This window comes from Enterococcus sp. DIV2385 (assembly GCF_051711925.1).
GTDB classification, from domain to species: Bacteria; Bacillota; Bacilli; order Lactobacillales; family Enterococcaceae; genus Enterococcus; species Enterococcus faecalis.
Genome location: NZ_JBIONV010000002.1, coordinates 1 through 57,671, shown reverse-complemented (window position 1 = coordinate 57,671; position 57,671 = coordinate 1). Strand labels below are relative to the sequence as shown.

At 33.4% G+C, this 57,671-nt stretch carries 61 protein-coding genes and 2 pseudogenes (1 of these 63 running past the window's edge); 54 read left to right on the top strand and 9 right to left on the bottom strand.

Annotated features, from left to right (window positions below):
* The 6 genes from IGM04_RS13785 to IGM04_RS13760 all read left to right on the top strand — a co-directional run.
* Positions 1-149: the 3' portion of a hypothetical protein gene (locus IGM04_RS13785; RefSeq protein ID WP_086318238.1), read on the top strand. It extends 103 nt beyond the left edge of the window; 149 of the gene's 252 nt are visible here — the last part of the coding sequence; its start codon lies beyond the left edge, outside the window; its stop codon occupies positions 147-149.
* 115 nt (positions 150-264) lie between these two features.
* Positions 265-1,581 (top strand): Y-family DNA polymerase, encoded by a 1,317-nt coding sequence (locus IGM04_RS13780; RefSeq protein ID WP_086318239.1) that lies wholly within the window; start codon positions 265-267, stop codon positions 1,579-1,581.
* Positions 1,582-1,584: 3 nt separating this feature from the next.
* Positions 1,585-2,091, top strand: a complete 507-nt coding sequence (locus IGM04_RS13775) for a hypothetical protein (protein ID WP_086318240.1) — start codon at positions 1,585-1,587, stop codon at positions 2,089-2,091.
* Positions 2,066-2,266: an excinuclease ABC subunit C gene (locus IGM04_RS13770; protein ID WP_240466857.1), complete on the top strand. Its 201-nt coding sequence runs from the start codon at positions 2,066-2,068 to the stop codon at positions 2,264-2,266. Before IGM04_RS13775 ends, IGM04_RS13770 begins: the two co-directional genes overlap by 26 nt.
* A gap of 78 nt (positions 2,267-2,344) precedes the next feature.
* Positions 2,345-2,428, top strand: a complete 84-nt coding sequence (locus tag IGM04_RS13765) for a type I toxin-antitoxin system Fst family toxin (RefSeq protein ID WP_115256601.1) — start codon at positions 2,345-2,347, stop codon at positions 2,426-2,428.
* 249 nt (positions 2,429-2,677) lie between these two features.
* The gene (locus IGM04_RS13760; RefSeq protein WP_086318242.1) at positions 2,678-2,977 is read left to right on the top strand and encodes a type III secretion system protein PrgN; all 300 of its coding nucleotides are present in this window, start codon (positions 2,678-2,680) and stop codon (positions 2,975-2,977) included.
* A 618-nt stretch (positions 2,978-3,595) separates the two neighbouring features.
* Here the strand turns inward: IGM04_RS13760 and IGM04_RS13755 are convergent.
* On the bottom strand, positions 3,596-4,138 hold the full coding sequence (locus IGM04_RS13755; protein ID WP_086318243.1) for a hypothetical protein: 543 nt from the start codon (positions 4,136-4,138) through the stop codon (positions 3,596-3,598).
* A gap of 9 nt (positions 4,139-4,147) precedes the next feature.
* Positions 4,148-4,999, bottom strand: a complete 852-nt coding sequence (locus IGM04_RS13750; protein WP_086318244.1) for a ParA family protein — start codon at positions 4,997-4,999, stop codon at positions 4,148-4,150.
* Between the two features lie 660 nt (positions 5,000-5,659).
* Here IGM04_RS13750 and IGM04_RS13745 point away from each other — a divergent pair.
* Positions 5,660-6,682, top strand: a complete 1,023-nt coding sequence (locus IGM04_RS13745; RefSeq protein WP_438757049.1) for a replication initiator protein A — start codon at positions 5,660-5,662, stop codon at positions 6,680-6,682.
* A 28-nt stretch (positions 6,683-6,710) separates the two neighbouring features.
* Here the strand turns inward: IGM04_RS13745 and IGM04_RS13740 are convergent, their stop codons facing one another.
* Positions 6,711-7,658, bottom strand: coding sequence for a helix-turn-helix domain-containing protein (locus IGM04_RS13740; RefSeq protein WP_086318245.1), 948 nt, complete (start codon positions 7,656-7,658; stop codon positions 6,711-6,713).
* 996 nt (positions 7,659-8,654) lie between these two features.
* On the opposite strand from IGM04_RS13740, the gene IGM04_RS13735 reads away from it, so the two are divergent.
* From IGM04_RS13735 to IGM04_RS13555, 37 genes are all read left to right on the top strand, one after another.
* Positions 8,655-8,921 carry a hypothetical protein gene (locus IGM04_RS13735; RefSeq protein ID WP_086318246.1) on the top strand — a complete coding sequence of 89 codons (267 nt, stop codon included), beginning with the start codon at positions 8,655-8,657 and terminating at the stop codon, positions 8,919-8,921.
* 409 nt (positions 8,922-9,330) lie between these two features.
* The gene (locus tag IGM04_RS13730) at positions 9,331-9,579 is read left to right on the top strand and encodes a hypothetical protein (protein WP_010815338.1); all 249 of its coding nucleotides are present in this window, start codon (positions 9,331-9,333) and stop codon (positions 9,577-9,579) included.
* 89 nt (positions 9,580-9,668) lie between these two features.
* Positions 9,669-10,679, top strand: coding sequence for a hypothetical protein (locus IGM04_RS13725; protein ID WP_086318247.1), 1,011 nt, complete (start codon positions 9,669-9,671; stop codon positions 10,677-10,679).
* Between the two features lie 146 nt (positions 10,680-10,825).
* Positions 10,826-14,860: a VaFE repeat-containing surface-anchored protein gene (locus IGM04_RS13720; protein ID WP_086318248.1), complete on the top strand. Its 4,035-nt coding sequence runs from the start codon at positions 10,826-10,828 to the stop codon at positions 14,858-14,860.
* Between the two features lie 77 nt (positions 14,861-14,937).
* Complete coding sequence (locus IGM04_RS13715; protein WP_010815341.1) at positions 14,938-15,318, top strand: hypothetical protein; 381 nt, start codon at positions 14,938-14,940, stop codon at positions 15,316-15,318.
* 23 nt (positions 15,319-15,341) lie between these two features.
* The gene (locus IGM04_RS13710) at positions 15,342-16,673 is read left to right on the top strand and encodes a glucosaminidase domain-containing protein (protein WP_086318249.1); all 1,332 of its coding nucleotides are present in this window, start codon (positions 15,342-15,344) and stop codon (positions 16,671-16,673) included.
* Positions 16,674-16,819: 146 nt separating this feature from the next.
* A complete protein-coding gene (locus tag IGM04_RS13705) occupies positions 16,820-17,113 on the top strand; it encodes a hypothetical protein (protein WP_086318250.1) in 294 nt (97 codons plus the stop codon).
* Between the two features lie 12 nt (positions 17,114-17,125).
* Entirely contained in the window at positions 17,126-17,584 is a 459-nt protein-coding gene (locus IGM04_RS13700) for a hypothetical protein (RefSeq protein WP_438792741.1), read from the top strand.
* 16 nt (positions 17,585-17,600) lie between these two features.
* Positions 17,601-17,879 carry a hypothetical protein gene (locus tag IGM04_RS13695; protein ID WP_086318252.1) on the top strand — a complete coding sequence of 93 codons (279 nt, stop codon included), beginning with the start codon at positions 17,601-17,603 and terminating at the stop codon, positions 17,877-17,879.
* 12 nt (positions 17,880-17,891) lie between these two features.
* On the top strand, positions 17,892-18,881 hold the full coding sequence (locus tag IGM04_RS13690) for a hypothetical protein (protein WP_086318253.1): 990 nt from the start codon (positions 17,892-17,894) through the stop codon (positions 18,879-18,881).
* Positions 18,882-18,894: 13 nt separating this feature from the next.
* A complete protein-coding gene (locus IGM04_RS13685; protein ID WP_179189172.1) occupies positions 18,895-20,316 on the top strand; it encodes an FIVAR domain-containing protein in 1,422 nt (473 codons plus the stop codon).
* Between the two features lie 4 nt (positions 20,317-20,320).
* Positions 20,321-21,361, top strand: coding sequence for a CHAP domain-containing protein (locus tag IGM04_RS13680; protein ID WP_050589360.1), 1,041 nt, complete (start codon positions 20,321-20,323; stop codon positions 21,359-21,361).
* Positions 21,362-21,377: 16 nt separating this feature from the next.
* The gene (locus IGM04_RS13675; protein WP_033782463.1) at positions 21,378-21,965 is read left to right on the top strand and encodes a hypothetical protein; all 588 of its coding nucleotides are present in this window, start codon (positions 21,378-21,380) and stop codon (positions 21,963-21,965) included.
* A 20-nt stretch (positions 21,966-21,985) separates the two neighbouring features.
* Positions 21,986-22,315: a hypothetical protein gene (locus tag IGM04_RS13670; RefSeq protein WP_050589361.1), complete on the top strand. Its 330-nt coding sequence runs from the start codon at positions 21,986-21,988 to the stop codon at positions 22,313-22,315.
* Positions 22,290-23,291, top strand: a complete 1,002-nt coding sequence (locus tag IGM04_RS13665; RefSeq protein ID WP_086318256.1) for a conjugal transfer protein — start codon at positions 22,290-22,292, stop codon at positions 23,289-23,291. The genes IGM04_RS13670 and IGM04_RS13665 overlap by 26 nt, the downstream gene beginning before the upstream one ends.
* A 3-nt stretch (positions 23,292-23,294) precedes the next feature.
* On the top strand, positions 23,295-23,657 hold the full coding sequence (locus IGM04_RS13660; RefSeq protein WP_086318257.1) for a hypothetical protein: 363 nt from the start codon (positions 23,295-23,297) through the stop codon (positions 23,655-23,657).
* A complete protein-coding gene (locus IGM04_RS13655; protein WP_086318258.1) occupies positions 23,629-24,033 on the top strand; it encodes a TcpE family conjugal transfer membrane protein in 405 nt (134 codons plus the stop codon). The genes IGM04_RS13660 and IGM04_RS13655 overlap by 29 nt, the downstream gene beginning before the upstream one ends.
* 3 nt (positions 24,034-24,036) lie before the next feature.
* Entirely contained in the window at positions 24,037-26,556 is a 2,520-nt protein-coding gene (locus IGM04_RS13650; RefSeq protein WP_179189173.1) for an ATP-binding protein, read from the top strand.
* 1 nt (position 26,557) lies between these two features.
* Positions 26,558-28,885 carry a CD3337/EF1877 family mobilome membrane protein gene (locus IGM04_RS13645; RefSeq protein ID WP_086318259.1) on the top strand — a complete coding sequence of 776 codons (2,328 nt, stop codon included), beginning with the start codon at positions 26,558-26,560 and terminating at the stop codon, positions 28,883-28,885.
* Entirely contained in the window at positions 28,878-31,028 is a 2,151-nt protein-coding gene (locus IGM04_RS13640) for a helicase HerA-like domain-containing protein (protein ID WP_086318260.1), read from the top strand. The genes IGM04_RS13645 and IGM04_RS13640 overlap by 8 nt, the downstream gene beginning before the upstream one ends.
* A gap of 76 nt (positions 31,029-31,104) precedes the next feature.
* Positions 31,105-31,428 (top strand): thioredoxin family protein, encoded by a 324-nt coding sequence (locus IGM04_RS13635; RefSeq protein ID WP_438792740.1) that lies wholly within the window; start codon positions 31,105-31,107, stop codon positions 31,426-31,428.
* A gap of 505 nt (positions 31,429-31,933) precedes the next feature.
* Positions 31,934-32,725 carry a replication-relaxation family protein gene (locus IGM04_RS13630; protein ID WP_256924935.1) on the top strand — a complete coding sequence of 264 codons (792 nt, stop codon included), beginning with the start codon at positions 31,934-31,936 and terminating at the stop codon, positions 32,723-32,725.
* Positions 32,726-33,149: 424 nt separating this feature from the next.
* Entirely contained in the window at positions 33,150-33,608 is a 459-nt protein-coding gene (locus IGM04_RS13625) for a hypothetical protein (RefSeq protein WP_438792739.1), read from the top strand.
* Between the two features lie 32 nt (positions 33,609-33,640).
* Complete coding sequence (locus IGM04_RS13620; protein ID WP_086318263.1) at positions 33,641-34,135, top strand: J domain-containing protein; 495 nt, start codon at positions 33,641-33,643, stop codon at positions 34,133-34,135.
* Positions 34,136-34,234: 99 nt separating this feature from the next.
* Entirely contained in the window at positions 34,235-34,675 is a 441-nt protein-coding gene (locus IGM04_RS13615; RefSeq protein WP_086318264.1) for a single-stranded DNA-binding protein, read from the top strand.
* A 23-nt stretch (positions 34,676-34,698) separates the two neighbouring features.
* Complete coding sequence (locus tag IGM04_RS13610) at positions 34,699-35,283, top strand: thermonuclease family protein (protein WP_086318265.1); 585 nt, start codon at positions 34,699-34,701, stop codon at positions 35,281-35,283.
* Positions 35,284-35,393: 110 nt separating this feature from the next.
* Positions 35,394-35,660, top strand: coding sequence for a type II toxin-antitoxin system RelB/DinJ family antitoxin (locus tag IGM04_RS13605; protein WP_002369771.1), 267 nt, complete (start codon positions 35,394-35,396; stop codon positions 35,658-35,660).
* On the top strand, positions 35,653-35,928 hold the full coding sequence (locus IGM04_RS13600) for a type II toxin-antitoxin system YafQ family toxin (protein ID WP_002360769.1): 276 nt from the start codon (positions 35,653-35,655) through the stop codon (positions 35,926-35,928). The genes IGM04_RS13605 and IGM04_RS13600 overlap by 8 nt, the downstream gene beginning before the upstream one ends.
* An 802-nt stretch (positions 35,929-36,730) precedes the next feature.
* Positions 36,731-36,916, top strand: coding sequence for a hypothetical protein (locus tag IGM04_RS13595; protein WP_002365983.1), 186 nt, complete (start codon positions 36,731-36,733; stop codon positions 36,914-36,916).
* A complete protein-coding gene (locus tag IGM04_RS13590; RefSeq protein WP_179189174.1) occupies positions 36,901-37,092 on the top strand; it encodes a DpnD/PcfM family protein in 192 nt (63 codons plus the stop codon). The genes IGM04_RS13595 and IGM04_RS13590 overlap by 16 nt, the downstream gene beginning before the upstream one ends.
* A gap of 223 nt (positions 37,093-37,315) precedes the next feature.
* Positions 37,316-38,095, top strand: coding sequence for a Cas9 inhibitor AcrIIA9 family protein (locus IGM04_RS13585; RefSeq protein ID WP_010774404.1), 780 nt, complete (start codon positions 37,316-37,318; stop codon positions 38,093-38,095).
* Complete coding sequence (locus IGM04_RS13580) at positions 38,095-39,438, top strand: PcfJ domain-containing protein (protein ID WP_002417363.1); 1,344 nt, start codon at positions 38,095-38,097, stop codon at positions 39,436-39,438. The genes IGM04_RS13585 and IGM04_RS13580 overlap by 1 nt, the downstream gene beginning before the upstream one ends.
* Before the next feature lie 689 nt (positions 39,439-40,127).
* Entirely contained in the window at positions 40,128-40,856 is a 729-nt protein-coding gene (locus IGM04_RS13575) for a hypothetical protein (RefSeq protein ID WP_086318267.1), read from the top strand.
* A 208-nt stretch (positions 40,857-41,064) separates the two neighbouring features.
* Entirely contained in the window at positions 41,065-41,475 is a 411-nt protein-coding gene (locus IGM04_RS13570) for a hypothetical protein (RefSeq protein ID WP_025187534.1), read from the top strand.
* Positions 41,476-41,558: 83 nt separating this feature from the next.
* A complete protein-coding gene (locus tag IGM04_RS13565; protein ID WP_002360759.1) occupies positions 41,559-41,897 on the top strand; it encodes a hypothetical protein in 339 nt (112 codons plus the stop codon).
* A gap of 48 nt (positions 41,898-41,945) precedes the next feature.
* Positions 41,946-42,119 (top strand): hypothetical protein, encoded by a 174-nt coding sequence (locus IGM04_RS13560; RefSeq protein ID WP_179189175.1) that lies wholly within the window; start codon positions 41,946-41,948, stop codon positions 42,117-42,119.
* A 93-nt stretch (positions 42,120-42,212) separates the two neighbouring features.
* On the top strand, positions 42,213-42,341 hold the full coding sequence (locus tag IGM04_RS13555; protein ID WP_256924936.1) for a hypothetical protein: 129 nt from the start codon (positions 42,213-42,215) through the stop codon (positions 42,339-42,341).
* 113 nt (positions 42,342-42,454) lie between these two features.
* Here the strand turns inward: IGM04_RS13555 and IGM04_RS13550 are convergent, their stop codons facing one another.
* Positions 42,455-43,762: a protein kinase domain-containing protein gene (locus IGM04_RS13550; protein WP_086318268.1), complete on the bottom strand. Its 1,308-nt coding sequence runs from the start codon at positions 43,760-43,762 to the stop codon at positions 42,455-42,457.
* Positions 43,759-44,049: a hypothetical protein gene (locus IGM04_RS13545; protein ID WP_086318269.1), complete on the bottom strand. Its 291-nt coding sequence runs from the start codon at positions 44,047-44,049 to the stop codon at positions 43,759-43,761. The genes IGM04_RS13550 and IGM04_RS13545 overlap by 4 nt, the downstream gene beginning before the upstream one ends.
* Positions 44,050-44,110: 61 nt before the next feature.
* Here IGM04_RS13545 and IGM04_RS13540 point away from each other — a divergent pair, with 61 nt between their 5' ends.
* From IGM04_RS13540 to IGM04_RS13510, 7 genes are all read left to right on the top strand, one after another.
* Positions 44,111-45,031, top strand: coding sequence for an ABC transporter ATP-binding protein (locus IGM04_RS13540; RefSeq protein WP_086318270.1), 921 nt, complete (start codon positions 44,111-44,113; stop codon positions 45,029-45,031).
* A 5-nt stretch (positions 45,032-45,036) separates the two neighbouring features.
* Positions 45,037-45,840 carry an ABC transporter permease gene (locus tag IGM04_RS13535; protein ID WP_252701924.1) on the top strand — a complete coding sequence of 268 codons (804 nt, stop codon included), beginning with the start codon at positions 45,037-45,039 and terminating at the stop codon, positions 45,838-45,840.
* Between the two features lie 104 nt (positions 45,841-45,944).
* On the top strand, positions 45,945-47,063 hold the full coding sequence (locus IGM04_RS13530; protein ID WP_438792738.1) for an alpha/beta hydrolase family protein: 1,119 nt from the start codon (positions 45,945-45,947) through the stop codon (positions 47,061-47,063).
* Positions 47,064-47,114: 51 nt separating this feature from the next.
* Positions 47,115-47,348, top strand: coding sequence for a hypothetical protein (locus tag IGM04_RS13525; protein ID WP_086318273.1), 234 nt, complete (start codon positions 47,115-47,117; stop codon positions 47,346-47,348).
* A 314-nt stretch (positions 47,349-47,662) separates the two neighbouring features.
* Positions 47,663-49,129 (top strand): ribosomal protection-like ABC-F family protein, encoded by a 1,467-nt coding sequence (gene abc-f / locus IGM04_RS13520; protein ID WP_086318274.1) that lies wholly within the window; start codon positions 47,663-47,665, stop codon positions 49,127-49,129.
* 575 nt (positions 49,130-49,704) lie between these two features.
* The gene (locus IGM04_RS13515) at positions 49,705-50,265 is read left to right on the top strand and encodes a GNAT family N-acetyltransferase (RefSeq protein ID WP_086318275.1); all 561 of its coding nucleotides are present in this window, start codon (positions 49,705-49,707) and stop codon (positions 50,263-50,265) included.
* A 230-nt stretch (positions 50,266-50,495) separates the two neighbouring features.
* Complete coding sequence (locus IGM04_RS13510; RefSeq protein WP_086318276.1) at positions 50,496-51,956, top strand: carboxylesterase/lipase family protein; 1,461 nt, start codon at positions 50,496-50,498, stop codon at positions 51,954-51,956.
* A gap of 225 nt (positions 51,957-52,181) precedes the next feature.
* Here IGM04_RS13510 and IGM04_RS13505 read toward each other — a convergent pair.
* Positions 52,182-52,870 (bottom strand): annotated as a pseudogene (locus IGM04_RS13505) (IS6 family transposase).
* Between the two features lie 198 nt (positions 52,871-53,068).
* Here IGM04_RS13505 and IGM04_RS13500 point away from each other — a divergent pair.
* Positions 53,069-53,191 (top strand): hypothetical protein, encoded by a 123-nt coding sequence (locus IGM04_RS13500; protein ID WP_256924938.1) that lies wholly within the window; start codon positions 53,069-53,071, stop codon positions 53,189-53,191.
* A gap of 1,073 nt (positions 53,192-54,264) precedes the next feature.
* On the opposite strand, the gene IGM04_RS13495 is transcribed toward IGM04_RS13500, so the two are convergent.
* From IGM04_RS13495 to mazE, 3 genes and pseudogenes are all read right to left on the bottom strand, one after another.
* Entirely contained in the window at positions 54,265-54,819 is a 555-nt protein-coding gene (locus tag IGM04_RS13495; protein ID WP_086318277.1) for a DNA-3-methyladenine glycosylase I, read from the bottom strand.
* 188 nt (positions 54,820-55,007) lie between these two features.
* Positions 55,008-55,355: pseudogene (locus tag IGM04_RS13490) on the bottom strand (type II toxin-antitoxin system PemK/MazF family toxin).
* Positions 55,355-55,585, bottom strand: coding sequence for a type II toxin-antitoxin system PemI/MazE family antitoxin (gene mazE, locus IGM04_RS13485; protein ID WP_086318278.1), 231 nt, complete (start codon positions 55,583-55,585; stop codon positions 55,355-55,357). Before mazE ends, IGM04_RS13490 begins: the two are co-directional and overlap by 1 nt.
* 129 nt (positions 55,586-55,714) lie before the next feature.
* Here mazE and IGM04_RS13480 point away from each other — a divergent pair, with 129 nt between their 5' ends.
* Positions 55,715-55,996, top strand: coding sequence for a hypothetical protein (locus tag IGM04_RS13480; RefSeq protein ID WP_086318279.1), 282 nt, complete (start codon positions 55,715-55,717; stop codon positions 55,994-55,996).
* Positions 55,997-56,481: 485 nt separating this feature from the next.
* Positions 56,482-57,522 (top strand): PTS sugar transporter subunit IIC, encoded by a 1,041-nt coding sequence (locus tag IGM04_RS13475; RefSeq protein ID WP_086318280.1) that lies wholly within the window; start codon positions 56,482-56,484, stop codon positions 57,520-57,522.
* Positions 57,523-57,671: the final 149 nt, after the last annotated feature.

Below are 57,671 nucleotides of genomic sequence, written 5' to 3'. Positions count from 1 at the left end.
TTATCGCGATTATATTATGGCTTTTGTGGTTAAAATACGCATTCAATCTAGTATTTATGGTGAACTTTCTAAAAATAACAGTATTAATTACAATTATTTACTGGCTGACTGATATCTACTTGCGCGTTAAAAACAAACTAAAAAAATAATGACTGTAGATTTCTGAGCTACTTTAAATTCAAGATAATTCGGAAAACTGAAATTTTGCTGTTGCAAAACAGAACGTTAGTTCGTATAATGTAACTCGAAAGGACGGTTTTTTGCATGAAATTTGATTATTCCAAAGAACCCCGGAGAGATGTTTTATGTATCGATGTAAAATCCTTTTACGCGAGCGTAGAATGTGTAGAACGTGGCTTAGATCCCCTCAAGACAATGCTTATAGTAATGAGTGGTGCGGATAATGCAGGCGGATTAGTGCTTGCTGCTTCGCCAATGGCAAAAAAAGTCCTGGGAATTTCTAATGTGACTCGTAAAGATGAAGTGCCTGATCACCCAGAATTGCTTATTGTTCCACCAAGAATGAATTTATATATGAAGAGAAATAGTGAAATTAATAATCTGCTCAAACGGTTTGTGGCAGATGAAGACCATTCTGTTTTTAGTGTGGATGAAAGCTTCATTGATATAACTGCTTCGTTGAGATATTTTAATTGTGATACGGCCTATCGATTGGCCAGAATTATTCAGCGTGTCATTTATAATCATATGGGATTATACGTTACAATTGGCATTGGTGATAATCCATTATTGGCCAAACTAGCTTTAGATAATGAAGCAAAAAATACACCAGGTTTTGTTGCAGAATGGAGATATGAAGATGTACAAGAAAAAGTTTGGGCTATCTCCCCTATCACTGAATTTTGCGGGATTGGCAAGCGTATGGCAGCTCGTTTAAAGATGTCAGGAATTGAGTCGATTTATGATTTAGCACATGCAGATCCCTATCTATTAAAACACCGCTTTGGTGTCATGGGATTACAACTGTTCGCACATGCTTGGGGCATTGATCGTAGTTTTTTAGGAGAAAAAAGGCAGGTGGCCAAAGAAAAATCATTCGGTAATAGTCAAGTATTACCTAGAGACTATGCTCGAAAGGATCAAATTGAATTAGTGCTGAAGGAACTTTCAGACCAGGTAGCAACCAGGTTAAGAAATTCAAACTGTCAAACTGAATGTGTGTCAATTTTTGTTGGTTATTCTAAAGGACAAGTTGATGGACTGGGCAGGTCTGGTTGGCGAAAACAGCTTAAAATCGCTCGTAGCAACAACACAAAAGTGTTAACCGAGCATGTTTTGAAACTTTTTCGAGAAAACTATGTTCATGGTATGGATATTCGAAATTTAGGAGTCTCCTTTGGAAAGCTGGTTTGGGATACTACACTTCAAATAGATCTCTTCTCCCCTCCTGAAGAACAAATAATAAACAATCAGTTAGACTTTCTAATTGATAAAATCCGTCAGAAATTTGGTTTTAAAGCATTGATTCATGCGTCCTCACTTCTTGAAGGGGCGACAGCTGTGAATCGTTCGGGCTTAGTTGGTGGTCATGCAGGTGGCAACGTCGGTCTTGGAGGTTAACAAATGAAGAAAACTAAAAAGGAATTTACACCTTATAACGATTATGTAGACCGCTCTTTTAATTTGAAGTGGCCAACTGCTTTCCCTTTAGGAGAGTTGCAAGCAGCAATCAAAGAAACTAATGAATTCAATGCACGAGAGATTGAAAGGCTTCCACAACAATCTCAAGTACAAATAGAATACTTATTAGATCGCTCAATTAAACAAAATAAAGTGCTAGAAATTCAATTAAATTCGTTAGACGAATATGGTCGTGTAAAACCTCATGTTTTCGGAGTTTTTCGTGGCATGGCTGAATTTGATGTTGTTTTAATTGGAGATTTTCAAATTGATTTTTATGACATACGCTATATTAAAACTCATAACTTTTTGAAGTGGTCTGCAGTAGATACATTGGAAAATCCTTTTGCGGACGTCGTACTTCCAGAATTATCAGATGAAGAACAAGAATCAATCGATGCTTTTATGAAAGATTATTACGATGATGGAGAATTTTATGAAGAAATTTAACTACCAGGGTGCAGTGATTAAAGACAACAATAAAATAAGTAGCGTTGCATACGTACAGTGTGCGTGTGGGTGTCTTGCGAGCAGAGTGTCAAGTGATTCAGTTAAGTACAAATGCTCGTTATGTAAACGAGTATACGTACTAAAAAGAGAGCTAAAAGTTGAAGTAAAACACTGAAGGTTTACTACTGTATAGGTATATTCGAATTTATGTTATAATTATTGTGCAACTTGCCTCCGATTGGGGGTGCTGTTTATGTACGAACTTATGTCTTTGGTTATTGCCCCACTTTTTGTGGGTCTAGTAATCTTACTAGTTGACCATTGGTTAGATGATTAGCAGATAACCATGCAAGTTGTCCTAGCCCACACGTCTATCCGCAAGACGAAAAAAATAGCCCAAACCTGTGACGAGGTTTGGGCTATTGTGCTGTTCATATCGAACTTATGTCTTCCGCATTATTAGTATAACACATTATTAAAGAAGGTCAACAAAAAAGAAGCAGCTACGCCCTTCCCTTATTGCATGTTTTTTAGTACAATATTACTGCAAACGCATTAATAATCTAAGAAAGGAAACTTACCCACCATGTCTAGAAAAACCTTTGTGTATCCGCACCCTATCAACACATACATTATCAAGCAACTAGGGATTACTGTTGAAGAATTTTGTGAATTACACGCTTTCTCTCAAGGAACTGTTTCTTCTTGGATTACTCGCAACAAAAAAATTGAAACACTTCCTATCTCATTTATTTATTCTCTTTCTCTGTCTGCCAGCAAAACTATGGATCAGGTTTATTCAGACCTTTTAAAACTGCAAGACGATTATTTGCTGCACCTGGAACGTTACAGACGTACTAAAAAAATTATTGATGATGAAGTTTAGTGTAACACGGGTTAACAATATTTCTATTTTTTTGTTCAATCAAAACCAAGTAACAGCAATTCTTATTTTTAGATTATTACACCTTAGGATTATCTGTACAAACCTATCTATAAATAACAAGTCGGTGAAAAATGCCTAGCTATTTATCCATTTCAACTTCTACATTTTGTTTCTTTCTATTACTTATATATCAATATTTATTATGTATTACTTACCACTTTTAATACATTTAGTTACTACCTTAAATCGTTTTATCTAGTACTTTTTCCCTATACTTATAACGTAAATAACGTTTTTATTTAGCTACTACCTATCAATATTTAGTTACTACTTTAATAGAATTTATCTACCACCTTGAATTGTTTTAATTAGTTACTACTTTAATAGAATTTATCTACCACCTTCTATTAAAATTCATTACTTATACATCAGTATTTAATATATATTACTTCTTATTACCTGCCACTTTTATTGTATTTAATTACCACCTTAAATATATTTAAACATACGTAAGAAAGTGTGAAATTCAAAACTTATACTTTTCCTTATAGACTTAAAAAAAATCATTAAGTAATAAAAAAATACCTACCACTTTAAATAAATATGGTAGGTATTTTTTTATTTTCTTATTTTATCGTTGATTCCCCATTGTTTCTTTATATCAGTAAAAGTTTCTTGCTTTATTTCTTCAGACGAACGTATCACATTATTGTCTATATCTACATCAGGAATAATAGGATGGGCTTCTCTAAACAAATCTAGTTCAAGGGCAACAGAATTAAGTAAATCATTTTTATCTTCTTGAGAAAGATTTAATCGAATATATTCATTTAAAGCTTTTCGCAATAATTCGTCTTTTTTCATATTTGTTTCATACTTTTCAACCATGATGCTTGCTGTAGCATTAGTAAGGGCAGATAATTTAACGGATTGCATTGCAGCGTAAACTTTATCAAATTTTGTTATTGGGGCACCTTTTCTTTTCTTTCGAATAGGTACTTCATGAGTTACAGAGCTTGTTTTCTGGCTTCTGAAGGTACTATGAGTCTTAGGAATATTACTTATAGTTGTTTCTTTTGACTTCTCCTTTGATCGCTGCTTTATTTTATCTAGTCCTTTATTACTACTACCAAAGATACCTAAGTTTTTAATCTCAGCCATTCTTTAAACCTACCCTTCATACCAATGTTCATGTTCTTCTAATTCGTCCAAAATGTTGATAAATAATTCATGGCATTTCTTATCCCATTGCTTTAATTTTCCTTTTTTAGTTAATTCAGTAGTGATACCTGATCCATCATATCTTTTAAGTCGTGCATTTTTTAACACAACGTTTTTAATTAAGTGCTCTCCATAGATTTCCTGTGCTTGTTGATACATTTCTTTATCTACGGAATCACCGCTTTCTAACATAAATGGAACAACACCAGCAACTTTTAAATTTGTATCAAATTCATTAGTAAAGAAGTCCATATATTCCAAATACTGCATAGCATTACGCATAGATTTGACTTGAGTTTGTAACACAACAATAGCCCAATCAGCTATATACATAGCAGATTTACTATAAATAGAAATTGATGGAGGTACATCCAAATAAATGACATCAAAATCATTAAATAGAGGGGATAATTTTTCTTCCATGTATTTAAACTTATCAATTGAATTAGGAAATCTATCTTTAATCCAATCATCGTATAATTCAAACGACATATCCGCAGGTAATATATACAGATTTTCAATAATCTTATAAATAGCGTCATGTGGATCAACATTTGAAATAAGTACGTCAGTAATTGTATTTGTATATTCGATTAATTCGCCTTCCCCCCCGCCCTCATCTTTAGAAAAATTCATATGCGTTAAGTTCATAACATCAGAAGTATTTCCTTGCATATCTAAATCAATGATTAATGTTTTTAATTCCTTGAATTTTGCTGACTCAAATCCAAACATTTGAGCACAAGTACTTTTACCGACGCCACCTTTAAAGTTACCAATTACATATTTTTTTGCTACCATACATGCAACTTCCTCTCTAAGTACAATTTTACAAATATTATAACATACCACCTAAAATATAACTAGTTTAAATACCACCAAAAATATTTAAGGTAGTAATTAATTTCAATTAAATAATAATTACTGTGGTACTCAATTTATTTTAAGGTGGTAATTAATTATTTTACCTTTATATTTAAAGTGGTAGATAATTTGTTTTATTCTACAATAAGGTGGTAACTAATTATAATTGCTGTAGTAGGTAATACACATATTTTTATATTTAAAGGGGTAATTAAATAAATTAAAAGTGGTAACTAATTCATTTAATAACTTCCGTTATTACCAATAATTATACATTCACATACAAAAATAAGTGGTAATTAAATAAATTAAAAGTGGTAACTAATCATTCATTAAAAGTAGTAGGTAATTCACTTTATAGTAGAAGACAATTATACATTCAGGTAGTAACTAAATAAATTATTTTTATATTAATGGTGGTATGCAAATACTTATTTCATAAAATTGAGGTGGTAACTAAATAGTTTCTTTTTATAATTAAAGTGGTAACTAATTGAAATAGCTATAATTATTGCTTGCCAACGCCTTTTGTCTTTGATATTTTTAAATTGCTTACTATGTGATTAAAGTATATCTAATAAAGGAGTATCTAAAATAATGACGAATATTAAAGAACGGGGGTATAGTTATCAAAACAGCTACTCAGAGCTATTTTGGAAATTCCCACAGTTTCTGTTGAAAAATGAAAAATACAAATCTATGAAAGATAGTTCTAAGATTGCTTATATGCTTTTTAAAGACAAAATTTCTCTTGCTCTTACAAATAACTGGATTGACGAAAATGGAATGATTTATTTGATTTTTCAACAAAAGGATCTCATGGAAATGCTGAATTGCTATCAAGGAAAAGTTAAATCTACCCTAGACGAACTAGAAAAGTATGGCTTATTGGAAGTTGTCAGAGGAGGTTTTGATGCGAAAGCTGGAAAAAACATAGCAAACAAATATTATCTCTTACAGCCAGAGTTAAAAAAAGAAGATTTATACCTGTCAGCAAACACAAATACTGAACCCCTTGATAGTAATGGATATGCTGAAATCGCACGTCGTGAAAAAAACTCTGAACCCCTTGATAGTAGTGGATATGCTGAAATCGCACGTCGTGAAAAAAACTCTGAACCCCTTGATAGTAGTGGATATGCTGAAATCGCACAAGTAAAAGATAATATCTATATAAATAATTTTTTAGATACAATAGACACAAGAGATACGAAAAAAGAACGATTGCAACAACAATTATTGCTCGATCAATTTTCAGAAGTTCAAGAGAACACTTTCCTAAACAAAGATAGCTTAAAATTTATTGCTGCCTTTGCAAACACTATTCAAGAAGCCCATGAACAAGTAGGAACAATTATACGTGCAAAAACCAAAGTAGAAAAAGAATACAACATTGTTTTGATTGGAGAGGATTATCAAGAAGAAATTGACAAATGTTTGCGTCGTGTGATGCACAAAATCAAAACAGATTCTACTGTGAAAAGTCCAAAAGGTCTATTTTACATGTCTTTTTACAACTTATTTGTTGAATGTGCATTAGAGAAAAAAAGTCAGTTGAGCAAAAAAAGTAATTCCGACACACCAGGAGTAATGACTCATAATTGGGTGGAAAATCAATAAAACACCTTGTGTAGCAAGGTGTTTTACTTTAAATATTACGTTCTACAGTTTTGGGATAGTCTCCTGATGTTTTTTTATCTTCACTTCCTTCTGTGAGCATTTTTACTTCGCGACTCATTTGTTCTGCTAAATCCTTGTGACCATAGATGTTGATTGCATTGATTAATTCATCTATTTTAGCTAGTTTTTTTGGTGTTTGTTTTTTAATATAGTCTAAAAGTAGTTCTAAATAAGTTAATTGTAAATTAATAAGATATTGATTTTTTGGAATATTTTGTTTCCGAGCTTGTTTCAAATAAGCCTGAGCTTTTTCATATTTCTCTTCGTAAATTAATCTTGAAATGAAGTTAGGGTATGCTAGAAAAGCAACGTATAGAGTTTTTTTATCACGTGCTAAACTATGTTTTAAAGGAAATACATGTTGAAATATATTTTCCGTTTTGGATAATTCTGAAACTGGCAATTCAAATACAATATTGGAAAATACTCGGTAATCATAATAGGTGTAAAACTCTTGTGTTTCAAATTTTTTAGTAAACAATTTGTAAAAGTACTTATAATCTTCGTAAGTGAGAGGTGAAATTTCGTCATAAATATCACAAAAATAAATTTTGATATCTATGTACAAGCTAAATTCAGCTGTACTTTTATTTTCTTTATTGTCAAGAATAGAGTAGTATTCAATTATTTTCCGTTTATTGAAAATAAATTCTGGATCATCAAACGCATTACTAAGTAAACGCTCAACTTCCAAAATAAAGTTGTTTTGACCTTCTTGTAACTCCATAAATTTTAAAAATTCAGTTGGCGTTACTTCTAATTTTTCCAAGTAAGTTAACCATTCATTGAATCGAATGTTTCCTGTTGCTTCAATTTTGGCATATCTTGTTGGGCTTTCTCCCAATTCTTGTTGTGTTACTTTCCGGTTCTGTCTAAAGGCTTTTATTGCAGCAATTAATGCAGTGTTTTTCTCCAATACAATCACTCCCATGTTTTATACAAGTAAATAATATTACTGAATTTCATTTATTATTTTTTTTACAATATTTCCCCCCTTTTCCTAAAGATAAATTCTTTTTATACCAAGGTCGGTTAGCTATTAAACAGATTAATATTACATAGATAATATAAAAAACCTTATTTGAACGGTTAATAGTTCTTTATTTGGTTGATTTGACGCTATTTCTGCTTGATTTCATTGTACTTGATTACCTATAATTAAAGCAAGCAACAGCTTAAAATAAAAAAAGGAGGGAAAAAGATGTTTGGTTTGTTCATTACATCTATTAAGCCTTATGTAAATATTATTGGTGGATAGAATTGATTGGAAAAATATTCAAAATTATATTTGTTATAATTTATAAATTACAAATAATAGCATATATGATTTTATGCTATGGTAGAGCCGTGAGAAATTCAGTGAAATAGCGTGGTTTCTGGCATTAAACCATGCAACATAAAAAGTGAAATTAAATGAGTTATAAAAAATATTATTAAAAAACCTTGTAATGAATTTAAGGGTGTGCTATGATTTTTTTGTAAAAAAGAAAAAAACAAATCATACATACTTAGAAAGTACATTACAGGCTTCTACGCTTGATCTAAGGTGAGAAGTTAGCAGATAAAAAAAAAAAGAACCTCTTCCATAGGGCTGGTAACCCTAGAGGGAAGTAAAACAATTCATATGCTTTAACCGGCATGAACTGTAAGGCTCTTTTTGTTGTAACTAATGTCACAACAAGTTGTATTATAGCAATTTTTTGCTAAAAAGAAAACGACTTTCGTTCGATTTTTAGTGATTCATATGGATTTCCTAAGATTAATTTTATAAATTTTTCAAAAAGAGATTCATAATTAGTTATAATAGGCTCAGGTGATATAGTGCTTCAAAGAGGATATTACGCAGTTCACGCGTAGTATCCTCTTTTTTTATCTGTTAACTTGTCAGAAATTTGAATGGAGGTGATGAAAGTTGCGAAAGAAATATTTAAAAACTTGCTCAAAAGATTTTATTTACAAAACTCATACGGTTAAAACGTTTGACAATGAGATTTATGTGAATGCCTGGAATGGTGATTTTATTTCAAGGAATGATCCAATGAAAACCGTAGCGGCTAAGGACTTATATTTCTTAGCAAAGAACTTAGAAAAAGACGGAATGATTGTTGCTTCACGCAAAAACGAGTTAGAGCCGCTTAGATTCTTAGAGAAGCCGGTTAAAATCAAACAACATGTTTAAAAATCTTTGTTACTAGGTTTCATTGATTAGTGAAACTTTCTTGTCTTGGAATTACTGCTCCTTGAAAAATAAATACACAAATGCAGAAATAAAAAGTAACTTGGTAACTGTCGCTGATTGCTCTCTGCACTAAAAAAGACAGTGGAGTAGCTTATGACAAGAGAGGCTATTCTAATTCTAGTAATCAAACCAGGTAAGCAGTAGTGGGGATTGATCGCTTGTTCCGGCAAGCCAGTTTCCTTTGCGGATGAAATAAACTGATACTTTTTTACTTATCGTGTCAAAAGTTTTGGCTTTAGGTTATGAACTAGAAGGAGGCTCCATTCCTGAAGTTGAGCGAGGTACGCTTTACCTGAAAGCGATATTCACTAATGAATGAAATTTAGTAACAAAAAAGGAGAAATTAATCATGGCATATATTACGAAACAAATGATTGTTGAACTAATTGACTACATGAAAGAGAACGGTAAAAAGAAATTATTGGTTGAGGATTACATTAAACAAACACAAAATGTGAAACATTGGACAACACAACGAAAAATAACATTGTATAAAGCGGTACATGAAACGAAAGCTTTATACAAAGATTATTGTCCCATCAAGAGGGAAGAGAAAGAAACACCTGAACTATATATGCGTGTCAGTTTAATCGGATAAAAAACATGTGACGAAAAGAACAAGCTATTGCTTGCGATAATAGATACATTTAGGTACGCTAAAATTACAAATCTTAGGAGGAAGAAGAAATGAGTGAAAAGCAAGGGTTTAAATTAAAGAAAAATCAAATTATTGGGGTATCAGTTGTAGCACTACTTTTAATTGGTGGTGGCTCTGTTTATGCAGTGAATAGCCAAAAGAAAGCACAAGCAGAAAAAATCGAGTTAGCAGAAAAGAAAGAAAAAGAGGACTACAAAAAATTATCGTTACAAGTCGACGACTCAGTGAAAAAAGCATATGACACGCGAAGTGCTAAAGACATTGAAATGGCTGAAACCATTATTAAAAAATTAAAAGAACAGGACCAAAAAGACCCAAAAGCGAAAATGACAAAACTTCATTCGTTTTTAGACTTGATTAAGAAAACAGATCAATTGTTAGCGACTGCTGAAAAATCTAAAAAAGATAGTGACATTAAAGCAGCTCAAAACAGCATTAACGAAGAAAAAGACGAATACTTGAAGAAAGATAAAGAAGCACACCAAAAACGCTTAGACAAGCTTAAACAAGGAATTAACGAGCAAAAAGACAAAGAAGCAAAAGAGAAATCTGAAAAAGAAAAAGCGCAAAAGGCTGAAGAACAAAAACAACAGGCTGCAGCTGGAAACAATAAAGAAAATGCAACTAATCCGGCACAAGAAAACAAAGCTCAAAATGAAGCAGCAAACGGAACACCAGCTAACAATACAACTGGCCAAACAGAACAACCACAAGCACCAGCGGTAGAACAGCCAGTAGAACAACCGCAAGCACCTGCTGATAATGGCGGAGGGTATACACCAGCACCACCTGCAGGAAATGGTGGTGGCGCTGTAACACCGGAACAACCAAGCCCAACACCTCCACCAAGTAATGAATACGATCCAATGACACCAGTTGGTTCGGGTGGATTATTTGGAAGTGCAGCTGAAGCGACAGCTGCTGGACAAGCAAAAGCTTTAGAACTTAAGAAGCAAGGAAAAGGTGATTTTAACGTAATTACTTGGGATGTAAAATATACCGATGGTAGATTAGCTGGTTGGACATATGAATTAGCATAAACTTAAAAAATATATGAAAAGTAACGATTGGAATTAATCAATCGTTACTTTTTTTTTGTTAGGAGTGATGAAAAATGCTCTTTCCGAGAGATCCACCTTCAGAAGAAGTACAAATATAAAAATTAAAATTTTGAGGTGGGAAAATAATGAAAGAAAGATTAAGTAAAGTAAAAAATAAGTTCCTTGTTCTGTTAGCTATGCTCACCATTGCAGGAGCGAATGTTGTCCCTTCGACAATCGCTATGGCCGAAAGCTTGGATAATACTGAACAAGTGGATTCTTCTAGTGAGATAGAAGAGAAAAAGACACCTGAAGAATCGACAGAATCTTCTAGTAAAGTTAATGAATCAACAACGGTAGAAAGTACACAGAACACTCAGAAGGAGCTAGATAAAACGATAGGGGAAAGCATGAATAGTAATGACAGTCCTATTGATTCTACAACTAATTCAAGCGAAACTACTAACACTGAAGCAACTTCTACAACTGAAGTAACGGAAGAAACACATGAAAAAGCCGAAAGAACAGGAGAAGAATTAGCCAATCGAGATAATCCAACGGACGTACAAGGCTTGACAGATAACGAAATTATCTCATTAGCTAAATATTTATATGGTGATTATGCAAAAAAAGACTCTTCTTTTGGTATGTCAGTTAAAAATGACAAAGGAGAAAGTATTGAAATTCCTTTTGAACGACGTACTCGTCTTGCACGTTCTATCGGTACTGAAGGCAATCCAATTTATGTAAGATACGATGTTAGTAAAGGTGCATGGACAGCATGGGGTGAATTTTATCAGCCTATGTATATTGATGGAAAATTAGCCTATTGTGTACAACCGGGAGTTGTATTTGTTCCAGGAGCAGGGTTTACACAACAAACAGAATTTGCTGGAATTACTCCACTACAAAGAGCATCGATTAATTACATCATGAACTTTGGTGCTAAAGACGGCGATAGTGTAGAGTACATTATGGCTACAAATATGTATATTTGGGAAAAATTAGGTTGGTCAGTTTCAACTTCGTTACCTGGCTATGCTAATTACAAACAACAAATTGAAAACAATATTGCTAACTTTAAAATAAAACCTAGTTTTGACACAAAAACTTACAATGTTAAAGTTGGTGAAACACTAAAAATTACAGATACAAATGGTGTATTAAACAATTTTTCAATTAAGAACAATCTTAATGCAAAAGTTGAGAAAAAAGGAAACGTACTAGAAATTACGCCAAATGCTAATTCAAAAAATGGTGATTTAGATTTATTCAGGAATACATTTTACACAGACAGTCAATTTTTCTGGGTAAAACCGGGATCTCAATCAGTGACCACCGGAGGAGCAGGAGACCCTACTGTAGGTTTTGTTAAAATTAACGTAATTAAAAATGGTAAAGCTAAAATTAAGAAAGTGGATGATAACGGAAAACCAGTGGCTGGTGCTAAATTTGAATTGAAAAATCTAGCGGACGGCTCTAAAAAAACAGCTACTACAAACAAAAATGGGGAATTTGAATCTGTAGAATATGCAGCAGATACTCAATTAGAAATTCGAGAAATTGAAGCGCCAATCGGATACCTATTAGATACAAGTGTTAAGAAAGTAACGATTAAAGCAGCACAAACTACTACAGTGAACTTTACAAATCCTAAAATGACCTTGAAAACAACAGCGACAGACAAAGAAGATAGTGACAAAGTGCTTTCCCCAGAAAAGAATGTCACAATTAAAGATAAAGTGAATTACACAAATCTTTATACTGACGGCCGCGAGTACGTTGTTAAAGGAAAATTAATGGATAAAGCAACAAACAAACCGTTACTAGTAAATGGAAAAGAAGTGACTTCAGAGAAGAAATTCAAACCAACGACTAAAAATGGCTTTGTTGAAGTAAGCTTCACCTTTGACGCGTCAGCTCTTGCTGGTAAAACAGTGGTTGTATTTCAAACATTGTATCAAAATAGCAAAGAAATTGTTGTCCACGCGGATATTAACGATGTGCCACAAACTGTCACCTTTGACAATCCTAAAATTACAACAACTGCAGTCAATGAAGAAAATAATGGAAAAGAATTTGATCCCGAAGAAAAAGTCGTATTAAAAGATACAGTTGCTTATGAAGGTTTACAACCAAACAAGTTATACAAATTGAATGGTAAATTGATGGATAAAGCAACAAATAAACCGCTGTTAATTGATGGGGAAGAAGTAATCAGTGAAGCAACATTCAAACCCACAAAGGCTAAAGGAACAATTGATGTTACTTTTGAATTTGACGCACGCGAATTGAAAGGAAAAGAACTAGTTGTTTTTGAATATCTAAGCCGTCAACGCATCGATTCAAAAGAATGGTATGACGTTGTTAAACATGCAGATATCAATGATAAAGGCCAAACTGTGAAAGTAAATAATCCTCAAATTCAAACAGAAGCGCATTTTGAAGAAGACGGTTCAAAAGTTTCTGATCCTTTAGCAGAAGTTACTATTGTTGACGTGGTATCTTTCAAAAATTTAATTCCAGGAAATACCTATGAATTAAAAGGTAAATTGATGGATAAAGCAACAAACAAACCATTGTTAATCGATGGGGAAGAAGTGACCGCCAGCAAACGTTTTACACCAACAACGTCTGAAGGTAGCGAAACGATTGAATTTAAAGTAAATGCGAAAGATTTACAAGGAAAAACAGTCGTTGTATTTGAAAATCTGTACAAAAATGACACAGAAATTGCGATCCATGCAGATATTGAAGACGAAGGACAAACCGTTGAATTTACAGAGCCAAAACTAAAAACAACGGCGTTGGACAATGATTCTAACAGCCATTCTGCTGAAGCGTTAAAGGAAGTAACAATCACTGATACTGTTTCTTATTCAGATTTATTAGACGGAAAAGTGTACAACATTTCTGGTGTGGTAATGGATAAGAAAACAAACACTCCACTATTAATCGACGGAAAAGAAGTGCGAAATGAAGTGAATTTCATTGCTCGTGATGGAAAAGCAGAAATCATTGAAGACCAAAACGACGCAACAGATTCTGAACAACCAAGTGACATGGATAAACCAGCACTGAGAGCTGCTGCCGTACAAATTAACCGCGTTTCAGGAACGGTTGAAGTGACATTCACAATGAATGCTGAACAGTTAAAAGGAAAGTCAGTTGTTATTTTTGAAACATTAACACGTGAAAACACTGAAATTGCTGTCCATCACGACATTGACGATGAAGGACAAACTGTTACATTCACTGAACCAAAACTAAAAACAACAGCGATTAACAAAGATTCAGGTGATCACAAAGCGGATGCTTTAGAAAAAGTGACAATCACTGATACTGTTTCTTACACTGATTTAATCGAAGGTAAAACTTATGAATTAGCAGGTGTTTTAATGGATAAGGCGACAAACAAACCATTGTTAGTCAACGGAAAAGAAGTCCGTAACTCATTGAAATTTATCGCACGTAATGGAAAAGCAGAAATTGTCACCACTGAAGCAAAAGTGAAAACTGCAGAAAAACAAAAATCACCATTAGTAACTGGAACAGTGGATCTTTCATTTGAATTAAACGCGAAAGACTTACAAGGAAAAGAAACTGTTGTTTTTGAAACCTTGACACGAAATGAAACTGAAGTCGCAGTTCATGCAGACATTCACGACAAAGACCAAACCATCGAATTTAACAAACCGACATTAAAAACCACGGCTACAATCAACAATGGCAAGCTAGGTGTTTCTGGCGGACAAATGACTATTAATGATAAAGTGAAATACACGAATTTAACACCAGGTAAAACTTACACAGTTAAAGGTAAATTGATGGATAAAACGACGAATAAACCATTTGTCGTTAATGGTAAAGAAGTGCAAGCAGTTAAAACGTTTGTACCAAAAACCGCAAATGGCGAAGTAATTGTTCCATTTACGTTTGATTCTAAAGGAATTACTTCAGAAGTTCACGTGGTTGTTTTTGAAGACCTATATCGTGACAATTTAAAATTAACAACACACGCAGATATTAATGATTTAGCTCAAACAGTTCGTATTGTACCACCAACTAAATTCTTGCCAAAAACGGGCGAACAAAAAGAAATTCTATTTACTATTCTAGGATTCATTTTATTAGCAGGCGCAGCATATCTTGTAACAACAAAAAGAAAACAGAATAACTAACCACAGACAGAAAAGCTCTCTTTTGTGTCTTTTTTTGTGTCAAAAAGTGAACGTCAAAAACAGGAGGAGGTGATACAGTGGATTTATTTTTATATACACCGGAACTAAAGGAATACTTTTTGTTTGATCAAACAGGTCGTGCAAGTGAAATCATTATCCCAAAAGGAAAACTACAAGAGTTAAAAGGAAATAAAATTTTTAATGAAGAGAATCTAAGTGAATACACGCGTATTATTTTAACTTTTGGGAAACAAAAAGTTCCTGTAAAGTTAGAAAAAGGCTCAGGAGAGATTGTAAGAAATCTACCTATAAAAGGCAACAAACAATTAAAAAATCAAGCAGTATTGAAGTTTAAAATTTCAGACGAATCACATTTTTCAATTGCAAAACTAAATTACTTTGCTAAAAAAGAATCAGATTGGAAAGAACGATTTATAGACAGCATTGAGTTTAGTTAAATACAAAATTAGGAGGGGAATCAGTGAGGAAACTAATTACTATTTATTCGACGATTCTTTTAATTTCTACTGCAGTTCCAATCACTGCTTTTGCAGACGAAACGAGCAATGAAACGGAAACAATGGAATCTAGTCAAGTAGTAGACGAAATGAAACCAAGTGAAACGATGGAAGCAACAAGTGAGACACAGCAAACTGAAACGTCGGAAACCTCTGGTAGTACTGAAAAGACAGTTGAAACAACGGAGAGTTCAGAACAATCAACAAGTACAACTGAAACTGTTTCAGACAGTTCCAAAGAACAACCTGTTGCAACCGATGAAACACAACCACCGATAATTGTTCCAGAAACCACGCCTAGTGTTTCAATGGAACAAGAAATCGTTTCAAGTGAAACACCCAATGAAATAGTCGAACAAGAACCAGTTGTAACAATCCCTTACAACACAGAAACTATTCATTTTGAAAAAGTGAAAAGCACAGAAGAGTTTGTTTTACAGATCGGTGAAACGGCAAGGAAGGTCGCAAAAGACAACGATTTGTTCGCAAGTGTCATGATTGCGCAAGCCATTTTAGAAAGTGGTAGTGGTAGCAGTGAATTAAGCCGTGAACCAAATTACAATTTGTTTGGAATTAAGGGCGATTTTAACGGCCAATCTGTTTCGTTTCTGACAGCTGAAGACGATGGAACAGGGCAGCTATATTCTATTCAATCAAACTTTAGAAAATATCCGAGTTATAAAGAATCATTCGAGGATTACGCAAAGCTCTTAAAAGACGGTGTGAGCTGGAACACAGCGATTTACACAGGAACTCATAAAAGTGTAGCGAAAACATACGAAAACGCCACACAGGCGTTAACAGGAACGTATGCGACCGATACTCAATACAATCAAAAATTAAACGGTTTGATTGAAACGTACCATTTGACTGAATTTGACCAGGAGAAAACAATTACTTCGAGTGAATCAGATTTTCCTGGTTACAACGGTGTAAATTACGATTCAGGAAATAGCTATGCCTGGGGGAATTGTACGCAATATGTATACAACCGAATCACTCAATTAGGAAAACATATCGATCTAACAATGGGCAATGGCCAAGATTGGGCAGAAACAGGACGTGCGCGTGGCTATGAAGTCACAAGAACACCAAAAGCCGGCACAGCTGTTTCATTTCCTGCAGGTATTTTAGACGCAGACAGTACTTATGGTCACGTCGCATTTGTGGAGAAAGTGAACAAGGACGGTAGTATCTTAATTTCTGAAATGAACGTAAAAGGGTTAAACGTGGTTTCTACACGAACAATTGCAGCAGAAAATACAAGCTTGTTGTCCTATGTACAACCTAAATAAGGGAAGGAAATGATCCATGAAGACAGTAATGTTTTACATTTTAGCACCCATGATACTTCCTTTTTTTCTTTTAGGCTCAATAGGAGTTGAAATTATTTTCAGGTTCAGAGTAATTCAAGAGAAACTTATGTGAGGTGATGTTTTTAATGATCCAAAAGAAAATTGAACAATTGACTAAGAATAGAATTGTTCATGTTATTAACTTTATCGTGTTATTTATGGTGATTAGTACTTATGTCATGTTTAGTGTTTTACTAACTATTCAATATGCAGCTGTTTTGTACAAAGAACAGCCCACCACTCTTGGTGACGTAAAAAATATTTCTATTATGATTGGAAGTTTACTAGCTCTAATGAATATTCTAGCGGGAGTATTACTTACTTGTTTTATAAGTGTAGCTAAAAAACAATGGAACAAATTTTTCAGAAAAAATAAATGATAAAACATTGAAATGAAGAAATTTTTTAGAAATGAGGTAACTATGAAGAGAGGACTATTAATTTCAATTGGAAGTGTTTCAACAACGTTATTAGTGAATAAATTGTATAAACAGTACAAGAAAAAGAAACAAAAACGAATTCTTGAAGAAGAACCATTCCAAATATTAGACCCATTTGTGAATTATTATTACTGGTCGACAGACATTGACGAGCACTTCAAGAAAGTTATTAGTGAAAGAATGACACTCGATGAGGTAAAAATATTAAAAGCAGTTTTTAAAAATCGTGAAGAATCATTAAGGGGGGAAGAAAAAATTGCTTACTACCACTTCTTGAGAATTATTGACCAGTATTTACCTGTAGAATCCAGTTTAAAAAGTCTTGAAGAATTAAATCAGAAAAACATTCCAAGAAATATGACAGAAGAAGATTTACGAGAGTTAGATTATTTATTAGAGGAAACGGAATGAGGGAGGAATTAAAAATATGTATTATGCGTTAAGTTTTTTTGCAGGGATAATTATTGCTGTTGCTTCTTATGAAAATGTAATAAAGCTGTTTAAAGTCCACGAAAATCGTCAAGAAAAAGCTATTTGCAAAGAGTTTAATTGCAATAAAAATGATTTTACTTATTTTTGGAGTGGCGAAGACGATTTTTACATTGTAACGGTACATGGAAAGGAATATCATGTTAAGTTTTCTCAAAATAATCCCATTAAAGTTGTCTATAGACAAGAATTGGAAATGATCCATCAAAATCAATAAGGGGGGGAGCGAATGACTACTTTTAGTTTTTTAGAAGCAAAAGTAATGGAAGTACCAATCAATCGTGAAATCCCACTGGAACGAGCAGAGCTATTATTAAAAAAGCAGAATAAGATCGCTAACCAAGAAAAACAGGAAATGAGTTGTATTTACGACTTACGTATTGATGGACAAGTTGTTTATGAATCAAGCTTAGTATTTCCGGTAGAAGATTTTTCTTTATATGGGACAATTGTTAAAGAAGTAGAAGAGCAAGAGTTTAACAGTGAAGAAGAAAAAGAAGCTTTTTTAGAATGGCTATCTAAAACTTTTAACGTAAAAAAAGAAAAAAAGAAAGCAACAAATAGACCTAAAAAAGAAAAAATAAAAAAAGAAAAACAACGGCAAATTCCAAGAATGAACAAACGGATTGCGATTGTTTTTTTTGTGGTACTATTTTTTATTTGTTCAGCAGTAGGAATATTTGTCTATGCGACAACTCCTGAAAAGCGGGTATCGTATGAAGAACTAGTAAGACAAGAGAAGTTTATCGAAGCTGGAAAAGAATACCCAGATAAGCAACAAGAAGTTGAGAATTTAATTTTTAAAAAGATTCAGTCTGAAGAAAAACCAGAATTAGGACAACTTAGAGCTTACAACAAAGAGATACCTACTACACAAGGAGATTTTGACCTGGCAATGTTGACGTATGACTACGGTAAATCTACAGGGATTTACGAGAAAGAGAAAGATCAATTTAAAAATGATCATTCAAGATTACCACTTGTAGGATATGCCTATTTGAAAGAGCAAAAATTAAAGGCTGCAAAAGAAATTTCTGAACAAACAACAAGTCCAGAACTTGAAAAATACATTTTAGAGTATGAACAGTTTCAATTAATTATCCAAGAAAAAGAAAAACAAATTAAGGAATTACAGAAGAAACCTACTGAAAACAAGAAAAAAATCGAACAAGCGATTAATGAACTGTACGAAGCAAAAGAAAAATTAAATAAACTATGAAGGAGCATTCAAAATGAAAAAAATTAGCATTAAGAAAGAAGTCATTGCCAGTATTTCTATTTGTGCTGTTATTCTTGCCGGAGGGATAGGATACAGTGCGTACAACAATAACAAGGTGCAACCTCAAACAACTATTGAAGAAAAAAGTGAAAACAAGATTCCCAAAAAAGATTCTAATAATTCTTTTTTTCCAAAGAAACAGGAAAAGAAGGAAGCTGGAAGTATTAAGAAGACGGTGAAAAAGGAGACAGAAGATAGTAATTTGGCAGCTTTTCAATCTGAAACACTCAACGATTTAGCTCAAGAAAAACAACAAGCATTTGAAATGCTGAACAATCAAGTAAAAAAAGAGCAGCAAGAAGCAAAACCTGCAAAAGTACCAACAGACGACAATATATTGAATCTAGTCAATCCAATTAGACCACAATTACCTGAAACACCAGAAAAAAATGATAACGGTAATGATAAAGGTAAAGAAAATCCGGTGAAGCCAGAACCGAAACCAACGCCAAATCCGACACCAGAACCAGAGCCAAACCCAACACCAACACCAGACCCAACACCTGATCCAGAACCGACACCACCGCCTGTTGCTGAGACAGATTTTTCTGTTCTATCAACTCTTACAGAACAAGCATCAGGACTTGATCTATCTTTGTATCTATCTTCTAGTATCGAGCAATTCAAGCTTGAATTGCTTGTGTCTCAGCGGATGTTGGAAGAACACACAAGCACACAAGAAGCCGTAAATAATCAAGTGGCGCGTCTTCAAGCAGCAATTGATAATTTAGTGTTAAAAGGAAATAAACAAGGTTTACAGGCGGCTTATTCGCTTAGCTTGCTAATCAAGACAGACATTTTCACAGAAGAAAGTGTCGAACCTTTTGAAACAGCCAAATCTAATGCTAAAAAAATTCTTGAAAATCCTGAAGTTAGTCAAGAACAAGTAGACGAAGCAAAACAACAATTACAAACTGCAATTGATGGGTTAAAAGAAAAAGAAGAACCGAATTTAAGTCTGGTTTACCTACAAAGATTATTAGATCAAGCATTAACTATTGACACAACGGTTTACACAGAAGCCACGGTAACCGTATTTAACGAAAAAGTTTCTGAAGTGCAAGCATACATTTTTGCAAATGATATTACGAAAGAAAACAACGAACGATTACTTGAAGAATTGCAGCAAGCAATGGATCAATTACAGAAAAAAGCGGATACTTCAAAAATTAAAGAGTTGTTAACTACTATTGAATCGATTGATCGTAGTATTTACACAGAAGAGAGCTTACAAGCTTTAGATACGATAGTTACAGAAGCCCAAGCTCTTTTACAAGAAGAGAATTTGTCTCAAGAACAAGTGGATAATTGTTTCAATAGCTTGCAGCTTGCTTTCCAACAGTTACAAGAAAAAGAATCTTCTGTAGAAGAGTAACTGTATGAAAAAGAAAGTTATTGCATGGTTAGTAGTAACCTGTGGACCGCTTTTTATTGTTTTTGGTTTTATTGGCTTAATTATATTTATGACGGTAGATAGCCAACAAATTAACAATGAAACAGGGTGTAACATTACAGGAAGTTATGACACAGGAAAAGTAGATAAATTCCTCGAAAAAGCAGGTGTATTTGCAGGAAAAAGAGAGGTATTCGAGCGAGTAGCTGCAAAATATCATGTCGATCCAGTTTTGATGATTGCTATTTGTATTCAAGAAACAGGATGGGGAAAATCAGATGCTGTGGTCAACTACAATAATCCAAGTGGACAAATGACAAGTGAAGGATTGATTCATTTTGGAAGCTTAGAAGAAGGATTAGAACTAACTGGAAAAACGTTAAATAACCTAGTCAATGAACGTGGGTTAAGTACCGTAGAAAAACTGCAAACAGCCTATGCGCCATCAGGTGCATTAAATGATCCTACTGGTTTAAACAATTTTTGGGTTATAAATATTAACAACTTCATTGAACAATTAGGAGGCCTTTCTTCAGGAGTAAGTTCTTGTGAAAATCCAAGTCAATTGCCAACTGTCAATCCAACACAGGTCGGCGTAATATTAATGGAAATTCCCAATGAGTACAAAGATAAACTTCCTTACCCACCTTATAATAAGGTGAATTACAACACGTCAGGTAGTTATCCAGTCGGACAATGTACATGGTACGCTTATAATCGTATTAGACAATTAGGTGGGCAAATGGACGATTACATGGGCAATGGAGGACAATGGGGGATTTCAGGGACTATGAAAGGTTATCCAGTAACTAGTTATCCAAGATTGGGAAGTGCCGTTTCGTTTCCTGCAGGTATTGCAAATGCAGACCCCACATATGGCCATGTTGCGTTTGTCGAGTATGTCCATTCTGACGGAAGTATTCTTGTTTCAGAATCAAATGTAGTTAATGATCAAACGATTTCTTATCGGATTATCGATAGTCAAACAGCAAAACTCTTGAAATATGTAGGGAGTGTAAAAAAATAAAAGGAAGTGTGTATCAGTGAAAAGAAAAAAATTCTATTGCTGGTGTTTCGTTTGTGCAAGTATTCTTGTTCTTTCTTCATGTGGAAATAAAGAAAAAACAAAAGAAAGTAAGTCGGAGATTACCACAGAAACTGTCAAAAAAGTAGAAAAATCAAAACAAGAGAATTCCTCTTTTGACAAGAAGTATTCCAATCAAGACATTCGTAAAATGGAAAATTTTTTAGCCATTAATCAATTAGTCGATAACTTTTTAAAAGAATACTACACGTATGAAAAGTTCGGCAGTAATTTTGACAGTTACAAAGAGTATTTATTACCTTCAGTAAGAGATCAACGAAAAAAAGACCTGGAACAACAAGTCAAGGCTAACAATATGGCAGGATTCATGCGAAGTGAGTTTATAAGTGCAGATTTGTATGTAAATCAGCCAGAATACAGTGGAAGTGACGTTATTTGCCGCGTAAGTAACTATTTTGACGAATTGGACGCAGAAGGAAACTTTACAGGGACAGCAGAAAACAAGCAAGACGTAGTAGTCACTGTGATACAGCATGAGGGCCAGTACTATGTAAAAGCTATTAGAGGAATACAAATTACAGAATAAATGTACTTTAGGAGGAAATTATGGAACAATACACCAACAAACCACAAGAACCATCAAGAATGAGCATGAAAAAGATTAGTTCTGTTTCAGCAAATTACAAGACACATGAAAAAATTCAATTATTCGTTATGTGGCAAATTCTAAATAAGCGGTATACTGTAGGCTCAAAATTATTTTATGATGATATTAACGCCAAGGTGGGCGCAAATAAACAGGCGTATGCAAAAGCTCGCATGTTTTTAGAAGGGGCAGGATTAATTGTGGACGAAGTTGTGATCGCAACCACCGTTCCTAAAAACTTAGTAGAAAGATTTGGACTTATTCATGACCAAGAAAAGTCCAACGATTAATTTTGATGCCCTTTCGCAACAAAAGCCCACCGAGAAGCCGAAGAAACAAAAAAAGCGAAAGAAAAAAGAAAAACCAACTGAAAATACAAGAGATTTACGATTTGAGCAAAGAAAGTTAGGAAATTACCTAACTTTCTTCTTTTTTTCATTATTTTTCGCAATGGCCGTTGTCTTGCTGATGGTGAATAGCCGTTTAGGGGAAATAACCAAAGTAGCGCATACTAAAGCGGTAAACACGGAAGAAATTGCTTTAAAAGTTCAAGAAGAAACCAGTCAGGTAGATTCTATTGTTTACCAGGGTGAGCAACTACTTAACTTACTCTTTTCTTTTGAAACAGGCGAACAAGCACAACAAAAAAGAAAAGAAAACATTCAACCCTATTTAGCAAAAAACCTAAGTAGTGATACGTTGCTGTTTTCTCAAAGCAACACATTTAGAGAAGTCAAACAAATAGCGTTTATCCAATCAAAGGCATTAGGAAACAAGAAATATTCGTTACTATATGCTGTTGGATACACAGAAAAAGAAAAGCCATACAATGTGAATGTTGAATTGGTTGTGTCTTACAAGAAAAAACAGTTTCAATTAATCAACAAACCAATTATTACCACATTGAAGAAACCGCAAAAAGAAGCGACTGACTATTACGAGGAAGGGAATTTTTATCAGAAAGGCGAAGAGGTTTCGTCAAAAGAAGAGGAAAGTATTCAAGCTTTCTTACAATCTTATTTTGAAATGTATGTGTCAAATGATGAGCGATTAAGTCTTATTTCCAATGTTTCAGGATTAGGAACAGGGAAATTTAACGGTTTCACGATGAACAATCTTGTGAAGGTAGGAAAGGAAACCTATTCTGTTCAAGGCGAATTTTCCTTTATCAATGGAACAAGTCAATTAAGTTCGCCGTTTAGCCTACAACTAAAAGTCAACAAAGACAGTTATTTTGTTGAAAAATTTAATGCAATGGAGGAATAGAAAATGATGGAAGCAAAACAGATTTTGTTAAGTATTGGTAGTAATTTTAAAGGGGCATTTCTAGGAGAGGCTGTTCCTTTTAGTTTTGAAGATATGGCAAAAGGGATGTTACAACAAGCAGTATGGATTTTAGTTATTGTTGCAGTAGCTGTAGCAGTAATTGGTTATGTATCACAAGGGGTAGGGAGTGCAATTGCGAAAGTGGCAGGAGCAATTGCTATTATTGCTCTTTTAGTTGCTTTAATCAAAGGAAAAGAAATCGGCGAATGGTTAGTCGACCACATTTTGAAGCTAGGAATGATTTATCCAATGAATCCAGTATTACGAGGTGTTTCTGATGGAATACGATTATTCACAAGAATTTAATCAAAAACATAAAATTTACACCTTGCCTAATGGAAAAGCAATCCCATATGCAAAAGATGGAATAAAATTGAGTTCCATTGTCATGTTTTGTACAATTGTCTCTATTTTCGGAATCATGGCGATTATCGCCTTTGTTAAAAAAATTACGTTTCTGCAGTCACTTTTCACTAATGCATATTTGATCATTCTCTTTTTCATCGGTATTCTAGTATGGTTTTTATTCTCTTTGAAATATGATAATAAAAACTTTTTCAGTTTTTTATCAGGACGGTTAAAGTTTCTAAAAACACAGAAATTACGAGTGGAACATGGACACAAAACTGTTTTTTACAAAGAACAAGTAATGTATCAACGTAAAAAAGGAAGGAGACGATAATTTGTGCTAAAAAACTCAAAAGCAAAAGCAGTCATTTATCCGGTGGAAAATTACGTAGGAAATTTTTATTTTTCCTACACTAAGAATCCACTAACGAATGATAATGATATTTGGGTAGGGTATCACATTGGACAAGAGAATTATCCGTTAAATGATCTTTCTTTTTTTAGAGATTATATTGAAGATGGAAAAGGTTTGTTAGAAGACGACAAATTAGAGTACCAGTTTATGAACATACCTACTCGTTTTGGCATTAAGGAACACATACAAAAAACAAAAGAAAATCTCGTGAAAGGGAAGTTCAAAGATCTAGGGGATATTTACTTTGAAGAAGCAGGAGAAATTCTTCAAGATGAAATTCAAATCAATAAATATGATACGTATTTGTTTGTAAAGATAACCACTGCTGTACAAGTAGTAAATCCAGTAGAATACCTTTCTTTATTTAAACAATTACTCGGACAAACATTTCGTAATATTGCAGGTCAAGACAGTAACGTTCAAACGTTACTGTCTTATTACATTCAGAAAGAAAAGCAAGTTTTCGGTAATTTGTTAAACTACAAAAAAATTCGTCGTTTAACAGAACAAGACTTTGAACGAATTACTTATTATCAGTTTCATAGAGCAAACGATCAACACCCAAACAGACAGCTATTTCAAGAGGAATTAACAGAAGGCATTGTGACAAATGAAAATGGCTATTTAACCATTGAACAACTGGACAAAACACACTATGTATCGTTTATTAATCTAATTGGTTTGCCACCAAGTGTTTTAGGCAGCGCCATTGTTCAGAGTGTACAAGATAGTGTCAGTTTTCCTATTGAAACACAGATACGTATACGATTTGAACACGAAAAAAAAGATACCGCCAAATTATATAAAATGCGAAAACGTATCCTGGAACAAAATAAAGATATGGATATGAGCGACGCAATCTTAGATGATGATGAAGTACTGCTTTTTGGTGAAGAACGATTGCGGGAATTAAACAATGATTTGAAAGAAAAAACACGGCGATTGTGTCGAATGACTGCTTGTTTCGTATTAAGTGCAACCTCTTTAGACGAATTAGAGGAGCGTATAAAAGATTTAGAATTTGTCTTAGATGGAACGAAATACAAAATTTATCGGTCAATAGCCGACCAATTAACACAATTCAATCAAACTTTGATAGGTAGTAAGTATGCGTTCAAATCCTTTGAGAAGGTCGTTACCACTGGATATATTGCTGATCTAGGTTTGAACTTAAACAAGCGAGTGGGAAATGCCTATGGAATGCCTTTAGGGCGTGTCATTACTTCCCAAAAGTTTAGAACGGTACAAGATGCTTTAAAGTATAGCACCAACATTGTGTGGTTTTATCCAAACTTAACCAAAAAAGCTATAGAGGGAGCTATGCACACAAACGGTAACACTCTTATTACTGGTCCACCAGGTATGGGTAAATCAGTTTTAGTAAAAAATATCTTTTTATGGTTGACCTTTTTAGGACAAAAGATTTTATACGTTGATCCAAAAAATGAAACGAAAGTCTTTTTTGAAAAAGCCCTAGAAAAATACGGACACATTTCTCATTTTAGAGAAATGTATAACCGGATTAACTTTATTTCTCTTTCAGACGATGAAAAATATCGAGGAATTTTAGACCCCTTAATCTTTTTACCAAGAGAACAAGCCATTATTATGGCACGTAGGGTATTAGAAAGTTTAGGACAAATTCAAAAAAATCAAGAGACTTACAGTAAAAAGAAAACCATTATAAACAAAGCTGTAATGACTGTAATTGATGGTACCGGCTTTAAGAATTTGACACGAGTAATAGCTTGTATTGAAAAAGAAGACGAAGAATTAGCAAGCCTGATTAAAGGATTCAACATTGGTCTATCAAAAGTGTTAATTGGAAACGATCAATCAAAAGCTATCAAATTTGACAACCAAATCAACGTGTTAGGAATTCAAGGGTTAAACTTACCTAGTGAAAATGAACTCATGGCCGACCGGCTAAATGATGAACAAATCGCTAGTAGCGCCATTATGGAAGTTATTATGAAAATGACTTACATTTTTTCAACGGATAAAACAGAGGATGCAGCGATTATCTATGATGAAGCAGGTGCAATGGAAAAAACCTCTCAGGGGCAATTTCTGATTGAAGATAGTTTGCGTAAAGGACGTGCCAACATGACCGATATTTACCTTGTGACACAAGCTTTCATGGATTACGACAGTGAAGATAAAAAAGAATTGATCTCGTACAAATTTGCGTTTAAACCAAAGCAAGAAGAAGCACAAAGGAAAATTCTTCATTTTTTCGACATGCTAGATAACAAGAGCAATCTCAAATTAATCAACAATCTAGTGTCAGGAACTTGCTTATTCCAAGACCATTTAGGACGCAATCAAGCAATTGCTATCGATGTGATGTTCGATTCATGGCTAACGGCTATTTCTTCTACTGAAAAAGATTCAGCAGACATACAGTTGGCGTTACAAATGGAGCAAGGGGAGGTTTTCTAATATGAAAAAAAGAGTAGTCGTGTTTTTTTCTTTGCTTCTAACGATGATTAGCCTTTCCTTTTCAATGAATGTTCAGGCTGAAAATATGGATGATACTATGCCAAATCAGGTGGTAACTGAAGATAAAAAGAAAGAAGATACAAATGTTTCTATTAATGACAAAACGCCCCCAGCAAGTGATACGGAGCTTTACAGCCGATACAAAGATAATTCTTTTCAGCTCATGACAAAAGAAGCCACAAGTTTGACAGGTTTAAAAGCCTCTATTCAAAACTTGTCGGGTGGCTTAAAGGAATTTATATGGGCAGGTATTGCGAATACTGGACGTTTTAATACTGCAATGGTGGGTATGCTTTTTAGTTTTGATTTAGATACTAAAATTAAGCAGCCTATTTTAAACATAACCGCAAGCATGGCTTCAGGTATGTTGTCTATTGCTAGTTCAATAGGGATCATAGCAGTAACATTAATAATGGTATTCAAATACATTGCGGAACAAAAAGTACGTAGTGCCTTTTTTGTCTTTTTAACGACAATTGGTATTTTTACTACACTTGTTTGTTTTTCCAGTAGCACAAGGAATGAGTCTATTTCTTCCTACGTAGTGGATATTGATAACAAAGTTGAATCAACGTTCGTAACGGTTAATCCAACGTTTAGTGAAGAAACAAAGATAGATACGACGAATAAGAATAGCGAGCAGTCATTAAAAAGTGCAAGCGATCTAATTAAAGCAAAAGTTTTTCGGACAAGTATTTATGAACCGTACTTGATTTTTAACTATGGTACGTCAAATGAAAAGAAAATACGAGAGAAAAAAGTAGAAATTAGTGGAAGTGAATACGATAGGATCGGTGTTTTATTAGATAATGATGGAGATACAAAAAACAATCAAGAAATTCACGAAAAAACAGTTCAGTATGAATCAGATAAACTAAAAAACAAAGTTATTTCATACAAGAACAATTTCAGTTTAGTTGGACAAGGGATTTTCTATCTTGTTTTAAACATTATTCAGATGGTTATTTATTTTGTATTGTGTATTTTACGTCTGATTTTAGTTCTTTTACGCTGGTTGTTATTCCCATTAGTTCCTGTGGTACTGTTATTAGGAATGTTTAACACAGGGATTAATGTATTCAAAAATAGTGCCAAAGGGTTTATTACAGTAATAGGCTTAAAAGCAGTGGTCTCTTTTGCGATGATGTTTGTTGCAAGCTACATGAGTTTTGGCTACAGTATGGCTTCTGAAATAAATAATCCCTACGAGAAGATAATCACTATTTGTATCTATCTCATTACACCAATAGGGTTGTATTTCTTCCGTTCAATCATTGGGAAAATGTTGACAGGAACGCTGAAAGCTTCAGACTTAAACGCTGTTGTTCGTCATCCGATACGTACCGCAAATCGAATGAACCGAGCAAGTAAAGAACAAGCGAAACTAGCGAAAGAACGACGAAAAGACCTCAAAGAACAAGCGAAGAAACGGAAAAAAGAAGAAGAGGAACGAAAAGAAAAAGACGGAAAAAGCGGAGAAGATACTAAACAGCCGAAGAGTTCGGAATCTAAATTCTCTAACCGTAGAAATGAAGACCGTTCTTCTAATCCAAAATCAGAGAATGCTCAAGAACAAAACGAAAAACAGCCAGAACAACCAAAAGATATTGGTGCAATGCGACGAACAAGAAAAGAAAAAGACCCAAGTATCAAAGAAGCACAGAAACAAGAAAAACAAGAAGCAAGAAGACAACGTGCAGAAAAACGGTTTAGTTCTTTACGTCGAGAAATGCCTTCAAAAGAGAATCAAGAGGGTACAACAAACAACACTATTCTAGGGCAGAAGTTCCAAAAGGCACATGAAGAAAGTCGTTATCAAGACATGAAGCATAAGAGAGAACAACCAGAACGTCAGCGAATTAAAAAGCATTCGAAACAACGTGCAGAACGAAGAATACAAGAACAGCAACGACTTACTTCCACAGGAAGATCACCAAGACGTGAAGGTCAATCTACTCAGCGGCCAAAAGGTGAAGTGAAACAACAAACGATCAACACTAGACCTAGAACAGGTAAAAAATTCACACCACGTTCCCAACAACAGCCAATTATTCAACCAAAAGCGAAATGGAAAAAAACTGGAAGTAACCAGGTTAATACTCCGGTAAGAAAAGTACCAAACAGAAAAAATCAAGGACAAGAAGTACCTGTAAAAAGTCAAAGACAAAAAAGTCAATCACCTAAAGGAAGACAATCAAAACGAACTGTAGAAATGAAAAAAACACTTGAAGTAAAGCAACCAAAAGGAGTGAGACGTAGACGTGTTTAATGAAAATAACCCGAACAGTCCATTCAATCAATTATTTAACAATCGGCAATTAAACCAGCCTAAAGAACGATCCAAAGGACAACAATTAGCACTTATCTTGACGATAGGTGCTTTTATCTTTTATCCGTTTGTCGTTGTAGGCTTACCATTATTTTTTTTGATTGAGTGGTTAGACAAAAAAGATCAAATGGATCACATTGAGGATATGGATTATAAAAGTTTTATTCCAAGGAACACATTTACATTCGGTTTAACAAGTTTCTTATTGTTTTGTGTAAATGCTTTTTTATTCGTCGTTGTAATGCCTAGAGGGTATTTTTCAGCGTATCTTTTGTTTCCATTTAATTTAATCAAAACAACGCTTGTATTTAATCATACAACGATACTTTCGTTGCTTTTTGGAAGCCTTACAATGAGTAGTTGCTTATTAACGATTCGTTCCTTTTCTGTTAAAAGAAAGGTTCAATCAAAAGAAGTGAAGCGATTAGAAATACAAAATTCTAAAGCCTACAAACGACGTTTAGAAAATAAATTCATGATTAGCAAAGAAGAAACAGACAAATACAACGCAATCTATGAAGAAGCCAAACGAACCAATGATATACGAACACTAGAAGCGCTAAAAAATACAATTTACTTAGGGCAAGACGAGTACGGTAAGCCTTATTTTATGACACTCAAAGAGTTTAATCAGCATGCGGGTATTATTGGTACAACAGGAAGTGGGAAAACGACTGCATTAGAAATTTTAATCGAACATTGCACGAAATTTGATATCCCTTGTTTAATTTTAGACGGAAAAGGAGCAAAAGATACACTAGTTGCTGCACAAAAGATTGCTGCATTACGTGATAAAAAAGTAAAAACTTTTTCTGATACTGGCGACGTTTCCTACAATCCAATCAAATACGGTGGCGCAACTTCGATTAAAGATAAGTTAGTTAGTTTAGCTGAAACAGAGAGTGTCTATTATTCAGGAGCGAGTGAATTATTAATCGTAGGTACGGTTAACTTGATGGACAATTACGATATTAAAAGAACGTTCCAAAACTTTTCAACGTATCTTTTACCGCGGAATGTTTTAGACTTATTTGCAAAAGAAATTGAAGAAGAAAATCCTGATTTGTTTACTTTTAAAGTTGAACCAGAGCCTAAAAAGAAACCAAAAAAGAAAGAGAAAAAGAAAAAAAAGGAAGAACAAACAGAAGCATTGGACGATGATTTAGAACAATTAGATGAAGATATTCAGCAAGTAGAAGAAGAGGTATTGGCACATGAAGAAGTTCAATATGTAACGTTAGAACCGTCTGAAATAAGCTTAGAACAGTACTACGGTATTCTCAATCACAACAAAGATTATCTATGCCAAGATAGTTTAGAGATATTCCATCAGTTGTTTACTCGATATGAACATAAGTCAAATGTGTTTTATTTGTATGCAACTTCTGAAAACCTGCAAACACAAATGAATATCCTAATGGATAGTGAGCTAGGACATTTATTTGATACAGAAAGTAACACAAATGAATTAGATTTGTTGGAATCAACGCGTAATGGTGAAGTAATGTATGTCTCATTAAATGGGCTTGTGTACACCAAATTTATTCGGACACTGGCACAATTTATTGTTTCGGATATTAATTACTTAGCCGCCGAACGATACGAAATTTCCGAAGATTTTCCGTTTATGATACTTTTTGATGAACCTTCTTCTTATCTTACAGATAATTTTATTGATACTGCAAATAAGACAAGAGGTGCAGGAGTACACGCTGTCTTTTCACCACAAACGCTAGCGGATATTGATAAAATTGATCCACTTATTCGTAAACAATTAATCGGAAACTTGAACACTTATTTTGTTGGACAGACTAATGAACCAACTGAAATAGATTATTGGCTGAAACTTTTTGGCACATATAATGATGTAGAAGTAACGTCTATGATTGAACAGCAAAGTGGTTATTCAGACGTCAATCGTACCGATTGGCAAGCAGAAAGAGGGACACAAAGACGTGTCGAAAACTTCATTGTGACAGGTCAAATGTTGCGTGACTTGCGCACAGGTGAGTTTATAATTTATCGTAAAGGAGCGAACACTCGTGAACCCATACGGAAAGTTTATCTCCGAAAAGTATCTTAAAAGAAGGAAAATCGTAATGATTTTTCTTCTTTTATTGTGTCTTGTTTTCGTTTCTTCTTGTACTAAAAGAAAGCAAATGAATACTTTTACAGAAACTAATCTTGATACTGCATTAGCGAACACAGAGCAACCAAAAATCATTTATTTTTCAAAGGAAGGTTGTCCTGACTGTGACAAAATGAATAAGTTTTTGACAGAAAATGAAACCATGTTAACTTATCCAGTACAAAAAATAGAACTAACGAAAGAAAAAAATCAAACAAAATTAAAACAACTACTTTCTCAACATAATATTAAAACTGTTCCTAGTTTTTTATTAATAAAAAACCAAAAGCGACAGAAAGTTGAACTAAAAAAGACAAAAAATAGTATTCAATTTTTGAGATTGAACCAAGATTGAACAGAGATTAAGTAGAGATTGAGTTAAGATTGAAAATTGGGGAGGTCATGCCCCTAGCCCTTGGTACAAAAGCATTTCTTCGCCTGACTGGATTTTGACCATTTTCTCTCAACGTAGGTTAAAACCTACTTATGAGAGAAAATGGTCAAAATCCAGTCAACTACGAAATAAATACCAAGGGCTAGGGGCATGACAACAGATGAAGTAAAAAATTAATAATAGTGAGAGAAGAAGAGAAGGAGAAGAGTGTAAGAGAAGAAGAGCATGTGTGTTGTGTGTGGGCTTGAAAAATGGGTCCCCCACACACAACACACACAGAACTCAACTACCTTCCGTCCTTCAATCTTGAAGGAAACTTCTAACCTCTCTAATCTCCTACTGTTCATAGGAGAGGAATCAACCCCTTGCGCCTGCGCCCCAATGTTCTTGGGGCTGTCGCTCACACACGTAAACTATTTATTTTTTACCACAAACTAAAAATACTAGTAGGAAAGGAGCTAACACATTGCACTTACTCATGGAACACTACTACATTGGCAAGTATAATTCTAAAAACACCGAGTTTATCATTTTGTGTTTATTACACGAGTTACGAATTATGACTGCCAAGCAGCTATTGAAACTACTAAATTTTGAGTTTCAAATTTCTAATCCGACTTTACAGCGGAAATTGGTCGAATTAACTAGAAATGAATTAATCGGGCGGATTAAATCAGGAACAGATAACAAAACGTATTGTTATTACCTTACCAAACAAGGTCACAATAATATTGGTGGCACGTATTCTTTTCCAAAAGTACCAGAATACAATTTAAACCACCATTTATTATTGACTGACTACCTCATTAAATTGTTTGAGCTGGTAGGGAATCACCCGCATTTGATTGTCGTTCAAACCGAACGTAAGCAAGCTTACGAAAAAAAAGATTTTAATAAAGAGCTTAAAGGCAGAACGTTTAGTGTATCTGACTTTTTATTTCGTTTTCGCTCTGAAAAAGGACGAGATATCAATTGGTATTTTGAAATTGAGTTATCTTCAAAAACTAAGCGACGATACATTAAAGGGATATTTCCAAAATACATTAAAGACTTAGAAAAAAATTATGATGCACATTTATTTTATGTGACACCAAGTAACTATATTTATGAAGAATTGAGTCGGTACAAGAAATACTTTTTAGCAAAGTATGGCAAAGAAAAAGAAGAAGTATTTGATCGGCTTCACATTATTCCTGCCAATCGTTTTACAATGGAATTAAATAACATTGTAACAAATGATCCATACATTAATTGGTAGTTATTTAATCTGACAAAACATTAAAATGCTTTTCTTCTTTCAGAAGAACACCAATAAATTGGTTGAGTTCGCATACGCTCACCTAAAAGAAGAAAAGAACGAAGTCAAGCTTCGTTCTTTTTTCTACGTCAGAGAACCGACGTAGTGATTCAGACGCCAAAACCATGCGTCTGAATCAGGCCCGTTTTTAGGAAGGGCTAGTGTGTTTGATTTATCAGTTCTCACAGCCGTGTAATTTCTAAGATTCCCTAATCGTCTATCAGTAACTCGGCGAGTATAACCTAAAACATAACCTGTCGGGGGGCAAGGGCAAGTGGCATCGGCAAGCCGACCCTTGCCCCCCGACAGAACATGTTTTCTAGTCGGTTATGCCGAACGACCGATATACGAAAAGGGAATCTAACCAGAATTTCCCCTCTGATCTTTGAAAACTGAAAAGCGAAATCAAACAAACAGGCCTTCGTCTAAAAACGAGCCTAATCAAGACCTTAGGGGTTGCACCCCTAACACCCGGCGCCTCACTCCCTCAACCGAAAAGGTTGGTTGGAAAGGCGTTGACAAAAAAATAGTTATTTATTGGTTGTTTGAAAATAAAAATCGAAAGAAGGAAAGCAAAATGCTAACAACAAAAGAAAAAAACAGACTTAAAAAAATGGTAGAAGGAAACAAAACGTTTCATTATTCTTATGTCGATAGACTTAGACAAGATGTAAGATATTACGTTAATCAATGTGAATCAGCTGTTAAAGCTAGAGAAAGCATGGAAATCTTAGAATTTATCTACAGTCTATTTTCTGATAAAGAGTTACCAACATGGTACACAAAAGACAACCTTGAAAATGATAAAAAATCAATTGAAAAATTGGAACGCTGGGCAGCTTAGCTGCTCAGCAACAACCAGAAAGGGCGATTAACATGAAATTTATCAAAGATGTAACGACATTAGAAGAATTGAAACGCGTATATAAAAAGTTAGCTTTAAAGTACCACCCGGATATGGGCGGTACTGATAAAGAAATGGCGCAAATAAATAACGAGTATGAAGCGTTGTTCGATAAGCTTAAAAATACACACAAAAATAAAGAAGGTGAGTACTACCAAAAAGAAACGACAGAAACACCGCAAGAATGGCAAGAAATCATACACAAGTTGTTAACGCTAAAAATGGAAAATGTTTCAATTGAAGTGATAGGCTCATTCTTATGGGTATCAGGGAACACAAAGTCTTATAAAGAAGAGTTAAAAGCTTTAAATATGCGTTGGAGTAACAATAAAAAGTCCTGGTATTTAGCCCCTGAAGGATATAAAAAACGTAGTAAGAAAAAATACGATATGACCGATATTCGCAATATGTATGGCTCGCAGGTAGTGAAAGAAGAGCAATCTAAACCAAAGACATTAACAGCGTAACTAGGAATTGAATTACATTAGGAAAAAATTAGGTTCTACGTCCAAAGAGGTAAGACCTCTTTGGACGACAAAATAAAAAAATGAAAAGAGGAAATTATTATGATGAACATTACATTAACTGGAAGATTAGCAAAGGAAGCAGCAATTAAAACGATCCAAACACAACAAGGTGAGTTGAAGGTTGTTAAAACGACATTAGCAGTAAAACGAAGCCGTTATAACAAAACAAAAGAAGAACTTGAAACAACATTTATCAACATTGAAGCATGGGGGAAACGTGCCGAACTATTAGCGAAACATACAACCAAAGGCTCATTAATTCAGGTTTCAGGTGATTTAGTAAATAACAATTACACAGATAGAGAAGGAGTAAAACGCTATGAAATGAGCTTTCTAGTTGATAATATTGAGCTGTTAGAATCAAAAAAAGCGACGGAAGAACGTGCGACAAGTCATATTATGAATGAACAAAGTCAACAAATGCCGCCAAGTGAACCGTTTCACGGTTTAGAAAATACAGAACCGCCTGCTTATCATTAAAATTTATCTGAAGGAGGGAGAAAATGAAAAAGTTAATCGGTAAAAAGTGGCTGCTGCTTACAGCAGTAGCCACTTTACTATTGTCGGGCTGTACAAGTCTTGAACAAAAAGCACACGATATTTCAAACGATATTAATGAAAAATTCACTCAAACCATTTCAAACGATCAACGTATACCAGCTGATTTTGTTAGGCACGTGGATGGCGATACCACAGTATTAAAAATTGACGGAAAAGAACAAAAAGTTCGGTTTTTATTAATTGACACACCCGAGACTGTGAAACCGAAAACAAAAGTTCAGCCGTTCGGATTGGAAGCTAGCAAACACACAAAAGAGCTTTTGTCTACTGCTTCAGAAATTACGTTTGAATATGATAAGGGCGATAAAACAGATCCTTACGGACGAGCGTTGGGCTACATATTCGTAGATGGAACATTACTACAAAAAACGCTTGTAAGTGAAGGATTAGCTCGTGTTGCCTATGTAAAAGAGCCTAACACTAAGTATTTGGCAGAACTAGAGCAAGCCCAAGAACAGGCTAAAAATGAGGCACTCGGAATCTGGAGCATACCAGGTTATGTGACACAACGGGGGTTTAGTAAATAAATAAGAAATCGCTATGAATTATTGAAAGCTTTTGGCGAGAAATTATAACACAATATGTTGTCGATAACAACATATTGTGTTATAATTATATACATAAAGGAGGGGTAAAGGTGGCTACTACAAAAAAGAAACCTATACATGTAAATGTTGATGAAAATTTAAAAGAAGAAGCAGAACAATTATTTGATGATTTAGGGTTAAATATGACAAGTGCAATTACGATTTTCTTAAAACAGTCTATTAATGAGCAAGCAATTCCTTTTATGATTAATAAGGGAAACAAAGAGACTCTACAAGCATTAAAAGACATTAAAGAAGGAAATGTTCATGGTGGATTTTCTTCCGTGGAGGATTTAATGGAGGATTTAAATGCTTGAAATATTTTACACGAACCAATTCAAAAAAGACTTTAAGAAAGCAAAGAAACAAGGAAAGAATTTAGAGAAGTTAAAAGAAGTATTAGTACTTTTACAAGAACAGCAAACATTGCCGCCAAAGTATAAAGACCACGCACTAACAGGAAATTATATAGGTACAAGAGAGTGCCATATTGAACCAGATTGGTTACTGATTTATAAAATTGACGGTGATAAATTGATCCTAACTTTAGCTCGAATAGGCTCACATAGTGAATTATTTCGATGAATCGGAAAGATATTACAAATCAATAAAAAACACTACTAAACGACCAGACGAATAGTAGTGTTTTTTTGATTATTCGATTGTACTAAGTAATTTTAACACAATAAAAAATATTCATGCAAGACCAGGGCGCAACGATCTATACAGACGTGCACCTTTTTTAGTTCGGGAAAAGGGAATGAATCCGTTGTTCCGCGGCGGTGCGGTAGCCCTTGCTCCAAAACCAACGGATTAACTGCTGCACTCAACACGAGTCAATTAAACGTTCTATTCCCATTCGTTCCGACTGGTGAACGTTTCCTTTTCCTACTCGTTCCTCGCTTAACGGAAAAGGCCATTGACACGAGTTGTTCCTTGTGGGATCACAAGGAAGCGTTCCGCAGTGATTAACATTTCTAGTAGGTATTTCATACCTACTAGAAAACAAAATCAAGGGCGTTCCGGTCAAAAATCCCTTTTCTGATGTCAGAACAGTGTCACGCGACCTTTTTCGTTTTCAGGACGTTCATTTTGCAGTGTGTAACGTGCTGCTCACTGTTTGCTACAGTACCACAGCCAGTCGAAAAAACAAGGGTATATAAACGAGCAAGCTCGCCCTTGTTTTTTCTTTATGTCTATGGTCCTTCCACGGCACAGCGAGCGACACGAACACACTGGCGAAAATGAACAACCTAAACAAAAACGAAAAAGGGGGTAGACTACACCGTTTGACGAAAAGGAATTTTTGACCGTCCAGCTTCACTTCCTCAAACGCCTAACAAAAATGGTTGTTCAAAACCCAAAAACCTGAAAGGAGGTGGTTAAAATGAATGAGCCACAATTAAAACTTGACCTAGAAAAGGCACAATTGGAATACCAAAAATTAAGCCAAGCAATCAATGAAAATGATACAGTCACGCTGTTGTTAAATTATGGTTGTTTAAAAAATGCCAATGACCGTTTAAACCAACTATCATTTTTATTGAACCATATTGAATGGAAGGACGTGTAAGAATGGCAAAAAAAAAGAAAAAATACTGTGTGACAATTGTTGAAACTTTAGAGGTAGCTGTATATGTTTATGCAGAAAGCGAAGAACAAGCACATGAATTAGTTTCTAACATGTATTACGACCAAGAAATAATCTTAACAGAAGAAAATCACGAAACAACAGAATTTATCATTTAAAACAACGAAAGAGGTGAAAAAGATATTTTAGAGGTATTGAATTATATCCACGAAAAAAGCACAAAAAAAGAAACCTTTTGCCACTAACAAAAGATTTCTAAAACGTTATGCATGTTTAATACTGTAAAACAAGTATAACGTATCTCATGACCTTTGACAAGTGAATTTGCCCCAACCTCTTATGAATAAGAGGTTGGGCTAACAAAAGAAACGAGGGAACGTTATGGACTTTCAAAATATACAAACCGTAAAAGAATTGATACACGCACTTAAACAATACAATCAAAATCTAGCAACCACTATTTTTGATGATACACAAGGTTATATCAGTGTAGCTTTCAGAAAAGAAAGTATTGAAAGAAACGGAAAAAACTTCCAGTTTTTATGTTTCTATCCCAATTTTGATGTCTCCCTTTATCCAGTCGAAACGTTGCTTTCTTACCTTGAAAAGCTACCAGAACAAGCAACCGTTACGATTAAAGACCCAGACGAAAACTATTCTTCCCTTTATCTAACAATTGACGAAACAATAGACCAAGGGAATAAATACAAGTGGCTAGTAATTAGTGACAAACTTTCTTATGAACGCTTTTTCCTAACAAGTACATCGACTGCACAAGAACAAGCACTCGAAAAAATGCTAAAAGAACTAGAAACCGAGCATGACGATACAGTCGAATATATCCATAATTGGCTATGCAAACAAAATGATGAATCCCTTTTTCAAGGTATTCTAAAGGAAGATAGAACCATAAAAGGCTCTGTCACTTATTGCATGGGAAAAGCCCAAGAACAAGCCGAAAAACGACCAAATGCTATGGTAATGGTCACAGACGAGGTGGCGTTTGGTTGGATAAAGGAATATTTCATACTTGAAAAACTACCCGAAATGAAAGTCATCGGAAAAGTAATGACGACTACCAAAAAGCAACCGGCAAAAAAAGAAGAGCCTAAACCACAAAGAAAAGAGGTGGACGAACAAATTAAATTGTTCGAGTTGTAATGAATATGAATCGGGAAATACAAAAACCACTAGCCCCACCCAAGGCATTTTTTGATTGGTGTACGTCACAAATACCCACGTATGAATGGAAAAACAAAAAGGAGACAATTCTTGCGAGTTCTCGCAAGAATTGTCCGATTATCAAAAAGCGATTAACAAAGGCCTCAAGGCTCTCTTATCCTACAAAATTTTATTCATTCGGTATTATCCTTATCAGTAAAAAACGAATAGAAATTCAAACGTATAGCTATTGGCACACGATAAAGGACGGTAAAGAAACGCTTATTTATGAACAGTCAAACTTTGAGCGTTTTTCAAACGATACCCACCTCAAAGCCCATTACAACTATGGTGACTGGTATGAGGGCTTGTTGTCAAATTATGGTTTTATGAGTAGTGCTTATACAAATACGGTATTTTATCCAAATAACTGGCAAGAAAAACTAACCACTGTATCGGAATTAAAGTACTTACAGTTACCTGAAATAGAGCGCCATGAACTGGCACATATTTATAAATACCGAAACGAAATTGAGTTTTTACAAAAGATAGGCGCAACAACTCTTGCGAATGAAATCATTTTTGACGACTATCGCAACGTTTTTGGACTGTATTTTCATAAAGCAGATATGAGAGTAATTACTAAGAAATGGCTAAAAGCGAATAAACAAAAATTAAAAACAAGAAATCCAACCTTTCATGAATTCATGTTAGAAAAAACGTTAAAAGAGCGAAATGCGCCTATGATAAACGAAATAGAAAAGTACGTACATTATTCGCAAATCAAGCAATTACCGAAAGAGGTGAATTTAACCAAGTTTCAAAAATGGTTTATGCGAAAAGGGGAACGTTTTGACTACTATATGGACTATTTACACATGCTAGAAGAGTTGAACACCCCACTTAATAACGATAGTGTATTGTATCCAGAAAACTTACAAGTAGCTCACGATAACGCTATGAACACGCTAAACCTTTTGAAAAGTGAGATTGAAGAAAAGCAGTATCAAGAACGGAAAAACCAAATTAAAGCGTTAGAAGCTGAAATTGACGACTTGCTTTTTCTCACACCACATTCATTACAAGAAATCATTCAAGAAGGAAGTATTCTACGCCATTGTGTGGGCAGTCAACATTATATCGAACGACATACACAAGGAAAAACAACGATTGTTTTTATCCGAAGAAAAGAAAAGCCAGATATGCCTTACTTCACATTAGAATATCGAAATCAACAGGTTATACAAATACAAGGAAAATGTAACCGTCAGGAAGTACCAGAAAAGATAAAACAAGCAGTTGAACGTTGGAAACAAGTCGCTCAAACAGCCATATCTTCCTAAACAAACGAAAACAAGCGGTAGAGAAAAGAGGTAAAGATTAAACGTTAGGAATGCTAAGAAAAGAGTTTTCTTAGCATTCCTAACCGAAATCTAGGACAAAATCCATTGTTCCGCTGCGGTGCAGTTGCCCTTGCTCCAAAACCAATGGATTTTCTGCTGCACTCAACACGAGTCAATTAAACGTTCTATTCCCATTCGTTCCGACTGGTGAACGTTTCTCTTTTCCTACTCGTTCCTCGCTTAACGGAAAAGGACATTGACACGAGTTGTTCCTTGTGAGACCACAAGGAAGCGTTCCGCAGATTTAAGTTTTTTCTGAAGCAGTTTCACTGCTACAGAAAAAAGGCGTTGGTTCTATGGCATTTTTCTGTCACTCGTCACTCTGTTGCGGTTATCATTTCTTCAGTGAGCCGGCCTTGTGTACTTGCGAATCATACAACAGCCAGTCGAAAACACAAGGGTAAAATACACGAGCAAGCTCGCCCTTGTGTTTTCTTTGTGTCTGATGTCTGTTCTCTGCGCACCCAAAACCTCAAACTCACTGAAGAAATGGATCATAACAGCAAACAAAGAAAGGAGAGGACCACAGAAAAATACCGAACCAACGAAGTTCAAAAGAAGCACCCCTTCCTAAATCTTCAAAAAAATGAGTTTTGAAAAAAATAAAAAACAGAAAGAAGCGAGTAAGAATGACTAGACTTGAACAAGCACAAGGAAAATTGAAACGACTAAAAAGAGAAAGCGAAGAAATGCACCACTTAATCAGGGCGGAACATGACCGTATCCCTTTTGGACAGCCTAACATTATTGGTCGTGGGGACATTTATAAGAAAGTAAATGGCTATCATGACCGTGCAATTAAATTACTGAAGGAACAAGAAAAACAAGAAAAAAGAGTGGAAATGCTGGAAAAGGTAGAAGATTTTAAGGAAAAAAACGAGCTAATCAAAGATGTTCATGTTGTCGGTAAATCAAGTTATGCGACGGTTGGCGCAAAAACAAGTGTCAATAACATTGATTACTTTAAAAATGAACTAAAAGAGCTTGAAAAGGCTAACGAAAAAGCAAAAGCCTATAACAAGACAAAACCAGCAATTAAGGCGAGAACTTACGGCGCAGCAATCACGAAACTAAAAAATAAAATTGCGACCCTGGAACAAATGAAAGAAGCGGATGAAAATAAGGTGATGAGTGAGAAAACAAAAGAACTGATAGAAAGCGGTGCAGTAACACAATGGAAGAAAAAACCAATATTCTATTTCGTTAAAGGGTTGCGAAAAGTAGCACTAGAAATTGACGAAAATGGAGATTTCTTCATTTCTAACTATTATCCGGCTTGTACAGATGCAGATAAGGAATTTATCAAGAGGTTATTAGATCCTGCAGCTGAAAGCACAAAAAAAGAAACCTTTTGCTGAAGACAAAAGATTTCTAGGACGTTAACTATTTATAGTCATGAATAAGTATAGCGTACCTTAGAAAAATATTCAATGGGTTCCTGCCATAACGATGGAGTTATGGCAAGGATTCATTGCCACTCATAGAATGGAACAATTATCTAACAGTAACGAATTAAAAAATATTGCTTTTGGAGGAATACAAATGAGAAGATTAAGTAATACGACAATGGCCAACGAAACTCTAAAAAAAGAAGCATGGTATAGAATGATGCTTACCGACCTATCAAGTTCTGTCATTGATGAGTTCATGGAAACAGGGAAATGCCATTACACCAGCAATTACTTTCAAGGTGAAAATATTTTAGTCACTGAAGAAATAGAGGCAATCATAAAGACGGCCGAAAAGAAGTATGGCTTCCTGGTGTACTATGTAACTGAAAATAAAACAGCGGATGGCCAGAGATTTTTATCATTATTCTACGTTGGACGCGATACTAGTGATTGGCTTTACTGTCACAGGGATTTAGAATCTTATAGGCAATATGTGTATGTAGTTAATACGACGAACCCTGCATTTTCTGAATTTGGAATGATTCAATTTGATCCAATACTAGGCAGTCTTTTACGAACTGCATAGATAAAAAAATATATTTTATGGTATCAGTTGGGCTTTTTGGCCCAGCTGAAGCCTAACGTAAGGAATTATAAGAAAGGTGGGAAATGAGTATGGAAATACGGGAATTAACCATAATAGAAGATCCTTGCTTTTATCAATATACGACGATAAAAGAACTTGAATCGTTCAATACGTCTGAATTGACGATTGCACTTAGCGTAGTTAGAAAAGAGCAGCGTCGCTTGAAAGAAAAAGTGTATCATTCTGGATCTGGCGATCAAGTGGATAAAAATAACGTTAAATTAATCAACAAGTACAGAGCCAATCTTGAAAAACTGCTGTTTATTAAGCAAGGGTATATTCCGGATGCAATCACGCAAAACATGATTGATACATTAATCAAAAACAATAAAAAATCCATACAGAAGATTCAAAAAGGTTGAGTTTAGCAAGGTAACAACAGACATTTAATAAAAGAAAGGATGTAAAACATGACTGAAAAAATCGATTTGAAAAAGTTATATCATGAAAGTAAAAAGGAAAGATCCGAAAAACAAACGAAAATGGAACGAGCGTTAGAAGGAGTCGTGTGTGGTTTTCCAAGAGCGATAGATGATGTTTTGACTGTAAAGAATAAAACGGACTCTAAGAAAACAAAATTGTAAATAAGTAGATTACTCTGGATGATAAAAAAATTTTGAATGACGTCAAATTTTCTTGATGTGTACTATATTATAGTACAGAAAGGAAGTGATTTCATGATTAAAACAACAGTAGAAGCAAATGACGTTTTAAGAAAAATTATTTTACGAACATTTTATAATGGAAAATTAATATCTGTTCAAACTGTGGATTATAATGAAAGAAATAAACAAACTAATATGTAAAAACAAAAGTACCAACAGGGTATACCCTGTTGGTTCTTGTTTGTGTGTACAGAATAGTTAATTACTAGGGGACAATCAAGTTGTGCAAAATAGTTCTATTTAGCCACAATGCTTTAAATATTTAAAGCGTTTAAATCATGTTTAAGCATATCTAATGAATATCTATGAGAATATAATTTAGCTTGTGCATATATGAAATTAAAAGAACTAGAATTATTATTTGTTGAGTTTCTGTGCAATATCAATTGGTTATGGTTGTTTTTATATTTACAATACAGATCAAAATTATCCATAAAATATAGAAGATTGATAATGCTATATACGTCTGTATAATAACTTATATTCAATTGTTGTGTATTATAGAATCCAGGGGTACCCATAATAATGGAAGGTGGATTCCACTGCTTCAGATCGTAAGAAAATTCAAAATCAATCAAAGAAATTTCCATTTTATCATCAATTAAAACATTATTGAATGATATATCTCTATGAATGATATCATATTTTTCATGGAGTATTTTTATTATTTCAATTAACTTCAAAATAACAACCATTATTTCTTTAGAGGATAAAATTTCTTTGTTCATATACTGGAATAGAGACATCTTGTTTAAATATTTTATCTCCAAAAAATAAGAATTATCTAAATAAAAATCGTCGAAAAACTTTGGAAAATGGTTTTCTGCACTGATTTTTAAAAGACTCCTCTTTTCTAAAGATAAAAGATTTATCGTATCTACATTATAAATCGTTAAATCTCCTTGATTCATACCTTGTTTTAATAATACTAATTCGTTTCTTTTTAAGTCAAGACATTGATATATTCCCCCTTTACCTGTTTTTTTTATAACTTTCAATAGTAGTAAGTGTTTAGGGAGTTCTTTTAACCTAGGAATATAGTAATCCTCTACAGGTATATTTACATCATTTGGAATAGTTTTATCTCTAGGATCAATATAATTAGAATCTGTAACTATTTCTCCATACCTGTAATTAACTACAGAACTTAACATATATCTGAAATCTGAAGGTATCTCAGGAGATAAGTCTGATTTAAAAATTAATTCTAACTCATTAAGTATACAAAGAAATTCAGTATTGTTGTTTGGATAGATAGTAATAAGTTTTCCAACTTGAGAATATCCCAATGCACCAGTATTTTGGATGTCGAATTTGGCTAAAGTAGAAACAATTTTAAAATCAATTTTTTTAATTTCATTATATTTAAAGAATTTTTCAGCTATATTTACGGCATTATTAGTATTTGCACTTAAATGAATCTTGAAACCTTGCTTTTTTATGTCTTTTTTTGGGGAGTATTTATAGATCCAATGATCTGTACCAGATGACTGTAATCCATATTTACGTAATAAATTCAAATAAGATTCATGTTGCTTTTTTACTCGACTTAAATAATTCATATTAGAAATCCTTTGCCATATATTTTCTTATTATCGTTTAATGCCAATACATAGAGTGAATGAGCATATACATTTATTAATAATTTCACTTCAATCCCTTCCTGTAATAATAATTCTGATAACATGGAGATACTATAACGTTTTTCTCTTTTACTATGGTATGATAAAATTATAAAATCATAAAATAATTGGGAGGTTTGAGGTGTGAGATTGCGACTATCCTTATAGGACTCAATAAAACTTTTTAAAATATTCTGAATTTTCTTGTCAATATTTCTTTCAGTCATTTTGTGTTCCTCTCCTTTAAGTAAGATTTATTTAATTATACATTAGAATAGAGGTTTAGTAATGAAAAAAAATATATTAGAAATAAAAGATGTAAGCCTTAAGTATAGAGAAGCATTCGCGATAAAAGATATTAATCTTTCCATTTCTACAGAAGAAATAGTAGCGTTAGTTGGGCATAATGGAGCAGGTAAATCAAGCTTGTTCAATATTATCGCGGGGATTCAGGATCCAACGAATGGTTCTGTTAGTTTTAATCAAGATTTTATAAAAAAACGCTTGTTTGCAACTATAGGTTTTTCACCACAGTCTCAAGTAATGGATTGGTATACAAATGTTTGGGATAATGTTTATTTAGGTAGTCAACTGGCTGGAATAGACACTAAAGCAGGGAAGAGATTGACTGAAGAAGCACTAGATTTATTAAATATCTTGGAGTTAAAAGACAAACCTGTAGATGCGTTGTCTGGTGGACAACAACAGCGTGTACAAATCGCACGTGCCATTGTCCACCAACCTGATTTCTATTTGTTAGATGAACCCACAACAGGATTAGATGCAGAAACTTCAAATCGCTTATTGTTATTTTTAAAAGGAGAAGCAGCTAGGGGCAAATCAGTTTTTATATCGTCGCATGACTTACACTTATTAGAAGAATTTTGTAATAAACTAGTACTAATTGACAAAGGAAAAATTTTGTATGAAGGAGGTTTAAAAGAATTCTTAATCGAAAATGCTCCTAAAAAGAGTTACAAGATTACTATTGATAGATTACTTAATAAGGAGGTAATTGATCAGTTGAAAAGAGAAGGTATTTCTATATCTGGATTAGAAGACTATCAATATAGATTTATTTTAAATCAGAGCAGTGATTTAACACAATTGTTTATGGATACAAAAGAATATTTTAGAATAGAAGAAATTGTTAAAGAGACAATGTCATTAAGAGATTTGTACATTCATTATAGAGAAGGGGGTCTTTAAAATTGATGCCAAATCAATTTAGGAAACAGCATTATTTAGGGATAAAAGGATTAAAAATTATCATAAGAAACGAGCTAAACGCTTTTTTAAGAAATAAAGGGTTGATCATTTCACAATTAGTTCAACCAATCTTGTACTACATTTTTATTGTTTTAGGAATCAATAATTTCGTGACTAAAATAGAATATGAGGGAAAGACAATTTCTTATGCTGATTATGCTTTAACTGGTATTTTGGGTATATTGATTATTTCACAGATGACACAAACAATTTATCGGATTACTATAGATAAAAGATATGGGTTGTTGGCTTTGAAACGTCAAAGTGGGGTCTCTCCGTTTTATTATATTATAGGAATGAGTATGTATCCTACTATTGGAATATGTATTCAATCTATTGTGTTGTATATAATTGCTACTTTATTTGGGAGCTCAATAGGTTTAATCAATTACTTAGAAGGGATAATAGTTGTACTAATTGTTTTGTATTTTTGGACGTCTATTGCAGCATTGATTACTATGAAAATTAATGATTATCAACGACGAGATTCAATTATTTCATTTATTATTACTCCATTAGGTTTCACAGCTCCTGCGTTTTATTTAATCACAAATGTTCCAACATTTATTAAAGTTATTGGTTATTTTAATCCGCTAACTTATCAATTATATGCAATAAGATCTGTAATATTTGCTACAACTACGAATAGTTCTTTTAGTGTTATGTTGGTATTTGTGACTACGTTGATTATGATAAGTATTTCATCATTCGCTGTATCTAAGATGAATTTAGTTCTAACAGAACGATAGAAGGTGATTGTTTGAGAATCTTACGAATCTTTTTAACCAATGATCGAAATTGTATAATCATAACTGCACTAAGTGAGACAGGAACGTATTCTCTATATTATTCGTTGTATCCGTTTGAAAAGGAAACTTTAATATATGAAAGCTCTTCTATGTTAGTTCCATTAGGTATAAAGAAAGGAAGGCTTATTTATAAAGAGAAGAATCAAGGGGGTAGTTTTAATGTACCTAATTGCAATGCTACTGGTTTTCTAGATAACGTAAAATCACTTGACTACAATACTTTGCTATACGATACCTATAAAGAATCAATTTTGTCTGTTGTGGAGGAAAAGGGAGGGAATGTAGCGTTTGTCAATCAAGAAAAGTTAAATATTCCAGATCATTTTATTATAAAAGACGCTTATTTTCTTGATCAAAAAACATTGATTATTTTATGTAGTACAACATTGAACAGTTCAATGTTCCTTTTTTATAGTATTACTGAAAGAGAATTAAATTATTCAAAGATAAGCAATCAGTGCGTTTTCCCTCTTCCTTTATTTAAACATCAAATTATTGGTGAAAAAAAAGTTCCTTGTTTAACTCATACTAATAGAGAAGACAACACGATTCTTATATGTTTGCATGGAGGACCAAAATATCATTACAATCATGAATATTTGGATATACTTTTTGATTTCTATAGTAATTTCAATAACATATGTTTAGTGAACTTTCCTGGAAGTACGGGTTATAATCAAAAATATGAGAATGAATTAATAGGTCAAGGAGGGGTTGTTGATATTGAAGCTGTAAAATCAGTTATTAGTTATTATGACTCTCATGGATTTAAGATAAAAATATACGGCGAAAGCTATGGAGCGTACGTTGCAATCTGTCTCTCTCAGTATATTCATTTTAATATAACAAGAATAGTATCTGTTAGTGGGTTTACAAATTTATTTTATATGTATTTGTTTTCAGATTCGAGGAAACTTATTGAACAATATTTCTCTGATTACAAGAAGTTTTCTCCAGAAATAAGTCTAAAAGCAAAGGAATTGATTCCAATTAGGTTTCTTCATGGAGATAAAGATACAACATGTCCAATTTCACAAGTGGAATATTTTATAAAAAAGTACGAGAAGATGCAATTAAGTGTTTTAGAGGATTTTTCTCATTATGAAGTGAACTTTGAAAAAGAAAAAATCAGAAATAAAAAAATAATCAGACTATTGAAATAATTAAATAAAAATGTTAACATATAATTATAAAAATTATGGAGGTGCAGTGTTATGTCTAAAGAATTGATGAAATTGGTTGCGGATTTACAGGGAAATATGGATATTGTTGGAGATTTTATGGATAGTCCTGAAAGCGTTTTGGACAAATACAATGTACAAGGAAAAGAAAGAACTGTGATGTTAGCAAAAGATAGCGAAGGGTTGAACAAGTTAGGATTTTCTGCACAATTAGTTGAAGGAGCATTGTCTGGCGCTCACAGTCAACGATGCAACGGAAGTCTATAAAGAATTATATTGTTCATATTTCCGCAAACTTATACAGTTACTACAATTTCAATTATGATGTGAATACTGATGGAATAACTAGCTATGTATTGTCAAATAAGAATTTGTGGTAGAACAACCAAATGAACAAAAAGGAGAATAAATCTATGAAATTACGTGATGTGCTTTTGAGTAGTTAATTAAATAAAATCAAAAGTCTAGAAAAGAGCGATTTCAATGGATTGATGTGTATTTTTCCTGAATTTAGAAATCAGAGGATAGTCCTAGACTATCCTTTTCGTATGCTCTTTTATTGGGAAGAGAGAAGGAAAACAATGGAAAATTTAGCCATTAAACTTACAAATGTTCGAAAAAACTTCGGTGTAAAAGAAGTAATAAATGTACAAGAATTAACAGCTTACGAAAACAATCGTATTGGTATTATTGGAGATAATGGAACAGGCAAGTCGACCTTATTAAAGATAATACAAGGAGAAATAGAACCGGAAACAGGGAATATTCAACGAGAAATATCCTTCAGTTACTTTTCACAAATTTCAAGTGTAATCAATACCAGTGATTTAGAGAGTGTGGATTGGGAATTAGCCAGTCGTTTTAACGTACCGAATAATGAAACGAGTACATTGAGTGGTGGGGAAGAAACTAAGTTTCGTTTAGCCCAAGTCCTATCAACATACAAAATGGGTTTGCTTCTGGATGAGCCAACAACTCATTTAGACCGCAATGGAGTTAATTATTTAATAGAAGAATTGAGATATTATTATGGTACACTTATTTTTGTTAGTCATGATCGTTACTTCCTCAATAAATTAGCAACAAAGATTTGGGAGGTGAAAGATGGTCAAATTACTGAATACATTGGAAATTATGATGCGTACAAACAGCAAAAAGAAATTGAAGAATTAGAGCAAGATCGATTAAATGAAAAACATATAAAGGAAAGAAACAAGTTAGAAGTTGCTATTTCAAAAAAAAAGGAGCAGGCAGCTAAATCTGAAAAAGTATCATCCAAGAAGAAAAAACAGAATGTTCGTCCTGACCGTTTGTCTTCCTCGAAACAAAAGGACACAGTACAAAAAAGTCTTAATAAATCTGCAAAAGCAATGGAGTCCCGTTTAGCTAAGCTAGCTGAACCTATTCAACGCAAAAATAAAAAACAAATTCTATTTCCGAAAGTTAAATCAGTGGAAATCCATAATAAGTTTCCTATACGTGGAGAGGGGATTTCTTTAAAAAAAGGTGAAAAATGTTTACTTGAAAATTGTGACTTTCAATTTTCGTTGAATAAGAAGATTGCTATCGTTGGAAATAATGGTGTTGGAAAAACAACGCTTTTAAATCATATAGTATCAAATGGTAAAGGAATTATTCTTTCACCTAAAGTTGTCTTTTCAGTGTATCGTCAGATGGATTATAAGTATGATGAGTCAGAAAACGTTATTAATTACTTAAAAGAAAAAACTTCTTATTCAGAATCAGTTATTCGAAGTATTTTAAGTAATTTGGGATTTTCTCAAGAAGAAATCGGCAAACCAGTGAACGTTCTAAGTGGAGGTGAATCAACAAGACTTTCTTTAGCTTTAGCCTTTGTCAAACCTTCAAATATTCTAGTTTTGGATGAACCAACCAATTTTATAGATTTGACAACGATTGAGGCACTGGAAGAATTGATTGATGCATACACAGGAACCGTTATATTTACTTCTCACGATTCATATTTTGTTGGGAAACTAGCCGATGAAGTATATTTACTAGATCATAAACAACTGAGATTGAAATGATATAATTATTGTTAATTTAAAAATACTGATATTCCTATTTTGGTTCAATTGTGAATGATAGGGCATTAGGAGAATTAAAAGAAGTGCATCATATATGATTGATGATAAAAAATTCAAGAAAGAAAAATGTTGCAAGGATGAGTGTGATAACTAGCGCAATAATCAAGTAGAGGCATGCCCAATTTTTGGCTGCATTTTTTCTCACCATTTTACATTTGTTAATCTTTTGTATATCAATATTTTCTGCTACAAAATTAACATGTAAAATAAAGAAAAAATAGGTACTAGTTTCTACTGAACGGAAAAGAGATGGATTTGTAAAGAAGTGATTTGTGCTTCCTACAATTCCTTTATATCATGTACGTCACCAGTATTAAGTAAAAAAAGACGAATGTAAATTTAAAGTAGATTCTGAATATGTAGAAGGCAAGGAAAAATTAATGTTTGTTACGGCAGGTGCATATTATACTACAACTAAAAGAGAGCTTCATGGATACAGTTTTCCAAAAGAATATTATTATAAAGATCAAAAAATAGCGGGAATAAAAAATAGGGAAAAGAATTGAGGATATATAATGGTTAAGAATATAATAGAAGGCAATTTTATAAAACTAGGGAATTTTGAGGAAGAATTTTTTAAAATAATTGTAGAAAATCAATGGGACATCAAATTTTTTAGACCATTAAGTTGGGATACTTTTCATCCTTATACCATTGAAGATTGGAAGAATTTTGTAGGTGATTCGGATACTAATTCTAGATTTCTATTTGCCATTATTAATAAAGAAAGTAAAGAGTTTATAGGATGGACATCTCTTTCAGATATACAATTTAAGAATAGAGTTGCTGATTTATCTATGGCTATTCTTAAAGAAGATAATAGGAATAGAGGCCTTGGAAAAGATGCATTGAATGTTATTTTAAACTTTGCATTTTATGAATTAGGATTGCATAAAGTGAAATTATCAGTTCATAGCAACAACATTCCGGCAATTAAGTTGTATAGTTCAGCAGGTTTTGTGAAAGAAGGAACGGACAGAGAAGCGTTATTTCAAGATGGAAATTGGCTAGATGTGTACTATTATGGAATTATAGACTCAGAATGGGTGAATAAAACACAAATATTTAAACAATAAAATTTTTTTACATTTCTTTTCTATACTTTAAATTCATGGAATTTCAATGCTTTTGTTACAATGTTTACTTTAATTGATTAGTCGACATAATCTCGATTTTATACCAAGTAAAAGCATTTATTGATATATATCACTCACTGTACTCACTTTTTTAAAAGTACTAGTCTTAATTGTTGAAAAAATGGATTATTTTTAATTACTCTAGAAAAATATTTTAAGGTGGTAAAATTATGGAAAATATTTTAAGTAACACTGGACAATATAGTGGAAAACGACATAAGAATGTGCAATCTTTTTTAGGTATTCCTTACGCCGAACCACCTATTGGAAAACTAAGATTTAAAGATCCCCAAAAAAAGAATTCTTCCTCAATTATACCATTGAGGGCTGAGGAATACCCACCAAACCCTATTCAAAAAGGAAATATACAAATAAATGAAGACTGTTTGTATTTGAATATATGGAAACCTGCTGAGATAAACAATAATGTTCCAGTGATGGTTTGGATTTATGGAGGAAGTTTTGAAACTGGCGGAATTGGAGAAAAGGGAGCTGGGCTGGGTCTGACATACGATGGAACTCAGTTAGCCAAAGATACAGGATGCATCATTGTAACGGTTAATTACCGCTTGAATGTTTTTGGTTTCTTAGATTTTTCTGAATTTAGTGATAAATTTGATAGTAATCTTGGAATCAAAGATGTCATTTGCGCTTTAGAATGGATAAAAACAAATATTCATGAGTTTGGTGGTAACTCTCAAAATGTAACCTTATTTGGCCAATCAGCTGGGGGAATGTTAATTGCTACGCTGAACAAAGTACCTACTGCGCAACATCTCTATCATAAAATAATTATTGAGAGCGCTTGTATTGAATCACTTTATACTAAAGAAGAGGCTAGAGAATTAGCACTTACTTATTTAAAACTATTAAATTTAACAGAGAAATCTGTTGATGAACTACTCACTCTATCTCCAGATAGATTACTATCAGTAATTAAAAAATTAGAAGAGCATGTCAGGTCGAAAATGTTAGGTATAACCACTTTTTGTCCCGTAATTGATAAAAAATTTTTAACTGGTGTGGTTTACAAAGGTAATTTTAAATCAAACAAACCAATGATTATTGGAAGTACAAAAAATGAAGCTAGGCTTTTTGTAAAATTTTCAAAAGACATTTCGGAAGAAAAAGGTGAAAGATTTTTTCCTTATAGTAGTAAAGAAACTAGGGAAGAAATTATTTCAAAGTACCCTAACTTCCCTAATTTTATTGAAAATAGTCAACTAGCAACAGATATTATGTATACAATTCCTAAATATTGGTTAGCTGATACCTACTCTAAAAACAACGATGTCTATGTATATAGATTCGATTTTTCTTCTGGTTTTTTTAAGTTTTTAAATTTAAGGGCCTCGCATATTGTTGATGTTCCAATTCAATTTGGGATAGGGAGTTATCTATATATAGGGAACATCCACACTGCTAAAAGGATTGGAAAAAAAATTAGGACATCATTGGGGCTATTTGCCAAAACAGGAAACCCAAACGATGGAGATTCTCTGTGGAAAAAGTACTCAGAGGCCCAGCCAAATGTTGTTTTAATAAATAAGGATATACATTTAGAAAATGATCCAGATAGAAGCACTAAACAACTCTACAAAAATTTTAATAGTTTCTTTCATGAAAGTTGAGTAATAGTCAATTTTCATGAAACGATGTTAAGGAACTATTCTTATTTTAGTTATGCTTTATTAGAATTAATTAAAATTATACTAGCATTAAAATCGATAATTACATCTATAGAACTTAACAATTTTATATTCAATTGTCATTTAACTTCATAGTTCACATAATCCCGATGGTTGTGTTGCAAAGTTTCAAAAGAATACAGACTGTTCCAATTTTTTGATTCTTGTCTATGCTACTTTCAATAGTTGTTCAATTTCTTTCCATGGAGAAAAGTCGAAGAGGTTAATTTCTCTTCGACTTTCTTTGTATAAGGCTGAGACCACTTCGATCCCTTTAGTTGTGGTTGCTGCTGTGTAAGTCGATTGGAAGCTATTCCCATAAGGGAGCTTGCCTTTCACCTGACGGTGATCCTGCTCCAGAATATTATTGAGGTATTTCGACTTCCAGTGATGAACCTTTAGGTTCATCAACCCTTCTTCCTTCAGCTCTTTGATAGCTTTTAGTGAAGGTGCATACTTATCTGTTACGATAGCACGCGGTTGCCCATAATCACGGAGTAAACGCTTTTGTAGAGAACGTATCCCGATGGTTTCGTAACCACATGTCCAAGGTGCTTCCATTGGAATCAATGGCTCGGTACAGATACCGATCTTTGCCTTTAAACTTGATGTAGGTTTCATCAATCCGCCAGGATTTAGATAATGATCGCCGTTTATTACGTTTTTTCCATAGATGATAAAGTACTTTCCCGTTTAGCTGGCACCAACGATAGATCGTAGTGTGGTGAACACTAATAACTAAATTGTCTCATGATTTTGGCACAATCACGGTAACTCAAGGAAAAGTGACAGTATAAGCCTACGGCTTCAATAATAATTCGATAGTCATACTGTTTTCCTTTGAAGTGGTTTTTCATGATTGCGCCTCCAGATTGGTAGATTTACTTAAAATTATAGCGTAAAATTGATCCCAGAAAAACTTTGCAACACAACCCAACGATTGATTAAGATGGATTAAAATGAAAACAATAAGAGCAATGCTTTATTAATTCTTTAAAATTTGCTTTTAGATAAACAATGGGAATTCGGATTATTAAATTTTGAGGAGTGATATCGTGAAAAAAATAGTAATTTGTGTAGTACTATTTGCAACCCAATCTTTTGCGGAAAGTCAGGAGCAAGAACTAGCGAATATAAGTGATCAAGTATCTACAGTATTTGATACTGATGAAGTATAGATTATACAGGTATCAAAAGGTGAGCAGAGAGCTACTCAGATTATTGAATGTAAAAAATATGGGCAGTGTCAGGGTCCTTGGACTCAATTGTATCACCGTATATTTGGATAAAAAAGTAGGTTGATTATATGAATAAAGTTAATAAAAAAGATTTAAAAAAAGTACAAAAAAAGATAAAGAGAGACTCTATTTTAACTAGTATTATTAGTGTCATCTTATCAACATTACTTTAAGAATAAATATTTAATATTTGAATTCTCATTGTTTATCTAAAAAAGCGAAAATCAGTAAATATTAATAAATCAAGAAACCAACTTGATAAAAGATACGAAAAGAGCTATTTTATTTCTTATTTTTGCAGTATTAATATTACTTGTAACTATTTGGGTGAAGTTACTTCATATAGATAACAGCTTTATTTCTTCATTTTTGCCAAGTTTGTTAGGCTTTTTTTGTTGATAGTAGAAACACTTCTTGAATATAAAACAAACGTATTTAGAAATAGTAAAAAAATCTGAGAATTATATATTGGGCTACTGTATTTGTAACTTGGGCAGTAATAATTATCTTTTAACTATCACAAAGTTGCAAATGTTGTTGAAGATTTAAAAGAAAAACTAGATAAATAAGTTCTTTAAAGCCAGAAATATGTGGTCTGGCTTTTTTCGTAATTTTACCGAAACAAACATAGACACTTGGGATTGTTTAATACAATTTTTTTATCGGATAAAGTCAATAGCAAATTAGAAGTGTAAACTTGTTGTTTCAAAAAGCATACGTTCTGACACATGATGAAGCCCTTGATTTCATTTGTCAGAATCCCCACTTTACATTTTTTGCACGTCCCAAAAAGAACCGAGGATTTATGATAGCGTTTCTATCGGTTGTATCTTATTCGAGAAATTAAGAAAAACTAGACGGCTCTATGGCGCAAGTTGCTTTTTGTTAGAGCCTTTTAGTTATAGTTTATTTGAATATGACTTAGGACATGCTAAAATAGGGTATCACGTCCTTCTTGAACATAGAAAAAAGCAGTTAGTTATAGTTAGATATCAAACCGCTTTTAAAGAATATTATTTTTTTAAAAAGCAATAATCCATATGGTCATCAACCATACCGATAGATTGCATAAAAGCATAAACGCTTGTTGTGCCTAAAAACTTAAATCCGTGTCTCTTCAAGTCTTTACTAATTTCATCTGACAAGGAAGTCGAAGCTGGAACATCTTTAATATCTTCCCAATGATTAATAATAGGTTTATTCTTCACGAAAGCCCATATATATGTATCAAAACTCCCATAAATTTCTTGAATTTTCATGAATGCTTTCGCATTTGAGATCACGGAATTAATTTTAAGTTTATTTCGTATAACACCTTCATCTAAAAGCAATTCATCAATCTTTTCTTGACCGTAATCAGAAATGATTTTGTAATTAAATTTATCATAGGATTTTTTTAAAGTCTCTCGCTTTGTAAGAATAGTAGCCCAACTCAAGCCAGCCTGCATACTTTCTAATATTAATATTTCAAATAATTTTTCGTCATTGTGAAGCTCTTTTCCCCACTCATTATCATGATATATAGTTTCCAATTTATTAACATTTGCCCAATCACATCTTTTTTTCATTTATTAAAACTCCTTTTTTTATAGTATTATACCCGAATTGCTAGTTAATTTTAAAAACGACCAAGTGAATATCTAAGTGTACCATGAATCTTCGTTTGTGCCTTTTCAAGCATAAAGCTATAGGTCAGTAAAAAAATTCAAAACGTGATTCAAATTCAAATATAGAGCGGTTTTTAAAGTGTTGTGCATCAAGTAAACTTAAGCTGAAAATAAATATATTCAATTATTTGATCTATTTTAGCCATATCCTTTAATGGTAAATGTTCTATTTGGTTTAACCATCTTTCTGTATTTTAATTGGGAAATATCGACTTGTCCATAAGTTTCCATTCATCAGGTAATGTATAACGAGTTGGTATATTTTTAATTGTAGAAGTTATGGGACAAATTACTGCAAACATCGTCTTTCTATTAAATTCGTATCTAGAAACTACTAGACCTGGACATCTTTTCTGTATTTCTTTTCCAGCTGAAGAATCTAAATTTATCCATACAATATCGCCCTTTTTAGGAATATATTTCTTTTCTTCACTCATTAGAATAATTCTCTCCCTCCAGGTTCAATGTCATACCATTCATCTTTTTCGTAATATTCCCCTTCTGACCCACCACTAAATGGATCTTGTAATTTAGGGACTAACGTAATTGTCCCATCATTAGAATACATCACTGTATATTCTTGGTCTGCCTTAGGTTTCTGTCCGTTATTAGATGGTAATGTCAATACTACAGAACTTCCTTGTTTTCTAGATTTTGTGGTTAACATACAATATCCTCTTATTGTTTATTATACTAAATAAGTAAATAGTTTTAAAAGATTATATACTATATTTAGTTAAATTAGTGTAATTTAATTAAATAGTAGAGATTAGATTGTTATTTTTTATCATTGGTTATGGTTGCTTTTGCAACGTTTGGATTTGGAACAACGAGTCATGCTGATAAGTTAGACGGTCAAAATAATGTTATTACCAGTGGAAGAGGAATAACTTCTACTATGGTTGGCGGACGATTATTTAATCAGTACAAGTACCAATCAGGGACAGGATACGTTGACGTCACAGTCATTAACTATTTTAATCGTTCAACTGGGACTGGACCAGTAACTGTTAATAGGGTAGAAGTCAAATACAATAACACTTCTAATAGTACACCTTATTTTTCAGAGTTTTTTTAGATATACGTGCAGGAAGCACGACATATCTAAAAATTCCTGCTGAGCATAAGATGATGAAAAGAGGAGCAAACAGCTTTACTGTAAATGTAAAAGCTCAGTCAGTACAACTGCTTGATGAAACTGGTAAAGTTGGACCGCCAAAATTAGTAAATAAATAACCCAACACCGCTGAAAATCTATTTTTTTGGTTACTCTATATTAAATTATTAATGATAATAGTGATGAGAGAGAAATTCTAAGTCATTTTAAAAAAATCAACTAGCAATTTAGATTAATATGTTATACGAACCAATTCGATGGAGCGTCGTTCTTAAAATTTAGAATTTTCGCTATTTTCTAAAAAAATCTTGATTTACATAATAAAATCTAATACAATGTTTAAAATAACTTTGATGAATCAATAAGAATTATGAAACTTCATAGATTATAGAAGAAAAGGTGCGTGCTTAAAAAATAGAATATGGAAAGAAGGATGTACTATTATTATGAAAAAAAATTCCAAAAATTTTTTGAATAAAGTTCTAGCTGGAACAGCAACGGGTATTATTATTGGCCTTATTCCAAACGCAGTGTTAGCTGCTATTTTAAAATTATTTGGTGATAATTCACTTGCCGTAACTATTGGACAATCTGCTATTATTTTTCAATTAGCCACTCCTTTAATTATTGGTACTCTTATTGCTCAACAGTTTGAATTTAAATCTATGCCGATGATGGTTGTAGGTGGTGCTGCTTTTGTTGGATCAGGTGTAGTAAAATTTATCCCTTCTGTAGGGGGAAAAGGAGCGTATGTAGGAGTGGGGACGGGTGATATTATCAATATCATGCTTACCTCAGCTATTGCTGTTTTATTGATTCAACTCATTGGTGATAGATTCGGTTCTGTTGCGGTTGTCTTAACTCCTATGTTTGCTGGAATAGGAGCAGGAACGATAGGCTTTTATTTATACCCTTATATCACGAAATTTACTTTAGCGATTGGAGAGGGAATTAATACTTTTACTACATTTCAGCCAATAGTAATGAGTATTCTTATTAGTTGCTCATTTGCACTTTTAATTATTTCACCTATTTCAACAGTTGCTATTGGAATGGCTATCCAATTAAATGGAATTTCTGCGGGTGCAGCTGCAATGGGAGTTGCTGCAACGACTGTTGTTCTCGTTGTAAACTCTATTAAAATAAATAAATCAGGAGTAACTTTTGCAATTGCTTTAGGTGCGATGAAAATGATGATGCCTAATTTGTTTAGAACGCCAATCATATTACTTCCTTGTTTATTTACAGCATTTATTTCGGCAATTCCTGTAGCTTTATTCTCTATATCAGGAACACCATCTTCTGCCGGATTTGGATTAGTAGGAATCGTTGGTCCACTTGTTTCTTTAGAACATGGATTAAGTGGAGGACTAGCTTTGTTGTGTTGGTTGGTGATTCCAGTTGCGTGTACACTTGTATCTCAAACTCTTTTTGAAAAAGTTCTGAAATTGTATCATCGTAAAGATGTATTTGAATTTTTAAGTTAAACAATTTATGTGAATTAATAGAAGAGTTAGTTACTATTTTTTTATTTAAATTAAAAAAAGATTTAGAGGTATTTTTGACTAAGAATTCGTGTATCTATTATAATAAAATTTGAGAGGGATTGCTATGAAGACTAATTTATATTGGAAAA

What these genes read in the sequence shown, in the direction of transcription:
- IGM04_RS13585 (WP_010774404.1), top strand. Translation starts at nt 37,316, where the DNA reads ATGGACTTTCAAAATATACAAACCGTAAAAGAATTGATACACGCACTT.
- IGM04_RS13660 (WP_086318257.1), top strand. Translation starts at nt 23,295, where the DNA reads ATGATGGAAGCAAAACAGATTTTGTTAAGTATTGGTAGTAATTTTAAA.
- IGM04_RS13755 (WP_086318243.1), bottom strand. Translation starts at nt 4,138, where the DNA reads ATGGCTGAGATTAAAAACTTAGGTATCTTTGGTAGTAGTAATAAAGGA.
- IGM04_RS13680 (WP_050589360.1), top strand. Translation starts at nt 20,321, where the DNA reads ATGAAAAAGAAAGTTATTGCATGGTTAGTAGTAACCTGTGGACCGCTT.
- IGM04_RS13690 (WP_086318253.1), top strand. Translation starts at nt 17,892, where the DNA reads ATGACTACTTTTAGTTTTTTAGAAGCAAAAGTAATGGAAGTACCAATC.
- IGM04_RS13705 (WP_086318250.1), top strand. Translation starts at nt 16,820, where the DNA reads ATGATCCAAAAGAAAATTGAACAATTGACTAAGAATAGAATTGTTCAT.
- IGM04_RS13780 (WP_086318239.1), top strand. Translation starts at nt 265, where the DNA reads ATGAAATTTGATTATTCCAAAGAACCCCGGAGAGATGTTTTATGTATC.
- IGM04_RS13495 (WP_086318277.1), bottom strand. Translation starts at nt 54,819, where the DNA reads ATGAAAAAAAGATGTGATTGGGCAAATGTTAATAAATTGGAAACTATA.
- IGM04_RS13760 (WP_086318242.1), top strand. Translation starts at nt 2,678, where the DNA reads ATGTCTAGAAAAACCTTTGTGTATCCGCACCCTATCAACACATACATT.
- IGM04_RS13645 (WP_086318259.1), top strand. Translation starts at nt 26,558, where the DNA reads ATGAAAAAAAGAGTAGTCGTGTTTTTTTCTTTGCTTCTAACGATGATT.
- IGM04_RS13480 (WP_086318279.1), top strand. Translation starts at nt 55,715, where the DNA reads ATGGTTGCTTTTGCAACGTTTGGATTTGGAACAACGAGTCATGCTGAT.
- IGM04_RS13590 (WP_179189174.1), top strand. Translation starts at nt 36,901, where the DNA reads ATGGAAGGACGTGTAAGAATGGCAAAAAAAAAGAAAAAATACTGTGTG.
- IGM04_RS13730 (WP_010815338.1), top strand. Translation starts at nt 9,331, where the DNA reads ATGGCATATATTACGAAACAAATGATTGTTGAACTAATTGACTACATG.
- IGM04_RS13695 (WP_086318252.1), top strand. Translation starts at nt 17,601, where the DNA reads ATGTATTATGCGTTAAGTTTTTTTGCAGGGATAATTATTGCTGTTGCT.
- IGM04_RS13600 (WP_002360769.1), top strand. Translation starts at nt 35,653, where the DNA reads ATGCTTGAAATATTTTACACGAACCAATTCAAAAAAGACTTTAAGAAA.
- IGM04_RS13570 (WP_025187534.1), top strand. Translation starts at nt 41,065, where the DNA reads ATGGCCAACGAAACTCTAAAAAAAGAAGCATGGTATAGAATGATGCTT.
- IGM04_RS13540 (WP_086318270.1), top strand. Translation starts at nt 44,111, where the DNA reads ATGAAAAAAAATATATTAGAAATAAAAGATGTAAGCCTTAAGTATAGA.
- IGM04_RS13750 (WP_086318244.1), bottom strand. Translation starts at nt 4,999, where the DNA reads ATGGTAGCAAAAAAATATGTAATTGGTAACTTTAAAGGTGGCGTCGGT.
- IGM04_RS13685 (WP_179189172.1), top strand. Translation starts at nt 18,895, where the DNA reads ATGAAAAAAATTAGCATTAAGAAAGAAGTCATTGCCAGTATTTCTATT.
- IGM04_RS13745 (WP_438757049.1), top strand. Translation starts at nt 5,660, where the DNA reads ATGACGAATATTAAAGAACGGGGGTATAGTTATCAAAACAGCTACTCA.
- IGM04_RS13770 (WP_240466857.1), top strand. Translation starts at nt 2,066, where the DNA reads ATGGAGAATTTTATGAAGAAATTTAACTACCAGGGTGCAGTGATTAAA.
- IGM04_RS13525 (WP_086318273.1), top strand. Translation starts at nt 47,115, where the DNA reads ATGTCTAAAGAATTGATGAAATTGGTTGCGGATTTACAGGGAAATATG.
- IGM04_RS13560 (WP_179189175.1), top strand. Translation starts at nt 41,946, where the DNA reads ATGACTGAAAAAATCGATTTGAAAAAGTTATATCATGAAAGTAAAAAG.
- IGM04_RS13610 (WP_086318265.1), top strand. Translation starts at nt 34,699, where the DNA reads ATGAAAAAGTTAATCGGTAAAAAGTGGCTGCTGCTTACAGCAGTAGCC.
- IGM04_RS13615 (WP_086318264.1), top strand. Translation starts at nt 34,235, where the DNA reads ATGATGAACATTACATTAACTGGAAGATTAGCAAAGGAAGCAGCAATT.
- IGM04_RS13670 (WP_050589361.1), top strand. Translation starts at nt 21,986, where the DNA reads ATGGAACAATACACCAACAAACCACAAGAACCATCAAGAATGAGCATG.
- IGM04_RS13575 (WP_086318267.1), top strand. Translation starts at nt 40,128, where the DNA reads ATGACTAGACTTGAACAAGCACAAGGAAAATTGAAACGACTAAAAAGA.
- IGM04_RS13550 (WP_086318268.1), bottom strand. Translation starts at nt 43,762, where the DNA reads ATGAATTATTTAAGTCGAGTAAAAAAGCAACATGAATCTTATTTGAAT.
- IGM04_RS13545 (WP_086318269.1), bottom strand. Translation starts at nt 44,049, where the DNA reads ATGACTGAAAGAAATATTGACAAGAAAATTCAGAATATTTTAAAAAGT.
- IGM04_RS13565 (WP_002360759.1), top strand. Translation starts at nt 41,559, where the DNA reads ATGAGTATGGAAATACGGGAATTAACCATAATAGAAGATCCTTGCTTT.
- IGM04_RS13475 (WP_086318280.1), top strand. Translation starts at nt 56,482, where the DNA reads ATGAAAAAAAATTCCAAAAATTTTTTGAATAAAGTTCTAGCTGGAACA.
- IGM04_RS13535 (WP_252701924.1), top strand. Translation starts at nt 45,037, where the DNA reads ATGCCAAATCAATTTAGGAAACAGCATTATTTAGGGATAAAAGGATTA.
- IGM04_RS13725 (WP_086318247.1), top strand. Translation starts at nt 9,669, where the DNA reads ATGAGTGAAAAGCAAGGGTTTAAATTAAAGAAAAATCAAATTATTGGG.
- abc-f (WP_086318274.1), top strand. Translation starts at nt 47,663, where the DNA reads ATGGAAAATTTAGCCATTAAACTTACAAATGTTCGAAAAAACTTCGGT.
- IGM04_RS13580 (WP_002417363.1), top strand. Translation starts at nt 38,095, where the DNA reads ATGAATATGAATCGGGAAATACAAAAACCACTAGCCCCACCCAAGGCA.
- IGM04_RS13655 (WP_086318258.1), top strand. Translation starts at nt 23,629, where the DNA reads ATGGAATACGATTATTCACAAGAATTTAATCAAAAACATAAAATTTAC.
- IGM04_RS13555 (WP_256924936.1), top strand. Translation starts at nt 42,213, where the DNA reads ATGATTAAAACAACAGTAGAAGCAAATGACGTTTTAAGAAAAATTATT.
- IGM04_RS13515 (WP_086318275.1), top strand. Translation starts at nt 49,705, where the DNA reads ATGGTTAAGAATATAATAGAAGGCAATTTTATAAAACTAGGGAATTTT.
- IGM04_RS13720 (WP_086318248.1), top strand. Translation starts at nt 10,826, where the DNA reads ATGAAAGAAAGATTAAGTAAAGTAAAAAATAAGTTCCTTGTTCTGTTA.
- IGM04_RS13635 (WP_438792740.1), top strand. Translation starts at nt 31,105, where the DNA reads ATGAATACTTTTACAGAAACTAATCTTGATACTGCATTAGCGAACACA.
- IGM04_RS13700 (WP_438792741.1), top strand. Translation starts at nt 17,126, where the DNA reads ATGAAGAAATTTTTTAGAAATGAGGTAACTATGAAGAGAGGACTATTA.
- IGM04_RS13595 (WP_002365983.1), top strand. Translation starts at nt 36,731, where the DNA reads ATGAATGAGCCACAATTAAAACTTGACCTAGAAAAGGCACAATTGGAA.
- IGM04_RS13775 (WP_086318240.1), top strand. Translation starts at nt 1,585, where the DNA reads ATGAAGAAAACTAAAAAGGAATTTACACCTTATAACGATTATGTAGAC.
- IGM04_RS13510 (WP_086318276.1), top strand. Translation starts at nt 50,496, where the DNA reads ATGGAAAATATTTTAAGTAACACTGGACAATATAGTGGAAAACGACAT.
- IGM04_RS13620 (WP_086318263.1), top strand. Translation starts at nt 33,641, where the DNA reads ATGAAATTTATCAAAGATGTAACGACATTAGAAGAATTGAAACGCGTA.
- IGM04_RS13665 (WP_086318256.1), top strand. Translation starts at nt 22,290, where the DNA reads ATGACCAAGAAAAGTCCAACGATTAATTTTGATGCCCTTTCGCAACAA.
- mazE (WP_086318278.1), bottom strand. Translation starts at nt 55,585, where the DNA reads ATGTTAACCACAAAATCTAGAAAACAAGGAAGTTCTGTAGTATTGACA.
- IGM04_RS13765 (WP_115256601.1), top strand. Translation starts at nt 2,345, where the DNA reads ATGTACGAACTTATGTCTTTGGTTATTGCCCCACTTTTTGTGGGTCTA.